58 protein-coding genes and 1 pseudogene (1 of these 59 only partly in view) are annotated in these 55,563 nt (G+C 75.0%); 36 read left to right on the forward strand and 23 right to left on the reverse strand.

Annotation, left to right across the window (positions count from 1 at the left end; all coding sequences use genetic code 11):
• Together Cph01nite_RS00005 and Cph01nite_RS00010 are read right to left on the reverse strand one after the other, a co-directional pair.
• A pseudogene (locus tag Cph01nite_RS00005) lies at positions 1–206 on the reverse strand (IS3 family transposase); the annotation flags it as partial.
• Positions 203–505, reverse strand: a complete 303-nt coding sequence (locus Cph01nite_RS00010; protein ID WP_203670316.1) for a transposase — start codon at positions 503–505, stop codon at positions 203–205. The gene Cph01nite_RS00010 and the pseudogene Cph01nite_RS00005, both read right to left, overlap by 4 nt.
• 35 nt (positions 506–540) lie before the next feature.
• Here Cph01nite_RS00010 and Cph01nite_RS00015 point away from each other — a divergent pair, with 35 nt between their 5' ends.
• The 5 genes from Cph01nite_RS00015 (at position 541) to Cph01nite_RS00035 (ending at position 4,359) form a co-directional block, all read left to right on the forward strand.
• Positions 541–1,020: a hypothetical protein gene (locus Cph01nite_RS00015; RefSeq protein WP_203670317.1), complete on the forward strand. Its 480-nt coding sequence runs from the start codon at positions 541–543 to the stop codon at positions 1,018–1,020.
• Positions 1,021–1,128: 108 nt separating this feature from the next.
• Positions 1,129–1,464 (forward strand): hypothetical protein, encoded by a 336-nt coding sequence (locus Cph01nite_RS00020; protein WP_203670318.1) that lies wholly within the window; start codon positions 1,129–1,131, stop codon positions 1,462–1,464.
• Between the two features lie 344 nt (positions 1,465–1,808).
• Positions 1,809–2,117 (forward strand): hypothetical protein, encoded by a 309-nt coding sequence (locus tag Cph01nite_RS00025; RefSeq protein WP_203670319.1) that lies wholly within the window; start codon positions 1,809–1,811, stop codon positions 2,115–2,117.
• Entirely contained in the window at positions 2,114–2,530 is a 417-nt protein-coding gene (locus tag Cph01nite_RS00030) for a hypothetical protein (RefSeq protein ID WP_203670320.1), read from the forward strand. Before Cph01nite_RS00025 ends, Cph01nite_RS00030 begins: the two co-directional genes overlap by 4 nt.
• A 581-nt stretch (positions 2,531–3,111) precedes the next feature.
• Positions 3,112–4,359 (forward strand): BaiN/RdsA family NAD(P)/FAD-dependent oxidoreductase, encoded by a 1,248-nt coding sequence (locus tag Cph01nite_RS00035; protein WP_203670321.1) that lies wholly within the window; start codon positions 3,112–3,114, stop codon positions 4,357–4,359.
• 138 nt (positions 4,360–4,497) lie between these two features.
• On the opposite strand, the gene Cph01nite_RS00040 is transcribed toward Cph01nite_RS00035, so the two are convergent.
• Both Cph01nite_RS00040 and glsA read right to left on the reverse strand, forming a co-directional pair.
• On the reverse strand, positions 4,498–4,875 hold the full coding sequence (locus tag Cph01nite_RS00040; protein WP_275407377.1) for a VOC family protein: 378 nt from the start codon (positions 4,873–4,875) through the stop codon (positions 4,498–4,500).
• Between the two features lie 83 nt (positions 4,876–4,958).
• The gene (gene glsA, locus Cph01nite_RS00045) at positions 4,959–5,897 is read right to left on the reverse strand and encodes a glutaminase A (RefSeq protein WP_203670322.1); all 939 of its coding nucleotides are present in this window, start codon (positions 5,895–5,897) and stop codon (positions 4,959–4,961) included.
• 233 nt (positions 5,898–6,130) lie between these two features.
• On the opposite strand from glsA, the gene Cph01nite_RS00050 reads away from it, so the two are divergent.
• From Cph01nite_RS00050 to Cph01nite_RS00090, 9 genes are all read left to right on the forward strand, one after another.
• On the forward strand, positions 6,131–7,216 hold the full coding sequence (locus Cph01nite_RS00050) for a response regulator (RefSeq protein ID WP_203670323.1): 1,086 nt from the start codon (positions 6,131–6,133) through the stop codon (positions 7,214–7,216).
• Positions 7,213–8,181 (forward strand): ATP-grasp domain-containing protein, encoded by a 969-nt coding sequence (locus Cph01nite_RS00055; protein ID WP_203670324.1) that lies wholly within the window; start codon positions 7,213–7,215, stop codon positions 8,179–8,181. The genes Cph01nite_RS00050 and Cph01nite_RS00055 overlap by 4 nt, the downstream gene beginning before the upstream one ends.
• The gene (locus tag Cph01nite_RS00060) at positions 8,178–8,912 is read left to right on the forward strand and encodes a PHP domain-containing protein (protein WP_203670325.1); all 735 of its coding nucleotides are present in this window, start codon (positions 8,178–8,180) and stop codon (positions 8,910–8,912) included. The genes Cph01nite_RS00055 and Cph01nite_RS00060 overlap by 4 nt, the downstream gene beginning before the upstream one ends.
• Positions 8,909–10,396: a glycosyltransferase family 2 protein gene (locus tag Cph01nite_RS00065; protein ID WP_203670326.1), complete on the forward strand. Its 1,488-nt coding sequence runs from the start codon at positions 8,909–8,911 to the stop codon at positions 10,394–10,396. The genes Cph01nite_RS00060 and Cph01nite_RS00065 overlap by 4 nt, the downstream gene beginning before the upstream one ends.
• Positions 10,393–10,572, forward strand: coding sequence for a hypothetical protein (locus Cph01nite_RS00070; protein ID WP_203670327.1), 180 nt, complete (start codon positions 10,393–10,395; stop codon positions 10,570–10,572). The genes Cph01nite_RS00065 and Cph01nite_RS00070 overlap by 4 nt, the downstream gene beginning before the upstream one ends.
• A complete protein-coding gene (locus tag Cph01nite_RS00075) occupies positions 10,569–12,332 on the forward strand; it encodes a sensor histidine kinase (protein WP_239068926.1) in 1,764 nt (587 codons plus the stop codon). Before Cph01nite_RS00070 ends, Cph01nite_RS00075 begins: the two co-directional genes overlap by 4 nt.
• 204 nt (positions 12,333–12,536) lie before the next feature.
• Complete coding sequence (locus tag Cph01nite_RS00080; protein ID WP_239068927.1) at positions 12,537–14,642, forward strand: family 43 glycosylhydrolase; 2,106 nt, start codon at positions 12,537–12,539, stop codon at positions 14,640–14,642.
• 84 nt (positions 14,643–14,726) lie between these two features.
• Positions 14,727–16,226: a glycoside hydrolase family 10 protein gene (locus Cph01nite_RS00085; protein ID WP_203670328.1), complete on the forward strand. Its 1,500-nt coding sequence runs from the start codon at positions 14,727–14,729 to the stop codon at positions 16,224–16,226.
• Between the two features lie 135 nt (positions 16,227–16,361).
• Positions 16,362–17,111 carry a VOC family protein gene (locus Cph01nite_RS00090; RefSeq protein WP_203670329.1) on the forward strand — a complete coding sequence of 250 codons (750 nt, stop codon included), beginning with the start codon at positions 16,362–16,364 and terminating at the stop codon, positions 17,109–17,111.
• Here Cph01nite_RS00090 and Cph01nite_RS00095 read toward each other — a convergent pair.
• Together Cph01nite_RS00095 and Cph01nite_RS00100 are read right to left on the reverse strand one after the other, a co-directional pair.
• Positions 17,066–17,551: a DoxX family protein gene (locus Cph01nite_RS00095; protein ID WP_203670330.1), complete on the reverse strand. Its 486-nt coding sequence runs from the start codon at positions 17,549–17,551 to the stop codon at positions 17,066–17,068. The genes Cph01nite_RS00090 and Cph01nite_RS00095 overlap by 46 nt on opposite strands.
• Before the next feature lie 65 nt (positions 17,552–17,616).
• Entirely contained in the window at positions 17,617–18,417 is an 801-nt protein-coding gene (locus Cph01nite_RS00100) for an SDR family NAD(P)-dependent oxidoreductase (protein ID WP_203670331.1), read from the reverse strand.
• 194 nt (positions 18,418–18,611) lie between these two features.
• On the opposite strand from Cph01nite_RS00100, the gene rlmC reads away from it, so the two are divergent.
• Positions 18,612–19,739, forward strand: a complete 1,128-nt coding sequence (gene rlmC, locus Cph01nite_RS00105) for a 23S rRNA (uracil(747)-C(5))-methyltransferase RlmC (protein WP_203670332.1) — start codon at positions 18,612–18,614, stop codon at positions 19,737–19,739.
• A 21-nt stretch (positions 19,740–19,760) separates the two neighbouring features.
• Here rlmC and Cph01nite_RS00110 read toward each other — a convergent pair whose 3' ends face one another.
• Entirely contained in the window at positions 19,761–20,795 is a 1,035-nt protein-coding gene (locus Cph01nite_RS00110) for an LLM class flavin-dependent oxidoreductase (protein WP_203670333.1), read from the reverse strand.
• Positions 20,796–20,897: 102 nt separating this feature from the next.
• On the opposite strand from Cph01nite_RS00110, the gene Cph01nite_RS00115 reads away from it, so the two are divergent.
• Together Cph01nite_RS00115 and Cph01nite_RS00120 are read left to right on the forward strand one after the other, a co-directional pair.
• Positions 20,898–21,653: an alpha/beta fold hydrolase gene (locus tag Cph01nite_RS00115; protein ID WP_203670334.1), complete on the forward strand. Its 756-nt coding sequence runs from the start codon at positions 20,898–20,900 to the stop codon at positions 21,651–21,653.
• An 87-nt stretch (positions 21,654–21,740) separates the two neighbouring features.
• Positions 21,741–22,172, forward strand: a complete 432-nt coding sequence (locus tag Cph01nite_RS00120) for a DUF5684 domain-containing protein (RefSeq protein ID WP_203670335.1) — start codon at positions 21,741–21,743, stop codon at positions 22,170–22,172.
• Positions 22,173–22,235: 63 nt separating this feature from the next.
• On the opposite strand, the gene Cph01nite_RS00125 is transcribed toward Cph01nite_RS00120, so the two are convergent.
• Positions 22,236–23,687 (reverse strand): NYN domain-containing protein, encoded by a 1,452-nt coding sequence (locus Cph01nite_RS00125; protein ID WP_203670336.1) that lies wholly within the window; start codon positions 23,685–23,687, stop codon positions 22,236–22,238.
• A 128-nt stretch (positions 23,688–23,815) separates the two neighbouring features.
• Here Cph01nite_RS00125 and Cph01nite_RS00130 point away from each other — a divergent pair, with 128 nt between their 5' ends.
• The gene (locus Cph01nite_RS00130; RefSeq protein ID WP_203670337.1) at positions 23,816–25,684 is read left to right on the forward strand and encodes a threonine/serine exporter family protein; all 1,869 of its coding nucleotides are present in this window, start codon (positions 23,816–23,818) and stop codon (positions 25,682–25,684) included.
• Positions 25,685–25,694: 10 nt separating this feature from the next.
• On the opposite strand, the gene Cph01nite_RS00135 is transcribed toward Cph01nite_RS00130, so the two are convergent.
• The 3 genes from Cph01nite_RS00135 to Cph01nite_RS00145 all read right to left on the reverse strand — a co-directional run bounded on the left by Cph01nite_RS00135 (position 25,695) and on the right by Cph01nite_RS00145 (position 28,859).
• A complete protein-coding gene (locus tag Cph01nite_RS00135) occupies positions 25,695–26,549 on the reverse strand; it encodes an ABC transporter permease (RefSeq protein ID WP_203670338.1) in 855 nt (284 codons plus the stop codon).
• Positions 26,536–27,525, reverse strand: a complete 990-nt coding sequence (locus tag Cph01nite_RS00140) for an ABC transporter ATP-binding protein (RefSeq protein WP_239068928.1) — start codon at positions 27,523–27,525, stop codon at positions 26,536–26,538. The genes Cph01nite_RS00135 and Cph01nite_RS00140 overlap by 14 nt, the downstream gene beginning before the upstream one ends.
• Positions 27,526–27,596: 71 nt before the next feature.
• The gene (locus tag Cph01nite_RS00145) at positions 27,597–28,859 is read right to left on the reverse strand and encodes a LolA family protein (RefSeq protein WP_203670340.1); all 1,263 of its coding nucleotides are present in this window, start codon (positions 28,857–28,859) and stop codon (positions 27,597–27,599) included.
• 94 nt (positions 28,860–28,953) lie between these two features.
• On the opposite strand from Cph01nite_RS00145, the gene Cph01nite_RS00150 reads away from it, so the two are divergent.
• From Cph01nite_RS00150 to Cph01nite_RS00165, 4 genes are all read left to right on the forward strand, one after another.
• Positions 28,954–29,610 carry a response regulator transcription factor gene (locus tag Cph01nite_RS00150; RefSeq protein ID WP_203670341.1) on the forward strand — a complete coding sequence of 219 codons (657 nt, stop codon included), beginning with the start codon at positions 28,954–28,956 and terminating at the stop codon, positions 29,608–29,610.
• Positions 29,611–29,687: 77 nt separating this feature from the next.
• Positions 29,688–31,019, forward strand: a complete 1,332-nt coding sequence (locus tag Cph01nite_RS00155) for a HAMP domain-containing sensor histidine kinase (RefSeq protein ID WP_239068929.1) — start codon at positions 29,688–29,690, stop codon at positions 31,017–31,019.
• Positions 31,020–31,129: 110 nt separating this feature from the next.
• Positions 31,130–31,933 (forward strand): alpha/beta fold hydrolase, encoded by an 804-nt coding sequence (locus Cph01nite_RS00160; protein WP_203670343.1) that lies wholly within the window; start codon positions 31,130–31,132, stop codon positions 31,931–31,933.
• Between the two features lie 53 nt (positions 31,934–31,986).
• On the forward strand, positions 31,987–32,691 hold the full coding sequence (locus Cph01nite_RS00165; RefSeq protein WP_203670344.1) for an esterase/lipase family protein: 705 nt from the start codon (positions 31,987–31,989) through the stop codon (positions 32,689–32,691).
• A 7-nt stretch (positions 32,692–32,698) separates the two neighbouring features.
• On the opposite strand, the gene Cph01nite_RS00170 is transcribed toward Cph01nite_RS00165, so the two are convergent.
• The 7 genes from Cph01nite_RS00170 to Cph01nite_RS00200 form a co-directional block, all read right to left on the reverse strand.
• Positions 32,699–34,198: an MDR family MFS transporter gene (locus Cph01nite_RS00170; protein ID WP_373307523.1), complete on the reverse strand. Its 1,500-nt coding sequence runs from the start codon at positions 34,196–34,198 to the stop codon at positions 32,699–32,701.
• Between the two features lie 212 nt (positions 34,199–34,410).
• The gene (mtnN, locus tag Cph01nite_RS00175) at positions 34,411–35,145 is read right to left on the reverse strand and encodes a 5'-methylthioadenosine/S-adenosylhomocysteine nucleosidase (protein ID WP_203670345.1); all 735 of its coding nucleotides are present in this window, start codon (positions 35,143–35,145) and stop codon (positions 34,411–34,413) included.
• Positions 35,142–35,594 carry an S-ribosylhomocysteine lyase gene (locus Cph01nite_RS00180; protein WP_203670637.1) on the reverse strand — a complete coding sequence of 151 codons (453 nt, stop codon included), beginning with the start codon at positions 35,592–35,594 and terminating at the stop codon, positions 35,142–35,144. Before Cph01nite_RS00180 ends, mtnN begins: the two co-directional genes overlap by 4 nt.
• A 48-nt stretch (positions 35,595–35,642) precedes the next feature.
• A complete protein-coding gene (locus Cph01nite_RS00185) occupies positions 35,643–36,527 on the reverse strand; it encodes an NAD(P)H-hydrate dehydratase (RefSeq protein WP_203670346.1) in 885 nt (294 codons plus the stop codon).
• The gene (locus Cph01nite_RS00190; RefSeq protein WP_203670347.1) at positions 36,520–37,266 is read right to left on the reverse strand and encodes a histidine phosphatase family protein; all 747 of its coding nucleotides are present in this window, start codon (positions 37,264–37,266) and stop codon (positions 36,520–36,522) included. Before Cph01nite_RS00190 ends, Cph01nite_RS00185 begins: the two co-directional genes overlap by 8 nt.
• Positions 37,263–37,502, reverse strand: a complete 240-nt coding sequence (locus tag Cph01nite_RS00195; protein WP_203670348.1) for a hypothetical protein — start codon at positions 37,500–37,502, stop codon at positions 37,263–37,265. Before Cph01nite_RS00195 ends, Cph01nite_RS00190 begins: the two co-directional genes overlap by 4 nt.
• A 115-nt stretch (positions 37,503–37,617) precedes the next feature.
• Positions 37,618–38,544: a DNA-3-methyladenine glycosylase family protein gene (locus Cph01nite_RS00200; protein ID WP_239068930.1), complete on the reverse strand. Its 927-nt coding sequence runs from the start codon at positions 38,542–38,544 to the stop codon at positions 37,618–37,620.
• 111 nt (positions 38,545–38,655) lie between these two features.
• Here Cph01nite_RS00200 and Cph01nite_RS00205 point away from each other — a divergent pair, with 111 nt between their 5' ends.
• A complete protein-coding gene (locus Cph01nite_RS00205; protein ID WP_203670350.1) occupies positions 38,656–39,009 on the forward strand; it encodes an STAS domain-containing protein in 354 nt (117 codons plus the stop codon).
• A 23-nt stretch (positions 39,010–39,032) separates the two neighbouring features.
• Here Cph01nite_RS00205 and Cph01nite_RS00210 read toward each other — a convergent pair whose 3' ends face one another.
• Positions 39,033–39,407, reverse strand: coding sequence for an RNA-binding S4 domain-containing protein (locus tag Cph01nite_RS00210; RefSeq protein ID WP_203670351.1), 375 nt, complete (start codon positions 39,405–39,407; stop codon positions 39,033–39,035).
• A gap of 94 nt (positions 39,408–39,501) precedes the next feature.
• Entirely contained in the window at positions 39,502–41,184 is a 1,683-nt protein-coding gene (gene pgi, locus Cph01nite_RS00215) for a glucose-6-phosphate isomerase (RefSeq protein WP_203670352.1), read from the reverse strand.
• 105 nt (positions 41,185–41,289) lie between these two features.
• On the opposite strand from pgi, the gene Cph01nite_RS00220 reads away from it, so the two are divergent.
• From Cph01nite_RS00220 to nagB, 8 genes are all read left to right on the forward strand, one after another.
• A complete protein-coding gene (locus Cph01nite_RS00220; RefSeq protein WP_203670353.1) occupies positions 41,290–41,628 on the forward strand; it encodes a hypothetical protein in 339 nt (112 codons plus the stop codon).
• A 71-nt stretch (positions 41,629–41,699) separates the two neighbouring features.
• Positions 41,700–42,620, forward strand: a complete 921-nt coding sequence (locus Cph01nite_RS00225) for a PfkB family carbohydrate kinase (RefSeq protein WP_203670354.1) — start codon at positions 41,700–41,702, stop codon at positions 42,618–42,620.
• A 139-nt stretch (positions 42,621–42,759) separates the two neighbouring features.
• Positions 42,760–43,938, forward strand: coding sequence for an ROK family transcriptional regulator (locus Cph01nite_RS00230; protein ID WP_203670355.1), 1,179 nt, complete (start codon positions 42,760–42,762; stop codon positions 43,936–43,938).
• 127 nt (positions 43,939–44,065) lie between these two features.
• Positions 44,066–45,343 (forward strand): extracellular solute-binding protein, encoded by a 1,278-nt coding sequence (locus tag Cph01nite_RS00235; RefSeq protein WP_203670356.1) that lies wholly within the window; start codon positions 44,066–44,068, stop codon positions 45,341–45,343.
• A gap of 63 nt (positions 45,344–45,406) precedes the next feature.
• The gene (locus Cph01nite_RS00240) at positions 45,407–46,363 is read left to right on the forward strand and encodes a carbohydrate ABC transporter permease (protein ID WP_203670357.1); all 957 of its coding nucleotides are present in this window, start codon (positions 45,407–45,409) and stop codon (positions 46,361–46,363) included.
• On the forward strand, positions 46,360–47,286 hold the full coding sequence (locus tag Cph01nite_RS00245; RefSeq protein ID WP_373307524.1) for a carbohydrate ABC transporter permease: 927 nt from the start codon (positions 46,360–46,362) through the stop codon (positions 47,284–47,286). Before Cph01nite_RS00240 ends, Cph01nite_RS00245 begins: the two co-directional genes overlap by 4 nt.
• A gap of 3 nt (positions 47,287–47,289) precedes the next feature.
• Positions 47,290–48,315: an ROK family protein gene (locus tag Cph01nite_RS00250; protein WP_203670358.1), complete on the forward strand. Its 1,026-nt coding sequence runs from the start codon at positions 47,290–47,292 to the stop codon at positions 48,313–48,315.
• On the forward strand, positions 48,315–49,097 hold the full coding sequence (gene nagB, locus Cph01nite_RS00255) for a glucosamine-6-phosphate deaminase (RefSeq protein WP_203670359.1): 783 nt from the start codon (positions 48,315–48,317) through the stop codon (positions 49,095–49,097). The genes Cph01nite_RS00250 and nagB overlap by 1 nt, the downstream gene beginning before the upstream one ends.
• 30 nt (positions 49,098–49,127) lie before the next feature.
• Here nagB and Cph01nite_RS00260 read toward each other — a convergent pair whose 3' ends face one another.
• Together Cph01nite_RS00260 and Cph01nite_RS00265 are read right to left on the reverse strand one after the other, a co-directional pair.
• A complete protein-coding gene (locus Cph01nite_RS00260) occupies positions 49,128–49,490 on the reverse strand; it encodes a GntR family transcriptional regulator (protein ID WP_203670360.1) in 363 nt (120 codons plus the stop codon).
• Positions 49,487–50,431: a hypothetical protein gene (locus Cph01nite_RS00265; RefSeq protein WP_203670361.1), complete on the reverse strand. Its 945-nt coding sequence runs from the start codon at positions 50,429–50,431 to the stop codon at positions 49,487–49,489. The genes Cph01nite_RS00260 and Cph01nite_RS00265 overlap by 4 nt, the downstream gene beginning before the upstream one ends.
• Positions 50,432–50,566: 135 nt before the next feature.
• Here Cph01nite_RS00265 and Cph01nite_RS00270 point away from each other — a divergent pair, with 135 nt between their 5' ends.
• The 3 genes from Cph01nite_RS00270 to Cph01nite_RS00280 all read left to right on the forward strand — a co-directional run bounded on the left by Cph01nite_RS00270 (position 50,567) and on the right by Cph01nite_RS00280 (position 53,156).
• Positions 50,567–50,938, forward strand: coding sequence for a DUF3039 domain-containing protein (locus tag Cph01nite_RS00270; protein WP_203670362.1), 372 nt, complete (start codon positions 50,567–50,569; stop codon positions 50,936–50,938).
• Positions 50,935–52,740: a DEAD/DEAH box helicase gene (locus Cph01nite_RS00275; RefSeq protein WP_203670363.1), complete on the forward strand. Its 1,806-nt coding sequence runs from the start codon at positions 50,935–50,937 to the stop codon at positions 52,738–52,740. The genes Cph01nite_RS00270 and Cph01nite_RS00275 overlap by 4 nt, the downstream gene beginning before the upstream one ends.
• Before the next feature lie 260 nt (positions 52,741–53,000).
• A complete protein-coding gene (locus Cph01nite_RS00280) occupies positions 53,001–53,156 on the forward strand; it encodes a hypothetical protein (protein WP_203670364.1) in 156 nt (51 codons plus the stop codon).
• A 101-nt stretch (positions 53,157–53,257) separates the two neighbouring features.
• Here Cph01nite_RS00280 and Cph01nite_RS00285 read toward each other — a convergent pair whose 3' ends face one another.
• Entirely contained in the window at positions 53,258–54,658 is a 1,401-nt protein-coding gene (locus Cph01nite_RS00285; protein ID WP_275407373.1) for a nicotinate phosphoribosyltransferase, read from the reverse strand.
• 71 nt (positions 54,659–54,729) lie between these two features.
• On the opposite strand from Cph01nite_RS00285, the gene clpS reads away from it, so the two are divergent.
• Both clpS and Cph01nite_RS00295 read left to right on the forward strand, forming a co-directional pair.
• Positions 54,730–55,023: an ATP-dependent Clp protease adapter ClpS gene (gene clpS / locus Cph01nite_RS00290; RefSeq protein WP_373307525.1), complete on the forward strand. Its 294-nt coding sequence runs from the start codon at positions 54,730–54,732 to the stop codon at positions 55,021–55,023.
• On the forward strand, positions 55,023–55,563 hold the 5' portion of the coding sequence (locus tag Cph01nite_RS00295) for a DUF2017 domain-containing protein (RefSeq protein ID WP_203670366.1). It continues 101 nt past the right edge of the window; only the first 541 of its 642 coding nucleotides appear in the window; its start codon is at positions 55,023–55,025; its stop codon lies beyond the right edge, outside the window. Before clpS ends, Cph01nite_RS00295 begins: the two co-directional genes overlap by 1 nt.

Below are 55,563 nucleotides of genomic sequence, written 5' to 3' on the forward strand. Positions count from 1 at the left end.
GCGCGGGTGGCCTCGTCGGCCAGCAGCCGGTAGCCGAACTCCGGGTCGTCGCGGTGAGCGTCGAACAACGCGTTCGCCAGGTGCGCCTCCTCGAGCTCACGGGCACCGATCGGAGCGGCGAGCCAGCGGTAGTAGGGCTGTCGGGCGAGCTTGAGGACCCGGCACGTCACCGCGACGGGGATGCCGTCGGCGGCGAGCTCGCTCACGAGCGGGTAGAGCCTTTTCCCGGCAGGTGCGCCTGGGACAGGTAGGCCGCCGCGCGGCGCAGGACCTCGTTCTCCTGCTCCAGCAACCGGATCCGCCGGTTGGCCTCACGCAGCTCGGCTGACTCCGTGCGCGTCACGCCCGGGCGGTTGCCGTCGGCGACGTCGGCGTCACGCAACCAGTTACGCAGGCACGACTCCGCGATACCGAAGTCCGCAGCGACCTGCTTGATCGGAGCATCCCCGCGACGAGCCACGGCCACGACATCGTCGCGGAACTCCTTGGGATAGGGCCTGGGCACGGTGCATCCTTCCTGCGGCGCCTGCGGCGCCACAGGTGGGTGTCACCTACTCGTACACCAGCCCCGGTGTTGTCGGAACGCTGGTGGCGGGCGTTCTCGGTCAGTGGCTCGCAGGTCGCCAGTCCCTCAACGCGTGGCTTCGTGAGCAGCGGCTCGCTCTGTACTCGGACGCGCTGCGCCGCGAAGTGCACCTCCGAGCGACTCGCCTCGCTGACGCATACGACGTCAAACCGCCCGGCGGGCACGTGGAGGTCGTTCCGCAGGATGAGGTCTCGATTCGGATGGACCTACTCGCGCATCGCGACGTCCGAGAGGCATGGCGTGAGGTCGTGAAGGCTGAACTCGACTTCGAGATGTGGGTGGAGCACGAGTACAGCGGCGCTCCGGACGAGGAGGCCCCCTCAAGCGTCACGCAGCCGCTTGAAGACTCGCTCGGGAGACTTCGCGAGACTTGCCGGCGATGTCTCAGTACTCACCGGTGGCGCTGGCGACGGTCGGACGGCATGCACGAGTGAGGAGACGCGAATCGGAATGGCCTGTGCGTGACTCGGGGCGCGCATGCTGGGGCAAGGTCGCGCACTCACTCCGACTGCCACCTGTCCAGGAGCAAGCACGCTCCTGGCGTGAACGAGACGACCGACACCACAGAGCTGCGTATCGACGCCGGCGGCCTCTGGGCCGTACGGAGCACCAGCGCGACAGTGTGCTACTTGGACCTCGACCGTCGCAGGCTCCTCCGAGCGCGGGGCGCCGGAAGCCCAGTACTGCCGTTCGACGGAGTCTGGGTGCGGCTGGTGCGGATCGCGTCCCCACGTGGCGACACGGGGGTGGTGCGTGTGGGGGACCGGCACGAGTTCCTGACCGATCCCGGCGGGGCGTACAGCGACTATCGCTGGTGGATCCCGAGGGCGTGCGTGGCGATCGAGCGGGTCTCTCCGGCCGACGTCCCTCGGACATGACCAGCCTGACCGACTCGATGCGGTCGGCTCGGTGAGGGCCGAAGGCAGGTGACCCGCGGCACCAGTCCCGGCCAGGTCGAGCGCACCTTCGAGGGGGCTACCCGAATGGCGCTACGTGCACCGCTACGGGGCATTGACGAGTGATGTGCACCGATGCCAGCATGAGCCCGCAGCGTCGTCGCCCGGTGAGGGCGGCGCTGGCAGTGCAGAAATAACACTCGAAAAGTTTGCTGAGGCGCTAAGTGCGAGAGCACTTAGCGCCTCGCGTCGTATCAGGAGGAAAAGTGGAAAATCCTGCGAAGGATAATCTGAACGCCACTATCGATGGTCCGGTCAAGCATCCGGTGCCCGCACCGCACAAGCGGCCGCGGATCCGGTGCCCCCGCGAGCTGCGCGGGTGGCGCTTCACCCCGCACGCCCGTGAGCACATCGATGCTCGCGGGTTCGACCCGCACCAGGTGGTCGCGGCCTGCGAGGGTGCGGAGATCACGGTGACCGCGTACAACTACGGGCCTGGACGCATCAGGTTCATCGCCGGCGGACTCGTGGTCGTCGCGGTCCCCGAGACCCGCGAGATCATCACCGCCTTGCTGCGATCGCACGAGCAGTGGGGCGACGACGACGCACGGCGTGCCTCGGGGGTGTCAGCGTGACCGCCGACGAGTGCTCCGGCTGGGTCGTGACCCTGAGCGGCGAGACGGTGCTGTACACCGGGACGGCGTACGTCGACGGGGGCCACATGGAGCGGCGCACCCTGCGGACGCACACTCGACGACTCGGAGGGTCGGTGGCGCCCGACCGGTCGCGGGCCGTCACCGTCCTGGTGCACGGTGACCTCGGCGGGCGGCGCCTCACGGATCCCGAACGCGGGTATAGCCAGAAGCTCGTGTTCGTCGAGCGCCTCATGCGCGAGCGTGGCCAGCACGTCCACGTGATCGACGACCGAGGGTTCGAAAACCTGCTCCACGGCCTGTCGGCACGGTGCCACAGGCTCCGGGAGTCAGGCGGCTCGCTCCTGGCGGTGCCCGCCGCAGTGCAGCACGTGCCCGGAATGGGCGGGTGCTGAATCCAGGGTGGGACGGGTGCGGACCACCACGTGCCTTCGTAGATAGAGGGTCCTGACCTGCATCCTCGCAATCCACGAAGACCCCACCATGAGGTCTTCGTAGATTGCGAGAGCACTCTTCGTAGATTGTGCTGAGGCCCGTCCCGCTTGGGGCGGGCCTCAGGGCTGTCCACGGTACGGGTGTCGGTGACGTCCGCCACCACTCCGGCGAGTGCCCTCGGAGGGATCTGCTGCACGGAGAGGCGACGCCTGACCCTGTGGTGCCGGGAGGCGCCGCTGGGAGGCGCCGCTGGGAGGATGTGCACCGAGGCGCTCGACCCGCCGCAGCGAGGCGGAGAAGGTCGACTGCCGACGTCGCGCTCTGCACGTGATCGACCCGCGGGATCGAGGAGCTGCTCCCCGGTCGACCGGCACCGTGCCACAGGCTCAGAGGACCGAGCGACTCGCTCCTCGTCGATCCCGTCGAGCCCCTGTGACCGGTGGGAGTCCCCTCGCCGCACGCACCGGGGTGACGGCGGTCGTCCGCCGGTCGGCTAGGTTCGCCCGGTGCCGACACACCACGCGCGCGGACGTTCCCGCCGATGAGCACCGCGACCGTCGTCGGCGGCGGGCCGGCGGGGCTCATCGCCGCCGAGGTGCTGGCACGTACCGGTGTGGACGTCACGGTGCACGACCGCATGCCGTCGGTGGGACGCAAGTTCCTGCTGGCCGGCCACGGCGGTCTGAACATCACGCACACCGAGGCGCGGGACGCGTTCGTCGAGCGGTACGGCGAGTCGGCGCCCCGGCTGCGGCCGATGCTCGACGTGTTCGGCCCGGAGGACCTGCGCACATGGTGCGCAGGGCTGGGGGAGCCGACGGTCGTCGGGACGAGCGGGCGGGTCTTCCCGCGCTCGTTCCGGGCGACGCCCCTCATGCGCGCGTGGCTCGCGCGGCTGACCGACCTCGGGGTGCGGATCGAGAACCGGCAGCGGTGGGACGGATGGTCCCGCGACGGTGCGTCGCTGTTCACCGGCGCCGACGGCACGACTGTCGAGGTCGGCGGGGACGTGACGGTGTTCGCCCTCGGTGGCGCGTCCTGGCCGCGGCTGGGCGCCGACGGCGGCTGGGCCGGGCCGTTCACGGACCGCGGGATCGCGGTCACGCCGCTGCGAGCGGCCAACGTCGGCGTCCGGGTGGGATGGACGGAGGTGTTCGCGCAGCGGTTCGCCGGCACGCCGCTGAAGAACGTCGCGCTCACCGTCCGCGGGCGCCCGGCACGGGGCCGCGGGGACGCGATGGTCACCCGCACGGGCCTCGAGGGCGGCCCGGTCTACGCCATCGGTGCCGCGATCCGCGAGGCGCTCGACGCGGACGGTCGCTGCGTCGTCGAGATCGACCTGCGGCCCGACCTGACCGTCGCCCGGCTCGACGAACGGCTCGGGCGCCGCCGCCCCAAGGACTCGGGCTCGTCCTGGCTGCGTCGCTCGGTCGGACTGGACCCTGCCGCGATCGGGCTGCTGCGCGAGGCCGACGCGGGCACGCTGCCGTCGTCCGGGATGGCGGAGCGGATCAAGGCCGTGCCGGTCGTGGTGACGGCCACCATGCCGATCGAGAAGGCGATCTCGTCCGCGGGCGGCATCGCGTGGTCGCAGGTCGACGAGGCGCTGATGCTGCGCGCCCTGCCGGGCACGTTCGTCGCCGGGGAGATGCTCGACTGGGAGGCGCCGACCGGCGGCTACCTGCTGCAGGCGTCGTTCAGCACGGGTGTCGTCGCGGCCCGGGGTGCGCTGGCGCGACTCGGGACGGCGCCGTCGGGACACGGACTCGGCGGCCCCGCGCACGTCTGACGGCGGTCGGCGCCGACAGGCAGGCAGGTCCGGGCGGCGTCGGTGTCCGAGGCGAGCACGGGCGTCGTCCGTATCGGCTCGAACGGCCGCCCTGACCTGGAGGGAGAGGGATCCACGAACACCCCACCCTGTGGTGTGTCACAGGTCGACCGCGACCGGGTGCGTCGGCTCGTGGAGGAGCACGGTCCCGGCCCCTGGCACCGTCAGGGCCACACCGAGCCCGAAGCCCAGGTCGCGGGGCTCTCCCTCGAAGCGGGCGCCGCGGCCGGCCAGCTCCGCCATCGTGCTGTGCAGGTCGTCGCACATGAACGTGAGCTGGTGCTGCCCGTCGGCTCCCCACACCTCGCCCGTGGCGCTCCGGGTCGGGTGGACCCCCATCTCGCTGGGTCCGGTCCGGAAGATCAGCCACTCCTCGGGCTCGTCCGTCGGCCCCTCGGTGACGCAGGGCCACCGCAGCACGTCCTGGAAGAAGCGCCGCGTCGCTGCGGGGTCCGTGGAGTACAGCAGTGCGTGCAGGCCCGTGAGCGTGCTTCACGGTACGACCGCACGGCCCTGCCGTCACGGGCGTCGAACCGTGCTGCGCGACCCGCCGGAGCCGGTCAGGCGGCCCGCGAGCCGAAGACGTGCAGGTCGAGGTCGGCGCTGAGCGCCTCGCAGGCCAGGCGGCCGCGCACGCTCGTGCCCTGCTCGTCCAGCGGCGGGCTGACGACCGCCACGCCCAGGACCCCAGGGACGGACAGCACGATCGCACCCGACACGCTCGACTTGGCCGGGACCCCGACGCTGCGCATCCACCGGCCCGAGCCGTCGTACACCCCGCAGGTGGCCATGACCGAGACGACGTCACGCGCGACGTCGACGGGCACGACGCGCTCCCCGGTGACCGGGTTGACGCCGCCGCACGCGAGCGTCGCCCCCATGACCGCCAGCGCCCGCGCGTCCACGAGGACCGCGCAGGCGCGCGCGTAGACCGCGACGGCGTCGTCCGCGCTGATGCTCAGCGTGCCCTCGGCGCGCATGAGGTGCGCCAGGGCGTGGTTGCGGTCGCCCAGCAGGTGCTCGCTGCGCGCGACGCCCTCGTCGACCTCGAGCTCCTGGCCCGCGAACGCGGACAGCCCGCGCAGGATGCGCGCGTCGCGCGAGGCGACGTCGCCTCCGTCGACGAGCGCGGCGGTGAGCAGCGCGCCCGCGTTGACCATGGGGTTCGGCGGGCGTCCGGTGCCCGTCTCGAGCTTGATCGCGTCGAACGCCTCGCCGGTCGGCTCGATGCCGATGAGGTCCAGCGCGTCGCCGCCGGTGTCGAGCAGCGCGAGGGCGAAGAGGAACGGCTTGACGGCCGACTGCACGCTGAACGGCACGTCGCCCTGCGCGCTGGCACGCACCGTGCCGTCCGCCAGGGCCAGTGCGACGCCGCACAGGTCCGGGTCGGCATCGCGCAGCTGCGGGATGCTGTCGTCCACGGTGCCTCCGTGCTCGTCCAGCACCCGCTCCCGCAGGTCGTCGAGGTCGTAGCCGTGGGCGTCCACCGAGCGGGTCATCCGCCCATGCTGTCAGGGTCCGGGCGCGACGGCCCGCGGCCGGTCGGGCAGGTCAGGGCCCCGCGGGACCGGCTTTTCACCCGGCCCCCCGGGCCCTGCTGCCGCGGGCGGCGGACGTTTCGCGCCCTACGTCCCGTTCCGTCCGTGTCGCGGCGTGCGGGACGCGCACGACGTGCCCCCGACCGCCCCGTAGCGTGGGTCGCGGTGCTGCTCACGGGGGTGGGAGGTCGGCAGTGGCTGAACAACGGACCAGGGTCCTGGTGGTCGAGGACGACGCGGACACCGCCGGCTTCGTCCGGACGGTGCTCGCGCGCCGCGGTGGCATGGACGTCGTCGTGGCCGGCGACGCGATGTCGGCGCTCGCCGAGGTCGCGCGGCAGGTTCCCGACGTGATCCTCACGGACATCCAGATGCCGGGGATGTCGGGGCTCGAGCTGCTGGGGGAGCTGCGCTCGCGTGCCCCCGGCGTGCCGGTCGCGGTGATGACGGCGTTCGCGTCCGTCGACTACGCGGTCGAGGCCCTGCGCCGTGACGCCGACGAGTTCCTCGTCAAGCCCGTCGCGGCCGCGATCCTCCTGGAGCGGGTCACCGCGCTCGCGGCCGAGGGGCAGGCGCGCCGGGAGGCCGCCGGCCGGCGGGACGTCGTGCTCGCGGTCGGCGCGCACCCCGACGACGTGGAGATCGGCGTGGGGGCGACCCTTGCGTCGCACCGGGCCGCGGGGGACCAGGTGGTCATCCTCACGCTGTCCGGCGGGGCGGTCGGCGGTGACACCCAGGCGCGGCGCCACGAGGCGCTGGCCGCGGCCGCCGTCATCGGCGCCCGGCTCTTCGTCCACGACTTCGAGGACACGCGCATGTCCCCGGCGGCAGGGCTCATCACCGCCGTCGAGGAGACGGTGCGCGACGTGTCGCCGACGGTCGTGTACACGCACTCGTCGCACGACCGCCACCAGGACCACCGGGCGGTGCACGAGGCCGTCATGGTCGCGACGCGGCGCGTGCCGTCCCTCGCGTGCTTCCAGAGCCCGTCGTGCACCGTGGACTTCCGCCCGACGCGGTTCGTGCCCGTCGACGGGTTCGTCGAGACGAAGCTCGAGATGCTGGCCGCGTTCACGTCGCAGTCCCACCGCGACTACATGGACCCGGAGGCCGTGCGCTCGGCCGCCCGCTACTGGTCACGCTTCGGCACCGGGCGCTTCGCGGAGCCGCTGGAGACGGTGCGTGCGGCGGCGATGCTGTCCGGTCACGCGGGCGCCGCAGCCTCGACGGGCGTGAGCGTCGGCCTGCCGGAGCAGCGCCACGGGGAGAGGTCCGCATGACGCGCGTGCTCGTCACCGGAGCGGGCGGGCCCGCCGGTGTCGCCGTGATCCGCTCGCTGCTGCGCCGCGGTGACGTCGAAGTGGTCGCCGCGGACATGGACCGCTGGGCCAGCGCGCTGTACCTCGTGCCCGCGGGCAACCGCCGGCTCGTGCCCGCGGGCCGCGCGGCGGACTTCGTGGACGTCGTGCGTGCCATGTGCGCGCGGGACCGCATCGACGTGCTCCTCCCGACGGTCGACGTCGAGCTGCCGCGGCTCGCCGCTGCACGCGACACGCTTGCGGCGGCCGGCACCCGCCTGGCCTCCCCGTCGCTGCGGACCCTCGACACCTGCCTCGACAAGCTCGCGCTCGCGCACGCGTGCACCGGTGTGGTCCGGGTCCCGCGCACCGAGCTGCTGGGCACACCCCAGGCGCTGGCCGGCTGGGACTTCCCCGTGATCGTCAAGCCCCGGCGCGGCGCGGGGTCGCGGGGCGTGCGGACCGTCGCGTCGGCGCGGGAGCTCGACGCGGTGCACGACGACGACGACCTGCTCGTGCAGGAGATGCTGCCCGGGCAGGAGTACTCCGTCGACGTGCTGGCCGACTCCACGGGGCACGTGATCGCCGCCGTGCCGCGCGCGCGCCTGCGCGTCGACTCCGGCGTCGCGGTCGCCGGTGTCACCGTGCACGACGACGAGCTCGTCGCGACCGCGACCGCGGTCGCCCGGGCCGTCGGGCTGACGTCGGTCGCCAACGTGCAGCTCAAGCGCGACGCCGACGGCGTCCCGGCGCTGCTCGAGGTCAACCCCCGGTTCCCCGGCGCGATGCCGCTGACGATCGCCGCGGGCGTCGACATGCCCTCGATCACGCTCGACGACGTGCTCGGCCGCGAGGTGCCGCGGCACCTCGACTTCGTCGAGATCGCGAACGTCCGCTACCTGGAGGACGTGTTCCTGCCCGTGGCCGACGTGCTGCCCGAGCCGTGAGGGGCGCTCCCGGGGGTGCGCCGCGGGTCGACGGCGACCACCACGTCCACTCGACGTTCTCCGACGACGCCGTCAGCACCCTCGTCGAGAACCTCGACGCGGCGCGTCACGCCGGGCTGGCCGTCATCCGCATGGTCGACCACGTCCGCGTCACGACGACCTACGTGCCGGAGATGCTCGCGGCCGTCCGGGCGCTGCCCGCGGTCGACGGGCTGCAGGTCCTCACCGGCGTCGAGGCGAAGGTCCTCGACGCGTCGGGGGCGATCGACGCCCCGCCGCAGGTGCTCGCGTCGCTCGGGAGCCCCGACGGCCCGGACCGCGTCCTGCTGGCCGACCACCAGGTCCCGGGCCCCGACGGGCCGTGGAGCCCGGCCACGGCCACGCGCCTGATCGCCGAGGGACGCGTGACGGCGGCCGACGTCGTCGAGCTCGTCGTCACCGCGACCGCCCGTGCCGTGCAGCGGGCGGGACGTGCCCAGCTCGCGCACCCGTTCTCGATCCTGCCGAAGGTCGGCCTCGCGGAGGACGACGTCCCCGACGACCTGCTCGACGAGCTCGCGCGGGTGCTCGTGGCGACGGCGACCCCGGCCGAGGTCAACGAGAAGTGGCGCTGCCCCGGCCCGCGCGTCACGGACCGGTGGCGGGCCGCGGGCGTGACGCTCGTGGCGTCCACCGACGCGCACCGCGCGGCCGACGTCGGCGTGTACCGGTGGGTGGGAGCGGTGGCGTGAGCGACAGCACCTGGCACGCGGTGCTGGTGGCGGTGCTCGTCACCCTCGTCGCCGTCGGGCTGCTGCCCGCCGTCGGCGGCGTCTACCAGTACCTGCTGGTCCCCGTCCACGGGTTCCGCAACCACCTGCGGCGTGCCGGGCCGTACCTGCCGCGCGTCGCCGTGGTCGTGCCCGCGTGGAACGAGGGCGCCGTGCTCGAGGCGTCGCTCGAGCGGCTGATGCGCCTGCAGTACCCGCCGGACCGGCTGCGCGTGTTCGTCGTCGACGACGCCAGCACCGACGACACGCCGGACGTGGTGCGCGCCAAGGCCGCCGAGCACCCCGGGCGGATCGTGCTGCTGCGCCGCGAGCAGGGGGGCCAGGGCAAGGCGCACACGCTGAACCACGGGATCGCGCACCTGCTGTCCGACGACTGGATGCAGGCCCTGCTCATCATGGACGCCGACGTCATCTACCGCCCCGACGCGCTGCGCCGCATGACCCGTCACCTCGCCGACGAGCGGGTCGGGGCGGTCACCGCGTACATCCGGGAGGGCAGCCGACGCCCCGGTGCGATCGCCCGCTTCATCGGCTACGAGTACGTCACGGCCCAGGCGTGCGCCCGCCGCGCGCAGAACGTCATGGGCGCGATCGCGTGCCTGGCCGGCGGTGCCCAGCTGCACACCCGGGCCAACCTGGAGGCCGTCGGCGGGCGCATCGACACCTCGACGCTCGCCGAGGACACCTTCACCACGTTCCTCACCCAGCTCGACGGCCGCTCGGTCGTCTTCGACGGGCAGGCGGTCGTGCTCGCCGAGGAGCCGGACTCGGTGCGCGCGCTGTGGAAGCAGCGCGTGCGGTGGGCGCGCGGCAACGTGCAGATCACGCACCGGTTCCGGCGCGTGTGGTTCCGACCCGCGCGCGGGCACCGGCTCGGGGCCGTCGACTTCGGGCTCGTCTGGTTCTCGGTGTTCGCCCTGCCGTTCACGCTGATCGCCGCGAGCGTCGGCCTGGTCGGCCTGTACTTCGCGGCACCCGGCACGGCGGCCGCGGTGTTCGGCGAGCTGTGGTGGTTCGGGATCGCGACCTACGTGTTCATCACCGTGACGACGCTGCTCGTCGACCTGGAGACCGCACGCCGGTCGTGGTTCGAGGGCCTGATGTTCCCGGGCGTGGGCGCGCTCGTGCTGGTGGTCGCCTCCGCCCATCCCGAGTTCTGGCTGGTCACCGTGCCGGGCCTGGTCGGGCTGCGGATGTCCGCGACCGGCACCGAAGTGTGGACGCTCCTGCTCTACTGCTGGCCCGTGCTGTCGATGGCGCTGTCCCGGGTGGTCCACGACCTCGAGGGCGTGCCGGTGCTGGGGCACCTGTCCAAGCCCTTGCTGTACGTCGTGGGGTACGGGCCGCTGCTGTGCGCGATCACCCTGGACGCATACGTCCGGCAGTGGCGGGGCACGGCGCAGGTGTGGGACAAGACCGAGAAGACGGGCAAGGTGGCGGCATGACCGGACCGCAGGAGCGGCCGCGCAGCGGCCCGGCCTGGTGGGCGACGCTCAGCGACGAGGCGACGGCCGACGAGATCGCGACCAACCGGCGGCGCGAGCGGTTCGTCGCGTTCGCCGGTGTCGCGGCGGCGGTCGTCACCGGCCTGCTGCTGCTCGTCGTCGCGGTCGCGCGGTGAGCGAGCCGACGCCGCGCATCGTCGACGAGCCCCGGCACCTGCGGTACCTCGGGCCGGTCGCCCGGTACCTGGGGACGGGCGCGACGGTCGTGGAGCGCCAGCTGCCGTTCACCGGGCTCATGCTCCTGGCGCTGGTGGGGGTGCTGCTGCCCGGGCTGCGGGCCACGTCGGGCGCGGCCGTGGCGGTCGCGGGGGTGCTCACGGTCGTGCTCCTGCTGCTCGCGGCCGTGGTGCCCTGGCGGCGCTTCGGGCCCCTGACCCCCGAGGTGCTCACGCTCCTGCAGTTCGTGGCCATCGGCGCGCTCCGGCACGGCACGGGCGGGTTGAGCTCGCCGTACGCGGGGATGGTGCTGCTGCCGGCGCTGACGCTCAGCGTGCGGGCGGGCCTGCCCGGGGTCGTCGTCGGCGCGGCGGGAGCGGCCGTCTCGATCCTCGTCGGGCTGTGGCTGGACCCGAGCTCGACCGCCGAGCCCGTGGTGCTCCGCGGGCTGTTCGTCGCGGCGATCGCCCTGATCATCGGGCTGTTCGTCAACGAGACGACCACCCGGCTCCGGCTGCGCAACGACGCCCTCGCACTGCTGCAGGTGGAGCAGGCCGGACTGCTGGCGACCGCGCGGGAGGCCGCGGCGGCGCTGGAGCGGGCGGTCGTGGTCCGGCGTGCCGCCTACGACCAGCTGGTCTCCGTGATCGACTCCGCCACCGAGCAGGCGATCATCGCCACGGACGCCTCGGGGCGCATCGAGGTGTTCAACGCCGGTGCGGAGCGCCTGCTCGGCTACCCGCAGGGGGAGGTCGTCGGGCGCCGGTACCTCGCGGACCTGCACCTGCGCGACGAGGTCCTGGCGCGCACGGGCGAGGAGCCGGGGCGGGGAGAGCAGGACGCGCTCATCGCGGCGCTGGTGGCGCCCCGTCGCGGGCCGAGCCGCTCCCCGGCCGCCGACTGGACGTACGTGCGCGCGGACGGGTCGCACGTGACCGTGCACCCGGCGGTGACCCGCCGCACCGAGCCCGACGGCAGCGTGGCCGGGTACGTCGTGGTCGCGTCCGACGTGACCGCGGAGCGGGAGGCCGCCCGGCTGAAGGACCAGTTCGTCAGTCTCGTCAGCCACGAGCTGCGCACCCCGCTGACCTCGGTGCTGGGGTACGTCGAGCTCATGCTCGACGGCACGGAGGAGCTCAGCGAGGACCAGCGCGAGTACCTGCGCATCATCGACCGCAACGCGCGGCGGCAGCTGCGCCTGGTGAGCGACCTGCTGCTGTCGGCGCAGGTCGAGGCCGGGACGTTCGCGATCTCCCCGACGGACGTCGACGTCGCCGCCGTCGCGTCCGCCGCGGTCGCGTCCGCGGGGCCGTCGGCGGCCGCCGCGCAGGTCGTCCTCGAGTCGGACCTGCGGGCCGCGCCGGTGCGCGCCGACCCGGTGCGTCTGGGCCAGGCGGTCGACAACCTGCTGTCCAACGCGCTGAAGTTCACGCCGCAGGGCGGCACGGTCCGGGTCTCGGTGGAGCCCACGGCCGACGCGGGTGCCCGCGTCGCGGTGCGCGACACAGGCATCGGGATCCCGCCGGACGAGCTCGGCCACCTGATGGAGCGCTTCTACCGGGCGAGCACCGCGACCCGCCGCGCCATCCCCGGCGTGGGTCTCGGGCTGTCGATCACCAAGGCCGTCGTCGAGGCGCACGGCGGGTCGGTCGAGGTGACGTCCGTGGTGGGCGAGGGGACGACGTTCACGCTCACCCTCCCGGGGCACCCGCCGACCTGACGGTCGCGACCGGGTGATCACGTGCTGCTCCGCACGTGTGAAACGCTTCGACGACGCTCCAGGTCTTGTTCGGCGCTCCGGTTCGTGGGCAGCATGGCGCCGATCCGCCGCGACGTCGACGACGCCGTCCGCGGCGGGTTGTGAACGATCACACGTACGGGTGACCCGTGCGTCCGGTTCGCTCGTCCGTCCCGAGGAGGATCGATGTCCGCCACGACCCCTGCCGTCGGCCGTCCCGGTGGCCGCGCGGTCGCGGTGGCCGCCGTGCTCGCCCTCACCGTGGCCGCCGGCGCCCTGGGCGCTGCGCTGGCCCCGCCCGCGGCCGCCGCCACCGTCGACACCGCGACCTCCTACGTCCTGGTCAACCGCAACAGCGGCAAGGCGCTGGACGTGTACAACTTCGCCACCTCCGACGGCGCGCGCCTGACGCAGTGGACCCGGGGGACGGCCGCCAACCAGCAGTGGCGGTTCGTCGACTCCGGCGGCGGCTGGTACCGCGTCCGGTCCCAGCACTCGGGCAAGGTGCTCGACGTCCACGGCTGGTCGACCGCCGACGCCGGCAGGGTCGTGCAGTGGTCCGACACCAACGGCGCCAACCAGCAGTGGCGCCTGCAGGACACGACCGACGGGTACGTTTCCCTGGTCAACCGCCACTCCGGGAAGGCGCTGGAGGTGCAGAACGCCTCGCGCGACGACAACGCCGAGATCGTGCAGTACAGCGCCTGGGGCGGCACCAACCAGCAGTGGCAGCTCGTGCCCGTAGGGAGCCCCGTGACACCGACGCCGAACCCCACCACGCCGCCGCCCGCCACCGGCTCCTTCACCAATCCCGTGGTCTGGCAGGACTTCGCCGACGGCGACATCATCCGGGTCGGCGACGCGTACTACTACTCCGCCTCGACGATGCACTACTCGCCGGGTGCGCCGATCCTGCGGTCGTACGACCTCGTGAACTGGGAGTACGCCGGGCACTCGGTACCGCGGCTCGACTTCGACGACGCGACGTACGACCTCACGGGCGGCCGCCGGTACGTCAAGGGCATCTGGGCGTCGACGCTGAACTACCGACCCAGCAACCGCACCTACTACTGGTACGGCTGCGTCGAGTTCAACCGCACCTACGTCTACACGGCCTCGGCCGTCGACGGGACGTGGACCAAGAAGGCGCGCATCAACAACTGCTACTACGACGCCGGGCTCCTGATCGACGACGACGACACCATGTACGTCGCGTACGGCAACGGCACCATCAGCGTCGCGCAGCTCAGCGCCGACGGCACGCAGCAGGTCCGCGCGCAGCAGGTGTACCAGACGCCGTCCGGCATCGGGACGCTCGAGGGTGCCCGCTTCTACAAGAAGGACGGCTACTACTACATCTGGCTGACCCGCCCGGCCAACGGGCAGTACGTGCTCCGCTCGCGCTCGCCCTTCGGCCCGTACGAGCAGCGCCAGGTGCTGCTCGACCTGCCCGGCCCGATCAGCGGCGGGGGAGTGCCGCACCAGGGCGGGATCGTCCAGACCCAGGCCGGCGACTGGTGGTACATGGCGTTCACCGACGCCTACCCCGGCGGTCGCATGCCGACGCTCGCACCGCTGACCTGGACCGACGGCTGGCCCAGCGTGCAGACCGTCAACGGCCGGTGGGGCACCACCTACCCGCGGCCGGCCATCAGCACCACGCGCACCGTGCAGCCCATGACCGGCCGGGACACGTTCACCGGCACGCGCCTCGGGCCGCGGTGGGAGTGGAACCACAACCCCGACACCACCCGGTTCTCGGTCGGCAACGGGCTGCGCCTGCAGACCGCCACGGTCACGAACGACCTGTACGCCGCGCGCAACACGCTGACCCACCGCGTCCAGGGACCGACCTCCACCGCCACGATCGAGCTCGACTACTCCGCGATGGCGAACGGTGACCGGGCCGGGCTCGCGATGCTGCGTCAGTCGTCCGCGTGGATCGGCGTGGTCAAGGGCAGCAACGGGGCCACCCGGGTCGTCATGACCGACGGGCTGACGATGAACACGTCGTGGGCGACGACCAGCACGGGCAGCGAGCGGGCGAGCGCCGACGTCAGCGGCGGTCGCATCTGGCTGCGGACGTCGGCGGACATCCGCCCCGGCGCGGGCCGGCAGGCGACGTTCTCCTACAGCACCGACGGCACGACCTTCCGGACCCTCGGCCCGGCGTTCACGCTCAACAACGACTGGCAATTCTTCATGGGCTACCGGTTCGGCATCTTCAACCACGCGACGAGCAGCCTGGGTGGTGCGGTGACGGTCCGCAGCTTCGACCTGACGACGCCCTGACACCTGCCCCCACCGCCGACCCGCACCACCCCCGACCGGACGGGACGCTTCCGCGCGCCGTCATGCACCGAACAGGAGCGCAACGTGACGACAACGACCACCGCCCGCCACGGCTGGGCGCGCAGGGCCACGGCCCTGCTCGCCACCGCCGGTCTGGCGGCCACCACGGCAATCGCCCTGGCGACCCCGGCGGCTGCCGGGACCACCCTGGGGCAGTCGGCCAACGAGCGCGGCCGGTACTTCGGTGCCGCGATCACCGTGGGCAAGATGAACGACGGGACCTACATGGGGATCGTCGACCGCGAGTTCGACTCGGTCGTGGCCGAGAACGAGATGAAGATGGACGCCACGGAGCCGAACCAGAACCAGTTCAACTTCACCAACGGCGACCGGATCGTCAACTACGCCATCGGCAAGGGCAAGAAGGTCCGCGGGCACACGCTCGCCTGGCACGCCCAGCAGCCCGGCTGGATGCAGAACATGTCCGGGACCGCGCTGCGCAACGCGCTGATCAACCACGTCACGCGGGTCGCGACGCACTACCGCGGCAAGATCCACAGCTGGGACGTGGTCAACGAGGCCTTCGCGGACGGGAACTCCGGCGGGCGGCGCGACTCGAACCTGCAGCGCACGGGCAACGACTGGATCGAGGCCGCGTTCCGCGCCGCACGGGCCGCGGACCCGGGTGCCAAGCTCTGCTACAACGACTACAACATCGACTCGATCAACCCGAAGTCGACCGGCGTGTACAACATGGTCCGCGACTTCAAGGCCCGCGGCGTGCCGATCGACTGCGTCGGCTTCCAGTCGCACTTCGGCACCACCATCCCCGGTGACTACCGGTCGAACCTCCAGCGGTTCGCCGACCTGGGCGTGGACGTGCAGATCACCGAGCTCGACATCGAGCAGGGCTCGAACCAGGCCAACGCCTACCGTCAGGTCGTCGAGGCCTGCCTGGGCGTGAGCCGCTGCACCGGCATCACCGTGTGGGGCGTGCGCGACACGGACTCCTGGCGCACCGGGGCCAACCCGCTGCTGTTCGACGGTGCGGGCAACAAGAAGCCCGCCTACACGTCGACCCTCAACGCCCTCAACGCGGGCAACACCGGCGGCGGCAACAACGGCGGCGGCAACAACGGCGGCGCCACCTCGATCGACTCCAGCGCCTGGTACGTCCTGGTGAACCGCAACAGCGGCAAGGCGCTCGACGTCTACAACCTGTCCACCGCCGACGGCGCTCGCATCACCCAGTGGGCCCGCAACAACGGCAACCAGCAGCAGTGGCAGTTCGTCAACTCGGGCAACGGGACGTACCGCGTCAAGTCCCGGCTGTCGAACAAGGTGCTCGACGTCTACAACTGGTCGACCGCCGACGGCGGGGAGATCGTCCAGTGGGCCGACCACAACGGGGCCAACCAGCAGTGGACCGTCTCCATCTCCAACGGCTACGCCTCGCTGGTCAACCGGCACTCGGGCAAGGCGCTCGAGGTCCAGGGCGGCTCGACGGCCGACGGCGGCAACATCGTGCAGTACTCGAGCTGGAACGGCGCGAACCAGCAGTGGCAGCTGGTCCGGGTCGGGTAGCGGTGGTCCGTCCCGACCGGTGAGCGGCCCACCGTCGCGCGCCCCCGGTGCCCCCGTGCCTCACGGCGCGGGGGCACCGGTGCGTCGGCGGTGACGACCTCGAACGACGTGGGACGGCGTGGCTAGGGTCGGGCCATGACCGTGACGTGGACGACCGCGTTCATCGACCTGCCGGGGCCCGCGCACGCCGCCGGCCGCGCGTTCTGGTGCGCCGTCACCGCCACGACGCCGTCCGAGCCGCGCGGCGACGAGGGGCAGTTCGCGACGCTGCTGCCCCCGGCGGGGGACGCGTTCCTGCGCGTGCAGCGGCTCGAGGGTCCGCCGCGGATCCACCTCGACCTGCACGTCGACGACGTGACGGTGCAGGCACGTCGCGCCCGGAGCCTCGGGGCGCGCGTGCTGCTGCACCAGGAGCACGTCGTGCTGGCGTCGCCCGGCGGGTTCGTGCACTGCCTCGTCCCGGACGCCGGCGAGCAGGTCCGCCCGGACCCGGTGACGGGCCCGCGAGGCGGGACCGCGCAGGTCGACCAGGTGTGCCTCGACGTGCCGCCGGCGCTGCTGCCCCGCGAGGTCGCGTACTGGACCGCGCTCACCGGCTGGCCGGCGCGCGCCGGGTCGCGCCCGGAGTTCACGGTCCTGGACCGCCCGCCGGGCATGCCGCTGCGCCTCATGCTGCAGGAGCTCGGTGCGCAGGACGCGCGCACGGCGACCTCGGCGCACCTCGACCTGGCATGCGGCCCCGACGTGGGCGTCGTCGCCGACGAGCACCGCGCACGGGGCGCGCGCGTCGTGGACGACGGGCACCCGTGGGTCGTCGTCCGCGACCCCGCGGGGCTGGACTACTGCCTGACGCCCCGGGACCCGTGGACGGGGCTCGTGGGCTGAGCCCGCGACGCGCGCCACGCGCGCCACGCGCCGGTGGACCAGAGCGCACCCGCCACGAGGACCCCCTGGAACGGCAGCCGGGCCAGCCGCTTGGCGTCGGTGTCCAGCCCGAACCCGTCGTTGCCCTCCACGTACTGCGCGACGTTGCCCGGGAAGATCGCGACGAAGAAGGCCGCGGCTGCGGCGCCCACCCACGGGCGGTACCGCCGGGGCGCGGCGATCAGGGCCGTGCCGAGCGCGACCTCGACGACACCCGAGCCGACGACCACCAGGTCCGCGTCGACGGGCACCCACGAGGGCACCTGGGCCTGGAACTCGTCGCGCGCGAACGTCAGGTGGCTGACGCCGGCGAACGCCAGGAAGCCGCCGAGCACCACCCGCCCCAGGGTGCGCGCGATCCCGTCGCGTCGCGGGTGCGTGCCGTCGACCCCAGTGCTCACTGCATCCTCCTCGGCCGGTCCGTGGTCCGAGGCTAGGGCCGTGCGCCGCGCCGCGCGCGGTGGGCTCAGCAGGCGAGGAAGCCCCCGTCGACCGCGACGACGTTGCCGGTCACGTACCGCGCCTCGTCGGAGAACAGCCAGGCCACGGCGTCGGCGACCTCGCCGGTGGTGCCGGCGCGGCCCATCGGCAGCAGCGGCTCCCACACGTCCGCGCCGTCGGGGTGCAGCCCGGGACCGGCGAACATGCCGGTGTCGATCGGCCCGGGTGCCACGCCGTTGACGCGGATGCCCTGGTCGGCGAGCTCGACGGCGGCGCACCGCGTCAGGGCGTGGGCCGCCGCCTTCGACGCGGCGTACGGCGCGAGGCCGCGGAAGACGGTCCGCACCGAGTGGACCGAGAGGTTGTTGACGATCGAGCCGCCGCCGGTCCGTGCCATGTGCCGGACCTCGGCGCGCATGCACAGCCACAGCGCGCGGGTGTTGACCGCGAACGCCCGGTCGAAGTCGTCGGTGGTCGCGCCCGCGACGGTCCCCGGCCCGGTGACGCCGGCGTTGTTGAAGGCGTGGTCGAGGCGCCCCCAGATCGACGCCGCCTCGTCGATCGCCGCCTCCAGCGCGTCGTCGTCGCACAGGTCCGCGGTCACCAGGGCGGCCTGGCCGCCGGACGCCCGGATGCGCTCGACCACGCCCGCGCCTCGCCCGGCGTCGCGGCCCAGGACGACCACGCGCAGGCCGCGCCACGCGAGCTCGAGGGCCGTGGCCGCCCCGATGCCGGAGGTCGCGCCGGTGATCAGCGCGACGCGGCGCGCGTCCCCGTCCCCGGGGACGTGGGCGTGCGTGGAGACGGTCGCCGCGGTGCGGTCCATCGGTGGTTCCCCCTGGTGCCGTCGATGAGCTGGCTGCGGGCCGGCTCCGTCGGCAGCGCGCGTGCGGGACCGCTCCCGCGCCATGGACCCTAGGGGATCGCGCAGGTCGTCCACAACCCGATGCGTCCCGTTCTGCGGTGAAATGCCCCCGGCGGCCTCCGCCGGGCACGGGCGACCCGACGTACCCTGGCCGGGTGCGCTGCGGGTACTTCGACGCGGGGGTGTGCCGCTCGTGCACGCTCCTCGCCCAGCCGTACGCCGCGCAGGTCGACGCGCAGGCGGCGCACGTGCGCACGGTGCTCGGCGACCCCGCCGGCGTGCAGTGGCTGCCGACGGTCACCAGCGCGCCGTCCGCGTTCCGCAACAAGGCGAAGATGGTCGTCGCCGGGACCGTCGACGCGCCGACCCTCGGGATCCTCGACGCGCACGGTCACGGGGTGGACCTGCAGGGCTGCCCGCTGTACCCGGCGGCCCTGAGCGCGTCGTTCGCGCCGCTCGCGGCGTTCGTCACCCGGGCGCGGCTGGTGCCCTACGACGTGCCCACCCGCCGCGGCGAGCTCAAGCACGTCCTGGTCACCGTGTCGCCCGACGGTGAGCTCATGGTGCGGTTCGTGCTGCGCAGCACCGAGGCGCTGAGCCGCCTCCGCAAGCACCTACCGTCGCTGCTGGCCGACCTGCCGCGGCTCGTCGTCGCCTCCGTCAACGTGCAGCCGGCGCACGCCGCGGTCCTGGAGGGCGAGCAGGAGATCACGCTCACGGAGCAGCAGACCCTGCGCATGCGCGTGAACGACCTCGACCTGCACCTGCGGCCCCGGGGCTTCTTCCAGACCAACACCGAGGTCGCCGCGGCGCTGTACCGACAGGCCGCCGCCTGGGCCGACGAGGCGCAGGTGGCCTCCGCCTGGGACCTGTACTGCGGCGTCGGCGGCTTCGCGCTGCACCTGGCCCGCCCGGGACGCGCCGTCGTCGGTGTCGAGACGAGCCCCGAGGCCGTCGCGGGCGCCGAGCAGACCGCGCGCGACGCGGCGCTGCCGGGCACGCGCTTCCTCGCCGGCGACGCGACGGCGTTCGCGCTCGCGGCCGGCGACGTCCCGGACCTCGTCGTCGTCAACCCTCCGCGGCGTGGCCTGGGGGAGCCGCTGAGCCGGTGGCTCGAGACCAGCGGGGTGCCGCGCGTCCTGTACTCGTCGTGCCACGCGGGCTCGCTGGCACGCGACCTCGCCCACATGCCGTCGCTGCGCCCGGTGCGCGCGCAGGTCCTCGACATGTTCCCCCACACGCACCACCACGAGGTCCTGACGCTCCTCGAGCGCGCCCCCTGAGCACGGGCGACGCGCCGGCGGTCAGCCGAGGGCCTCGGCCAGGAGGCGGAGGGTCTGCTCGCGGGCCGGGGACGCGTCCGCGGGCGTGCCCCGGGTCGCGCCGGCGACGGGCTGGACCATGATCTCGTCGGTCCCGAGGCGCGCGGCCAGCGCGCGGACCTGGTCCGCGGCGGAGGCCGGGTCGCCGATCACCCACGACTCCGTGAGGGCCGTCAGCAGGTCGCCCGCCGCTGCGGGCAGGGGAGCGTCCTCGGCGTCCTCGACCAGCTCCTGCGGCTCCAGCGTCATGCCGGAGCGCAGCCGCCACATCGTGCGGACCTGCGGCAGGGCGAGGCGGTGGGCCTGCTCGGTCGTGGGGGCGACGGCGACGTTGGCGACCGCGATCGTGCGGGGCTCCGGCACCGACTCCGACGGCACGAACGTCCGGCGGTACAGCGCGACGGCCTCGTCGGTGCCCCGTCCGGCGAAGTGGTGGGCGAAGACGTAGGGCAGCCCGAGCCGGCCGGCCAGCTGCGCGGAGTACGTCGAGGACCCCAGCAGCCACAGCTGCGGCGCGGACACGGCGCGCGGCGTCGCCCGCAGGGCGTACGACGTCGAGCCGACCCGCACGCTCACGCCCTCGGGACGCACCAGCCCCGCGAGCGTCGCGACGTCGTCGTCGAAGGTGTCGACGCCGTCGCCCGTCGACCCGCGGCGCAGGAGGTGGCCCGTGACGGGGTCGGAGCCCGGGGCGCGGCCGATGCCCACGTCGACGCGCCCCGGGTACGCGGCCTCGAGGAGCGCGACCTGCTCGGCGACGACGAGCGGGGAGTGGTTCGGCAGCATCACCCCGCCCGAGCCCACGCGCACCCGGGACGTCGCGGCCGCGACGAGCGCCATGAGCAGCGGTGCGTTGGTGGCGGCCACCGCCGGCATGTTGTGGTGCTCGGCGACCCAGTAGCGCACCGCGCCGACCTCGTCGGCGACGCGGGCGAGCGCCAGGGTCGCGGCGACGGCGTCGGCCGTGGTCTGGTCGGAGCGGACGGGGACGAGGTCGAGCACGGAGATCGCGGTCACCCCGGAGGCAACCCCACCGGCGCACGGGCCATTCCGTCGCGCGCACCGGGTGGCGCCGGCGGCTCCTGCTCGGCTGTCGGACCCCGGGCCTACCGTGGGGGCATGAGCGACGAGCCGTCGGTCCCGCGACCGGTCCCGAGCGCGGTCCCGGCTCCGGGCGGGCTCGTCGGTCCGCTGTGGGTCGTGACCCGCGGCGCCGGGCCCCCGCTCGTGCTGCTGCACGGCAACGGCGAGGACCACCACGTCTTCGACCGGATGGTGCCGACGCTGGGCGTCGGGCGGATGCTCGTCGGGATCGACTCCCGTGCGCACGGTCGCAGCCCGCGGGGCGAGGGACCGCTGCGCATCGCCACGATGGCGGACGACGTCGCGGTCGTGCTCGGGCTGCTGGGTCTGCCCGCGGCCGACGTGCTCGGCTTCTCCGACGGGGGGAACGTCGCCCTGGAGCTCGCCCTGCGGCACCCGGGCCGGGTCCGGCGGCTGGTCGTCGTCGGGGCCAACCTGTTCCCCGAGGGGATGACGGCCGGGACGCTGAGGACGGCGCGGGCCGCGGACGCCGTCATCAGCGCCCTCGCGCGGGTCGTGCCGCCGCTGCGGGTGGCCGCGGAGCGGGTCGCGCTCATGGTCGACGACCCGTGCCTGGACCCCGCGGACCTGGCGCGCGTCGCGGTCCCGACCCTCGTCGTCGCGGGCGAGCGCGACATCATCCGCCCCGCCCACACGCGACTGATCGTCGAGTCGATCCCGGGCGCGCGCGGCGCCGTCGTGGCGGGTGCGGGCCACATGCTGCCGCGTCAGGAGCCGCACCGGCTCGCGGCGCTGGTCAGCGAGTTCCTCGCCGATCCCCGCGACGCGTGAGCCGTCCGGGCGAACGAGCGGGTTAAACCTGCGGGAATCGGGCGAAAACGTGACACAGCGGGCGTCCAGGTCGCTACTGTGCGCGCCATGTCCACACTCTTCGCGGTCCCGATCACCGACGCCGAGGCCGCCGCCGCAGCGGGCGGTGCCCTCCTGTTCATGGTCGTCGGCCTCATCGGCTACATCGTCTCGTCGCTCGGCCTCATGGGCGTCTTCAGCAAGGCCGGCAAGCCCGGCTGGGCGGCCTTCGTCCCGGTCTACAACCTCATCGTCCTGCTCGAGGTCGTGGGCCGGCCGATCTGGTGGCTCGTGCTGTTCCTCGTCCCCGGGGTCAACGTCATCGCGACCATCATCGTCATGAACGACCTGTCGAAGTCCTTCGGCCACGAGGCCGGCTTCACCGTGGGCCTCGTCCTGCTGACGGTGGTGTTCCTGTGGATCCTGTGGCTCGGGTCCAGCACCTACCGCGGCCCGGCCGCCCTCACGCCGAGCGCGCCCGGCGCCGCGTACGCCGGCTGACCCGTCCGTCCACCTCCGGCCCGGTCGCCCCGCGGGGGCGACCGGGCCGACCCGTTCCCGGCGTCAGGCGGCGACGAGCCCGCCCCCCACCCAGGCGCGGATCGCCGCGGCATCGCCGTTCGTCAGCTCCATGCGCGCTCCGCGGCACAGGCCGATGACGTTGTCCGCCCACCCGCGCGCGACGAGCTCCGGGGTCGGCTTGCCGTCCAGGGACAGGCCCGTGTAGAGCACGCCCGAGATGACGAAGTTGATGGTGGACCGCCCGACCTTCGCGCCGGACTGCTGGCACGCCTCGTGCACCCGGCGCGACGTCGCGACCCGGTCGAACGGGTGCGCGGCGACGTCCGCCGCGAGCGTCTTGAGCACGACGCGGTACTGCGCCTGGCTCAGGCCCGGCGTGTCGGTCACCGCGATGACCTGACGCTGCAGCTCGTTGGGGGCGGTGTCCGCCACCGCACCCGGCAGGTCCGCCTCACCGAAGCGCTGCGGGTCCCACACGTGACCCGGCGGGCGCGTGGAGACGTCCAGGTCCGGCAGCGCGCGGGCGAGCCACGCGGTGAAGCCTCCGGTACCCGCCCACTGCGAGGGCGCGAGCGAGGGGTCCGCGGTCTGCGCGACCTGGGCTGCCGCCCCCAGCGGCAGGGGGGCGTCCGCGGTCCGGACCGCGCGGCGCACCGCGCGCCGCGCCCGGGCCTCCGCCTCGTCGACGATGCGCTCGGTGACGCGTGCGCGCGTCGTGCGCGGCGCCGCCGTCGTGGCCTCCTCCGGTGCCTCGGCGGCCGGCTCCGACGGTGCGTCCGACGTCACGGCGGCCGGCGCCGTGCCCGCCCGGGTCGCCCGCCGCGAGCGTCCCGTCCGCGTCGTCGCCGGAGCCGGCTCGGCCGCGGGCGCGCCCGGAGCGGCGGCAGCGCTCACGACGGCGACCGGCTCGGGCTCGGGCGCCACGGGCTCGGCGGGCGGGTCGGCCACGAACGTGGAGGCGGTCTGCGTCACCAGGTCGGCCAACGCGTCCGCGCCGATGACGGTGTCGGCCACCGAGCGGTACGCGGAGGCGGCGGGCGAGGCCGTGATGATGGTCACGCGACGGTCGTCGGCGCGGCACCGCTGGGCGAGCGGGGTGAAGTCGGCGTCGGCGGAGACGATGACGAACTCGTCGTAGCGGGTCGTGGCGGCCAGCGCGTCGACCGCGTCGAGCACGAGGTTGATGTCGGCGCTGGACTTGCCCTGCTGCGTGAGGGACGGGCAGTCGACGACGGTGAAGCCCGCGCGCGTGAAGTTGGGGCGGAACCTCGAGTACACCGACGGGTTGAGGTAGCAGGCGCGGACCAGGAACCGGCGCGTGAGGTCCCCGTCGACGTCGGAGCCCTGACCCAGCTCCGAGAGCCAGTGGGCGGGGTCGGTCGCGAACGCCTCCGCCGCCTGCGGGTCGAGCCGCGCGAGGCCGATGTAGACGTTGTCGAAGTCGACGAACAGCGCGGAACGCAGCCGGCGGGTGGGCTCGGGGGTGATGGTCACCCCCCCATCCTGCCGTGCCCGCACCGCCGTGCGTCGGTAGCCTGCCCCCGAGGTGGGTGTGGATCACGAGGGGGGCCGGTGCGCGGGCAGGACGTCGGGCGAGGGCCCTGGGTCTGGACGAGGTCGCGGTGACGACTCCGACGACCCTGCCGACGGCCGCGTACGCCGTCGACCCGGACGGGGCCGCCCCGCAGCAGACGACGGAGGCGCCCACGCCGACGCCGTCCGTGACCGCGGCGCCCACGACGCCGGCCCCGACCCCGACACCGACCCCCGCGCCGACACCCGCCGTGACCACGGCACCGGTCCCACCCCCCGCCGAGGTCACCCCGGACCCGACGCCCCAGGCCACGACGGAGCCGACGCCCGCGCCGGTGCCCACGGTGCCGAGCGCGGTCCCCACCCCCAGCCCCACGACCACGTCCGAGGCGCTGGTGCCGGTGTGGCCGTCGCGCCCGGCCGTCGTGGAGTCCGCGGTGCCCTGGGGGATGGTCCTGGTGGCCGCCCTCGTCCTGGTCCTGGCGGCGACCGGGCTGGGCTGGTGGTGGCGGCGGGCCGCGGCCGCAGGCGCTGGTGACGTCGCGCCGGGTGACGACGCGGCGCCGACCGGCGGCGACCCGGACGCGCCGACCGGCGGCGACCCGGACGCGCCGACCGTCGTGCTGCCGGCGACGGCGGGGGACGCGGCGACCGCGGTGCTGCCGCGCACCTCGCCGGACGGGGACACGGCGGCCGACGTCACCGCGCTCAGCGCCCACGCGGACGCGACCGTGCGGTTCCTCGTCCGGCTCGGCGAGGCGATGATCGACACGGGCTCGCCGATCGTCCAGGTCAACTCCACACTGCAGCGGGTCGCGGCCGTGAACGGCCTGCCCGAGGCCGCGGTGGTGACGTTCCCGACCGCCCTCATCGTCTCGGTCCCGCAGCACGACACCGTCCAGACGGCAGTGACCACCGCGGGCAGCCGCGCGCTGCGCCTCGACCAGGTGGCCGACGTGCTCGATCTCGCCCACGCCGCGTCGCGTGGCGACGTGCGCCCGCGCGACGGGCTGCAGGCGCTCACCGCGATCGTCCTGTCCGACCCGGTGTCGTCGACCGCGCGCCGCGCGGCCGGGTACGTCGCGGTGGCCGCCGGGCTGTCGCTCGTCCTGGGCGGGGGCTGGCTCGACGTGCTGGTCGCCGCGGTCCTCGGGGGCCTGGTGGCGGCCGTGACGACCGCGACGCGACGCGTCCCGGCCGTGTACCAGGGGCTCCTGGTGGCGCTGTGCGCGTTCCTCGTCGCCGTGCCCGTGCTGCTGCTCGTGCGCACGGGCTGGCCCGTCGGCCTGCTGGCGCCGCTCGTGGCACCCCTGGTGACCTTCCTGCCGGGAGCGCTGCTGACCACGGGGGTCATCGACCTCGCGACGCGGCAGATGATCGCCGGCTCGTCGCGGCTCGCGGCCGGCGTCATGCAGCTCGTCCTGCTGGCGCTCGGCATCACCGCCGCCGCCGGCCTGGTGGGCGTGCCGGCGGCCGACGTCGGGACGGCGAGCACCGGCCAGCCGTTGGGCTGGGCCGGACCGTGGCTGGGCGTGCTCGTCTACGCGGTGGGTGTGGTGCTGCACAACGACGCGCATCGGGGCGCGCTGCCGTGGATCACCCTCGTGCTGGTCGTCGCGTACGCCGGGCAGGTCCTCGGTGGCGTGCTGTTCGGTGCCGTCGTGTCCTCGTTCGTCGGCGCACTGGCGATGACACCGGTGGCGATGCTCGCCGCGGCGCGGCGCGGTGGCCCGCCCTTCCTCGTGACGTTCCTGCCGGGGTTCTGGGTGCTGGTCCCCGGTGCCCTCGGGCTCGTCGGGGTCACCTCGGCGCTCGGCCGCTCGACGGACCAGGCCCTGACGACCATCGTCACCACGGGGGTGTCGATGGTCGCCATCAGCCTCGGCGTGCTCGCCGGGCTCGCGCTGGGCGGCGGGGTGCAGCGTCGGCTGGCACCGGACGCGCCGCGGATCGTGTGAGCCCGGCGCCTCAGGACGAGACGTCGGCCGTCGTGAACCGGGCCCACGCGAGGGCGCCGAACACCGCGACCCAGCCGGCCTGCACCGCCAGACCCTGCGCGAGCACGTCGGCGGACGGCACGACCCGCAGCATCTCCGCGAAGTCGAACCAGTGGTGCGTCAGCAGCGCCGGGTGGATCACCGCGACCTGGGGCAGCTGGTCCAGGACGCTCGAGACGACCGCCACGACGACCGTCGCCGCCATCGCCCCGACCGGCACCTCGGTGAGCGTCGAGAAGAACAGCCCGACGGCGACCAGGCCCGTCATCGACAGCCCGACGTACACCACGACACCGGCGACGCGCAGGACGCCGTCGGCGAGCGGGACGGTCGTGCCGGACAGCAGCGTGAGGTCCCCGACGCCGAAGAGCGCGGCGCCCGCCACCAGCCCGACCACCGCGATCGCGAGCACCGCGGCCCCGGCGAACACCAGCGCGCCGAGCGCCTTCACGGCCAGCAGCCGACCCCGCGCCACGGGCACGACGAGCAGGTAGCGCAGCGTGCCGGTCGACGCCTCGCCGGCGATCGCGTCGCCCGAGGCGATCCCAATGGTCAGCGGCAGCAGGAACGGGGTGCACAGGAACAGGGACGCCACGACGAGGAACAGCCCGTTGCCGGTGACGCGGGCCACGAACGGCGGACCCTGCCCGGCCAGCCCGGCGTCCTGCGCGAGGTAGAGGACGACGCCCAGCAGCAGCGGCACCATCGCCAGCCCGACGAGGAGCACGACGTTGCGCCGGCGCCCCAGGACGAGCGCGAGCTCGGACCGCACGAGGCGCCCCGTCGCGCCGCGGTGGTGGACCGGCGCGGTGTCAGCGAGCGACATCGAAGCCCTCCCCGGTGAGCTCCACGAAGACCTGCTCGAGGGAGGGCCGGCGCACGTCGAACGCGAGCAGTCCGACGCCGGCACGCACGAGCGCCCCGGCGACGTCCTGCGGCGCCGGCAGCGCGCTCGCGGGTTCCCCGGCCACGTCGTCGGCCAGGGCGGCCGACACCGTCACCGTGCCGTCCGCCGCCACCGGCTCGGCAGTGGCGTCCGCGAGGCCCAGGCGCCGCAGCTCGGCCAGCGCCGCCGGGCCGTCCGCCTGCGGCGTGCGCACGACCACGCGTGACCCGCGGCGCGCGGTGAGCTGGTCGCGCGGGCCCTGCAGCAGCAGCCGGCCGCCCCCCATGATCCCGACGTGGGTGCACACCTGCTCGATCTCGGCGAGCAGGTGCGAGGACACCAGAACGGTGGTCCCCGCGTCGGCGAGCTCGCGCACCAGGTGGCGGACCTCGCGCGTGCCCTGCGGGTCCAGGCCGTTGGTCGGCTCGTCGAGCACCAGGAGGTCGCGCGGGCGCAGCAGCGCCGCCGCCAGGCCGAGACGCTGCTTCATGCCCAGGGAGTACTGCCGGTAGCGCTTGTCGGCGGCGGCGCCGAGCCCCACGCGGTCGAGTGCCGCGTCCGAGCGGGCACGCGCGGTCCGCGGGTCGGCCGACGCGTCGACCGCGTCGAGCCGGGCGAGGTTGGCACGGCCCGACAGGTACGGCTGGAAGGCCGGTCCCTCGACGAGCGCACCCACGCGCGGCAGCACCCGGGACGCCGCCTGCGGCATCGGCTCGCCCAGCAGGTGCACCTGCCCGGCGGTGGGTGCGACCAGCCCCAGCAGCATGCGGATCGTCGTGGTCTTGCCCGAGCCGTTGGGGCCGAGGAACCCGTAGACGGCGCCGCGCGGCACCGCCAGGTCGATGCCGTCGACCGCGACCTGACCCGTGCGGAACCGCTTGGTCAGGCCGTGGGTGCGGATCGCGTCGTCGCTCACGGGACCAGCCTGCGCCACCTCGGGCGCCGGTGCGGGGGCGGCCGCCGTGGCGGTCGCCCCCGGCGCCGTGGTCACGCCCGGGCCGCCGCGCGCAGTGCGTCCACGGGCACCGCGCCGACCAGGACCCGGCCGTCGTCGAGGACGAGCACCGACAGCAGCGTCGAGGACAGGGCGCGACCGCCCTCGACGGGGCTCGTCAGCTGCTCGTACAGCGCGGCCGTGTCGAGGTCGATCGGCGGGCCGTCGCCCTCGGGGGCGAACTGCTCGTAGAGCTCCTGCGCGCCCTCGGACCCGAACTGCTTGTCGACCCGGGGGAGGTCCGCGACCGCGGCGGGGTCGCCCGCCAGCAGCGCGGCCGCGTCGACGCCGGACAGCTGGACGATCGTGTCCCACCCGGTGCCGGTGACGGTGACACCCTCGGGCAGCGGGACCTCGGACGGGTCGGTCGGCAGCGACGTGGGCAGGTCGTCCGGAGCGGCCTGCGCGAGCGACGCGTCGTCGGGCAGCGGCACGAGGACCTCCCGCACGGCGGCACCCGGGGGCGGGGAGAAGGTCAGGACGGCGTCGTCGGGGACCGCGAACGTCACGTCGGTGAACCCGAGCTCGAGCGCGGGCGTCGCCGCGTCGTCGCTGCTCCACACCTGCACCCGCAGGGGCGTCCAGGTCTGCGCGTCGACGGCCACGACCACGCGGCCCACGAGCGTGGTGGTGCTGCGCGGCGTCACGACCACCTGGTACGCGTCGCGCCCGGCCACCGTCGTGGCCGCGTCGACGCCGACCGTCGCGTGCTCCTGGGCACGGTCCAGCGCCTGGCGTCCCAGCTCGTCGGGCGTCGGGAGGTCCGCGGGCGGCGTCGCCGTGGCCTTCAGCTCCTGCGCGCGCGCCGCGTCCTGCGGGGACATCGCGTAGTGCACGACCTCGTCGTCGGACGACGAGTACGTCCACGCCTGCGTGCCGTCCGCGACGACCGAGTACTCCGACGCCGTGCCGAGCAGCGAGACGCGCGAGCGCTGCTCGCCGTCCGTCCACACCCGCAGCGTCGTCGAGCCGCCGAGCAGGCTCACCGGGTCGGCGCCCGCGACCTGCGTCATCGACAGGTCCGGCAGCCCGAGACGCGCGGTGTGCACGACCGTGCCGGACAGCGCCTGCGGCTCGGCCTCCAGGACGCGTGCCACCAGCTCCTCGGCCGTGACCTCCGGGAGCCCGTCCGGGGCGGCCGAGGCGAGCAGCGGCGGAGCGGCGAACGCCGCGGCGACGGCGACCACGGCTGCTGCCGGGACGGCCCAGGCGGCGCGGGTCCGCGACCTGGTGGGCGAGACGGGGGTGGTGTCCATGGACCTACCGTGCCCCGGCCCGGCTGAGCGGACCCTGAGAGACCGCCCGTGCGGCCCGGCGCCTGCGCACCGCGGCGGGTGGGATGCTGCCGGGGTGCGGGTGCTCGTGGTCGACGACGAGGTCGGGCTCGTGCGCGCCCTGCGCCGCGGGCTGACCGCCGAGGGCTTCGCGGTCGACGCCGCGCACGACGGGGAGACGGGCCTGGCGATGGCCGTCGACGGCGAGTACGACGTGCTCGTCGTCGACGTCATGCTGCCGCGCCGCAACGGCTACGACGTCGTGACCGCGCTGCGCGCGCAGGACGTGTGGACGCCGGTGCTCATGCTGTCCGCCAAGGACGGGGAGCACGACGTCGCCGACGGGCTCGACGTGGGTGCGGACGACTACCTCACCAAGCCGTTCTCGTTCGTGGTGCTCGTCGCGCGGCTGCGGGCGCTCGTGCGGCGGCCGGTCGCCCCCCGCCCGGCCGCGCTGCGCGCCGGTGCGCTCACGCTCGACCCGGCGTCGCGCGAGGTGACGCGCGACGGGCGGGTCGTCGAGCTCACCGTGCGCGAGACGGCCCTGCTGGAGTACCTGCTGCGGCACGCCGGACGGGTCGTCGGCAAGATCGAGCTGCTGGACCACGTGTTCGACACGGGCGGGGAGGACCCGAACGTCGTCGAGGTCTACGTCGGGTACCTGCGGCGCAAGCTCGGGCGCGACGCGGTCGTCACGGTGCGCGGCGCCGGGTACCGCGTGGGGACCGTGTGAGCGGCGTCCCGCCCGCGCGGCCACCTCGCCCGGGCCGCCCGTGGCGCTCACCGTCCCTGCGGGCGCGCCTGACGCTGGTGGCGACGCTCGCCGTCGCCGCGGTCCTGGTGGCCGGGGCCGTCGCGCTGTCCGCCGCGCTCGGGACGGCCCGCACCGCGGCGCTCGACGACGTGGTGCGGGAGCGCTCGGCGACCCTCGCCGCGCTCGTCGCCGACGACCGCGTGCCCGACGCGCTGCCCGTGTCCCAGCCCGGTGAGGTCGCGCAGCTCCTCGACGCGGACGGCGGGGTGCTCGCGACGTCGACCACCGCGTCGCGCACGCTGCCCGTCGTCGACGCCGCCACCCTCGCCGCGTGGCGCGAGCGCGCGGGCCGCGACGTCCTCGTGCTCGGCACGGACGCCAGCGCCTACGACCAGGTGGCGCGCGCCGCCGTCCGTGACGTCACCTGGCGCGGCACCCCGGCGACGCTGGTGAGCACCGTGCCGGCGACCGACGTCGTGGGCGTGCTGGACGCCCTGCGCGTGGCGCTCCTGCTGGTCGTGCCCCTGCTGACGGCCGGCTTCGCCCTCGTCATGTGGACCGTGCTGGGCCGGGCTCTCGCGCCGGTCGAGCACCTGCGGGCCGCGGCGGACCGCGTCGCGCTCGCCGGCGGCCCCGGCTCGCTGCCCGTGCCGGCCGCGGACGACGAGCTCGGCGCGCTGGCCCGCACGCTCAACGCCATGCTCGACCGCCTCGAGGTCGCCGCCGCGCGGCAGCGGACGTTCGTCGCCGATGCCGCGCACGAGCTGCGCTCGCCGGTCGCGGCCGCCCGGGCCGCCGTCGAGGTCGCCGCGGCGCATCCGGCGGCGTACCCCGTGGCGGACCTGGTGGCGGACCTCGCCCCCCAGGTCGCGCGCATGCAGACGCTCGTCGACGACCTGCTGGTCCTCGCGCGCGTCGGTGCGGCCGCCGTGACGCCCGGGCCCGTGGACCTCGGCCGGGTCGTCGCCGACGCGGTGGCGTCGGTGGCCGCCGAGGCCGAGGCGCGCGACGTGCGCGTCGTCGTCGACGGCACCGCGACCGCGTCCGGCACCCCCGAGGCGGTCGGCCGGGTGGTGCGCAACCTGGTGGCCAACGCGGTGCGGCACGCGCGCGGCGTCGTGGACGTGCGCGCGGACGGGACGGGAGGCGGGGCGGGGGGCGTGCGGGTGGTCGTGGACGACGACGGGCGCGGCATCCCTCCCGCCGACCGGGAGCGGGTGTTCGAGCGGTTCGTGCGGCTGGACGAGGCGCGCGAGCGCGACGCCGGCGGTGCGGGGCTCGGACTGGCGATCGCGCGGGAGGTCGCCCGCGAGCTCGGCGGGGACGTGCGGATCGAGCAGGCGCCGGGCGGCGGCACGCGCGCGGTCCTCGAGCTCCCGGGGCGGTGAGGGCAGCCGCGCGGCCCGTGGCCGCCCGGCCGTGGGCCTGCGGGCGGCGCCGACCCGTGAAACGATTCCGGGGCGGCTCCTGACCCGGAGGCCGGGCGACAGGAGGATGCATGGCGCTGACCGTCCGCGAGCCGCGCCCGGAGCGCGGCACGGTGGTCGGGGCCCAGCGGTGGCGGATCGACGGTGTGGCCCTGCGGACGTGGACCGTCCAGGACCCGGTGGTCGACGAGGTGCCGCTCGCGGACCGCCGCGACTTCGTGCTCGTGCACGGGCTCGGGGCGTCGTCGGCCACCTTCGAGCGCCTCGCCCCGCACCTGGCCCGCGTGGGCACCGTGCACCTGGTCGACCTGCCGGGATTCGCCCGGGTGCCGCGCCCGTCCGGCGGCCTGGAGGTCGCCGACCTGGCGCGCGTCGTGACGGGCTGGGCCGAGCGCGCCGGGGTGCAGGGGGCGACGTTCGTCGGGCACTCGATGGGCGCGCAGGTGGTCGCCGAGGCGCTGGCAGCGTCACCCGACCTCGCCTCCCACGGGGTCCTCGTGGGACCGACCGTCGACGAGCGCGCGCCCACGGCCGGGCGGCAGATGCTGCGGCTGGCCCGCAGCGGCCTGGCCGAGTCCGCCGCCGTCCGGGCGGTCCTGGTGCGCGGGACGCTGGAGTGCGGCCCCCGCTGGTACGTCACCGAGCTGCGCCGCATGCTGCGTCACGACGTGGCCGCACGGGTGCGGGCGGTCGAGGCCCCGCTGCTGATGGTGCGCGGCGAGCACGACCACGTCGCCCCGGCCGCGTGGGTGGCCGGGCTCGCTGCCACGGCGCCGCGGGGACGCGCCGCCACGGTGCCCGGAGCGGCGCACGCCGCCATGTACACGCACGGCCGTGAGGTCGCCGACCTGGTGCTGGCGCACGTCGCGGGATGACGGCGCGGGGGACCGGTGGGGCAGCCGGTGCTGGGGGCGGTCGGGCGGGTCGCGTGCGCCGTCGGCTGCAGCAAGGGGTCGCGTGGGCGCGGGACTACGCATGGATCACCGCCGCCCAGCTGGCGGCGACGGTGCGTCCGCCGCGCCCGGACTCGCTGGCGACCGGCGAGCGGGTGCCCGTGCTGCTGCTGCCCGGCATCTACGAGACGTGGCCGGTCATGGGCGGGCTGGCGCGGGCGCTGCACGCCGCCGGTCACCCGGTGCACACCGTGCCGGCGCTCGGGCTCAACCGGCGCGGGCTCGAGGAGTCCGCGCGGTCCGCGGCCGAGCGGCTGACCGAGCTCGACCTGCGGGACGTCGTGCTCGTCGCGCACTCCAAGGGCGGCCTGATCGGCAAGCTCCTGCTCGCCGACCCGGTCGTCGGACCGCGCGTCGCCGGGCTCGTCGCCGTCAGCACCCCGTTCGCGGGGTCGGTGTACGCGCGGTGGTTCCCGGTGCGGTCCGTGCGCGCGCTGGCACCCCACGACCCGCACGTCGTGGCGCTCGCGCGCGAGGTGGCCTCGCACGCCCGCATCTGGTCCCTCTACGCGCGGTTCGACCCGCACGTGCCCGGGGGCAGCGAGCTGCCCGGCGCGGTCAACGTCCTGCTGCCCCTCGACGGGCACTTCCGGCTGCTGGACGACCCGCGGCTGCACGCCGCGGTCCTCGACGCCGTGGCGCACCTCGCGTCCGACGGCCGGGAGCGCCCGGCTCTCTGACGTGGTGTCAGTGGTGGCCCGGCACGGCGGCCCCGGCCGGGGCGGCGCGCACCGCGAACGCGGCGAGGATCGCCGGGAGCGTGAGCACCCCGCCGACCAGGAACGCCGCGTGCACGCCGCCGGCCGTCGCGGCCACCTCGGACGCGCCGTCCGCGGCGAGACCGGCCGCGGTGGCGGACAGCACGGTGACGAACACGGCCGTCCCGGCGGCGCCGGCGACCTGCTGGACGGTGCCGATCACGGCGCTGCCGTGCGAGTAGCGCTCGGGGGCGACGGAGCCGAGGGCCGAGGTGAACAGCGGCGTGAACACCAGGGCCAGGCCGGCCGACATCGTCAGGTGCGCCGCGACCAGCAGCCAGGGCGACGTCTGGGCGCCCAGCAGCAGGGCCATGCCCCACGCGGCGAGGCTGACGAGCACGGTGCCGGGGACCAGCAGCGGACGCGGGCCGACCCGGTCGTAGGCGCGGCCGACGGCCGGTGCGAGCAGGCCCATGAGCAGCCCGCCGGGCAGCAGCATGAGGCCCGTGCGCAGCGTGTCGACGCCGAGCACCGTCTGCGCGTAGATCGGCAGCATGATGATGACGCCGAACAGCGACATCATCATGAGGGCCATCAGCCCGACGCCGACCGCGAACGTGCGGGAGCGGAACGTGCGCAGGTCCAGCAGGGCGTCGTCCGTGCGCTGCAGCCGCAGCTGGCGGGCGACGAACAGCGTGAGACCGGTCGCGCCGAGCAGCAGGGCACCGAGCGTCACCGGCTCGACCCCGCCGCTCACGGCCTCGCCGATGCGGGACATGCCGAACACGAGCCCGCCGAACGCGACGGCGGACAGCAGCACCGAGACGACGTCGACGCGCGCGCGGCGCGTCTCGGTGACGTTCGGCAGCCGTACGGCACCCAGCGCGAGGGCACCGAGGGCGACGGGCAGGACGAGCCCGAACATCCAGCGCCAGTCGAGCACCGACAGGATCAGCCCGGAGATCGTCGGTCCCAGCGCGGGCGCCACCGAGATGACGATCGAGATGTTGCCCATGGTGCGTCCGCGGGACGCGGGCGGGGTCACCGTCATCACGGTCGTCATGAGCAGCGGCAGCATCACGGCGGTGCCGGTGGCCTGCACGACGCGCCCGGCGAGGAGCATCTCGAAGCCGGGCGACAGCGCGCACACCAGCGTGCCGAGCGAGAACAGGCCCATGGCCGTGAGGAACGCGCCGCGCGTCGTGGTGCGCTGCAGGAAGAACCCGGTGACCGGGATGACGACGGCCATCGTCAGCAGGAACGCGGTGGTCAGCCACTGGGCGGTGCTCGCCGTGATGGCCAGGTCGTCCATGAGGCGCGGCAGCGCGACGCCCATGATCGTCTCGTTGAGGATGACGACGAACGTCGAGACGAGCAGCAGCGTGACGGCGAGCCGGTCGCGTGCCGTCATCGAGGTCGCGGTGCGGTGCTCGCCGGCGACGACGGTGGCGTCGTCGACGATCGTGGTCGGGGCAGTCGGTTCGGTCACGGGTCGCCTGTCGCTGTCGGGCCCACGAGGGGCGGGGGCGCGGTCGGGCCGCACCCGACGGGAGGGTGGTCGGCTCGCGCCCACGAGGAAGTCTCCGACGCCAACCGCGTGCAGGTCGACGTCATTCCGGCCACCCGTACCGACCAGGCGACGTGCCCGGACTCATCGCCCTACCCGCACCCGTCGTGGCCGGTGCCGGCGGCCGCGCGAGGTCAGACGGTCGCGAGCACCGCGTCGAGCAGTCCCAGCACCACCGTCGCCGAGCGCTCGGCGGCGTCGTCGACGTGCGCGCTGAAGTCCACGCCCGCGATCGGCCCGCACAGGTCGGAGATGCCGCGCACCGACAGGAACGGCAGCCCGGCCAGGTGCGCGGTGTGGGCCAGCGCCGTCGACTCCATGTCGCACGCCAGCGCGTCGGGGAACGCCTCGCGCAGGGCGACGACCCGCTCCGCGTCGACGAACACGTCGCTCGACAGGATCGTGCCCGTCCGGACCGTCAGCGGGCCCGCGTCGACGTCGGCCGCCGCGGCGAGCAGGGCCGGGTCGGCGTCGAAGCGCGCCGGCATGCCGGGCACCTGGCCGAGCGCGTAGCCGAACACCCGCGCGTCGGCGGCACCGTAGACGGTCGTGGCACCGACCACGACGTCGCCCACGCGCACGTCGAGACCCATGCCGCCCGCGGACCCGGCGCTGAGCACCGCCCGCGCGCCCGACCCGTGCAGCGCGAGGGTCGCGGCCGACGCGGCGTTGACGAGGCCGATGCCGCAGGTCACCAGCAGGACGCGCGGGCCACCCAGGTCGAGGACGCGGCGGCGTGCGCCGACGAGCTCGACCTCGTCACCGACGCGCGACGCGCGGTCGAGGAACGGCGACGCCTCGACACCCATCGCGGTGACGACCACGGCGTCGACGCGCGCTCCGGGCGCGGCGGAGAGCTCGGCGCTCACGCGGTCACCGTGCTCCACTCGTCGCGCGCGTCGAGGAAGGTGCGGGCGACGTCCTGCGCGCCGACGAGCGTGTGGTGCGCGCCCCAGCCGCACTGCACCTCGTTGGCCGCGGGCACCTCGGCCGCACCGAGGATGTCGGTGAGCGTCGCGGCCACCAGGTCCTCCACCTCCGCGGACGTCCAGCGGCCCTCGAGCATGAGGTAGAAGCCCGTCTGGCAGCCCATGGGCGAGAAGTCGAGGACGCGCCCGGAGTGGTTGCGCGAGTGCTCGGCGAACAGGTGCTCCAGCGAGTGCACGGCGTCCATCTCGAGGTGCGCCACGTTCGGCTGCGTGAACCTCACGTCGAACTTCGACAGGACGTCCCCGTGGGGGAGCTCCTTGAGGTCCGCGAGCCGGATGTACGGCGCGACGACGGTGCGGTGGTCCAGGTTGAACGACTCGACGTTCATGCGCGGTGTGTCCACGGGACCAGTGTGCGGCATCGGAGCGGGCAGCCGTCAGTGCGCCCGCAGCTCGACGAGCACGCGCGGCAGCTGGTCCAGCAGCTCGCGGGCCAGGTACCCGTGCGGTCCCACCGCGGCGGCGAGCCGGTCGCCCGCACCGCCGTGGGCGGCGACACCGAAGCACGCGGCCTGCGCGGGCGTCGCCCCCCGGGCCAGCAGCCCGGCCACGGCACCGGCCAGGACGTCACCGCTGCCGGACGTGCCGAGCCCGGAGTAGCCGGTCGACGACCGCCAGCGCTGCCCGTGGGGCTCCGCGACGACGCCCGAGCACGCCACCACGACCCCGAACGCGTCGGCGATCCGGGCGGCCACCGGCTGCTCGGCGTCGTCGTGCCCCTCGGGCGCGCCGTCGAGGTCGTCGTCCAGCAGGCGCGCGGCCTCGGTCGTGTTCGGGGTGAGCACCGCACGGCCCGGCAGCGCGGCCCGCACGTCGGGCGCGTCGCGCAGCACGCCCAGCGCGAACGCGTCGAGCACCAGCCGGGTGGTCGTCGGGGTCCCGGCGACGACGGCCCGCAGCAGCGCCAGCGTCCCGGCGGGCGCGTCGAGTCCCGGCCCGACGACCACGACGTCCGCGCGCTCGAGCTCGTCGGCCAGGGCGTCACCCGGCCCGTCCACCGCGCCGTCGTCGCCCTCCGGCAGCGCGAGGACCCCGGCCTCGGGCACCGCGACGGCCAGGGGCCCGGCCACCGACGCCGCGACGCCGAGCGTCAGCCGTCCGGCACCGACGCGCAGCGCCGCCAGCCCGGCCAGCAGCACCCCGCCCGGGGTGGCGCGCGCCCCGCCGAGCACGAGGACGCCGCCGCGCGCGTCCTTGCCGCCGGTCGGCTCGGGCAGGGGGTGCTCGCGCAGCAGCGCGGGGGTCAGGACGTGCTCAGCCACCGGTGTCCGCCGTCCCCTCGTGCTCGGTGATCGCGGCGTCGAGGGCCGCGAGGTGGGAGACGTCGTCGAAGACGACGAGCCGCCAGCCGTCCTGCACCCGGTCCAGGCGCGTGACCGAGACGTTGCGCACGCTCTGCTCGCGGGCCACGGTCATGATCTCGTCCTCGGTCAGCTCCTCGAGGACGTACCGCAGCAGCATGACCACCGCGTCGTGGACGACGACGAGCACCCGCCGCCCCGCGTCGCGCCGCTGCAGGTCGCCCAGGGCGGCGCGCAGGCGCAGGGCCACGTCGGCCCACGACTCGCCGCCCGGCGGCCGGTGGTACATCTTGCCGAGGTGGCGGCGCCGCTCGGCCTCCTCGGGGTACCGGTCCAGCACGCCCCGCCACGTCAGGCGGTCCAGGATCCCCAGCTCGCGGTCCCGCAGACGCTCGTCCTGCCGCAGCGGCAGGTCGGTGCCGGCCGCGTCGAGGGCGATGCGGGCGGTCTCGAGGGTCCGCACGTAGGGGGAGCACCACACGACCTCGGGACGCTCGTCGGGCGGCAGCGCCGCCAGCCAGGCCCCGAGCGCGGCGGCCTGCTCGCGGCCGCGCTCCGAGAGCGGGGTGTCGGCGTCCCGCGTGGCCACGTCGACGACCAGCGCGCCCTCGCGCTCCGCGCGGGTCGCGGCGACGTTGCCGACGCTCTCGCCGTGCCGGACGAGCACCAGGCTCGTGGGTGCGGTGGCCGACGCGGTCACCGGCGGTCGCGCTCCTCGAGCGCCGGCAGGATCGTCGTGGGGATCGCGAAGGCCAGCCCGAACGCGAGGATCCCGCCCGTGACGAGCCACGGCCCCGTCGAGCCGTTGGCGTCGAAGCCGAGGGTCAGCAGCACGAACGACCCGAGGAACAGCAGGAGGCACAGCAGGCCCGTCGCGGCGCGCGACGGGGCCTCCGGCGCGGCGTCGGTCGTGGGTGCGGTGTCGTCGTGCGGCATGGGTCTCCTCCTGGGTCGGACGGGGCTGCGACCAGTATCGCCGCACGGCGCGGCGGGGGCACGTCCGCCTCGCTGCCCGGACGCCGCGGCGGGCGGGGCGCGCCGGCGCACGGCGTCAGCGCAGGGGCAGCGCGCGACGTCCTCGCGGTCCGTAGGCCGGCAGCTGCCCGCGGTGGGCGAGCTCGAGCAGCACGATCACCCGCTGGCGGTGCCCCTGCCAGGGGGCGAGGAGCCGGAGCATGCCCGCGTCGTCGGCGCGCCGCCCGGTCAGCGCCCAGCCCACGAGGTGGGGGAGGTGCGCGTCGCCCACCTGCACGGCGTCCGGGTCGCCCAGCGCACGGGACGTGACCTCGGCCACCGTCCACGGCCCGATGCCGCGCACGGTGAGCAGCCGGCGTGCGAGCTCCGCGGGCGCCAGGTCGTCCCGCAGGGCGTGGGCGACCGTGGCGGCGCGGCGCACGGTGTCGGAGCGCTGCGCGTCCACCCCCGCCGCGCGCCACTGCCACACGGGCAGCTCCCACCACACCCGCGGCGGGGGCGCGACGTGCAGCCCGCCGGGCGCGGGCCCGGGTGCCGGTGCCCCGTGCCGCAGGACGAGCCGGCGCCACGACGCCTTCGCGTCGACCCCGACCACCCGCTGCTCCAGGACCGCGGTGACGACGGCCGACCAGACGTCACCGCCGCGCGCCAGGCGCACGCCGCCGTGCGTGCGGTGGGCGCGTGCCACGACGGGGTGCAGGTGCGCGGCGAAGCCGGTCGCGTCGTCGAGCAGGCCGAGCAGCGCCGGTGCGTCGTCCAGGGCGCGGGCCGCGGCCGCCCCCCACGCGTCGACGCGGACGCCGCCGGGCACCGGTCGCAGCCGCAGCGTGGCCGGGTCCTCGCCCCGGCGCGTCGCGTGCCAGACGTCCGCGCCGTCCCCCGACCACGTCGGGTCGCCGGCGCCGCGGCGCAGGCGTCCCAGCGTCCGGCGCAGGTCCAGCCCCGGCGGGCACGCGACGACGACGTGCGCGTCACCCGTCGGGCCCGGGCCGGTGGTGGTCACCGCTCCAGGATGCACCCGGCCACCGACCGCGCGGCGCCGGCCCGACCCTCAGGTGCCCGCGACGTGGGCGCGAGGTGCCGGGCCGCGCACCACGCGGCACACTGTCGGCCGATGGACGCGCGAGGAGGTGCCGCCGGAGGTCGCCTCGACGTGCGCCGCGACGGCCCGGTGCTGCGGGTCGTCCTGGGCGGCGCCGTCGACCTGGTCGTCCGGGAGCGCGACGCGCCGGCGCTGTGGCCGGCGCTCGACGACGCCGGGCTGTCGGCCGTGGAGGTCGACGCAGGTGCCGTCACGTTCCTGGACTCCACGGGGATGTCCGTGCTGGTGCGGCTCGCCCGGGACGTCGCCGAGCGGGGCCTGCCGCTGCGGCTGGTGGCGGTGAGCCCGCGCGTCGAGGAGCTGCTCGAGCACACGGGCGTGCGGGAGTGGATGGCGACGATCGACGGCGAGCGCGGCGCGCGCTGACGCGCGGCCGCGTGTCGCCGGGTTCAGTGCCCGCGCAGCCGCTCGATCGCGCGGCGGTCGCGCTTGGTGGGCCGGCCCGCCCCGCGGTCGCGCTGCGCGGCGACCGCGACCTGCGTGCGCGGCGGCGGGACGGGGGACCGGTCGAGGTAGGAGGCCTGCGCGACCTCGGCCGACACCCGCTTGACGAGCAGCCGCTGCACGACGACCAGCCGCTCGCGGGCACCCCCGCGGACCTGCACCTCGTCGCCGGGGACCACCTGGGTGGCGGGCTTGGCACGGTCCCCGTTGACCCGCACGTGCCCGGCCCGGCACGCCGCACCGGCGGCCGACCGGGTCGGGAACAGGCGGACCGCCCACGTCCAGGCGTCGACGCGCACGCGTCCCTGCGGCTCGGCCACCGCGCCACCTCCCGTCCGTCCGGGCCCGCCGGCGGGCCCGGACGCCAGCCTGCCACGCCGGGCGCCGCGGGCCGGGGCGGCGCCCGACGGGCGGTCAGTCGCGCAGCTCCAGGTAGCGCTCGATCAGCGCGCGGGTCGACGGGTCCTGCGCGGCGAGCGCGTCCGCGTCCCCGGTCACCGCGGGCGTCACCTCGAGCGCGAGCTTCTTGCCCAGCTCGACGCCCCACTGGTCGAACGAGTCGATGCCCCACACGACGCCCTGGGCGAACGTGATGTGCTCGTAGAGCGCGATGAGCTGCCCGACGACCGACGGCGTGAGCGCGGGCGCGAGGATCGAGGTCGTCGGGCGGTTGCCGGAGAACACCCGTGCCGCGACGATCTCCTCGGCCGTGCCCTCGGCGCGGACCTCGTCGGCGGTCTTGCCGAACGCGAGCGCCTTGGTCTGGGCGAAGAAGTTGGCGAGGAACAGCGCGTGCACGTCGGTGTCGCCGTCGCGCAGCGGGTACGCGGGGTTGGCCACGGCGATGAAGTCGGCCGGGATCAGCCGCGTGCCCTGGTGGATGAGCTGGTAGAACGCGTGCTGTCCGTTGGTGCCCGGCTCGCCCCAGAACACCTCGCCCGTCTGCGTCGTGACCGGCGTGCCGTCCCACCGCACGGACTTGCCGTTGGACTCCATCGTCAGCTGCTGCAGGTACGCGGGGAAGCGGTGCAGCTGCTGGGCGTAGGGCAGCACGGCGTGCGTGTGCGCCCCGAGGAAGTTGACGTACCAGACGTTGAGCAGGCCCATGAGGAACGGCACGTTCTGCGCGACGGGCGTCGTGCGCGCGTGCTCGTCGACGGCGTGGAAGCCCGCGAGCAGGTCGCCGAACGCGTCGGGGCCGATCGCGATCGCCAGGGAGGTGCCGATGGCCGAGTCCACCGAGTAGCGCCCGCCGACCCAGTCCCAGAACCCGAACGCGTTGGCGGGGTCGATGCCGAAGTCGGCGACCTTGTCCAGCGCCGTCGAGACGGCGACGAAGTGCTGGGCGACCGCGCCGGTGCGCGCCTCGTCGGTGTCGGCGATGTGCCCGCCGGCGACCAGGGAGTCCCAGAGCCACTGCCGCGCGAGGCGCGCGTTGGTGAGGGTCTCCAGCGTGGTGAAGGTCTTGGAGGCGACGATGAACAGGGTGGTCGTCGGGTCCAGGTCGGCCGTCTTCTGCGCGAGGTCGGTCGGGTCGATGTTCGAGACGAACCGCACCTCCAGGTCGTCGGCCACGTACGGCTCGAGGGCCTCGTAGACCATGACGGGCCCCAGGTCGGAGCCCCCGATGCCGATGTTGACGACCGTGCGCACCGCCTCGCCCGTCACGCCCGTCCACTCGCCCGAGCGCACCTGCTCCGCGAACGCGAAGACCTCGCCCAGCACGGCCTGCACGTCGTCGTCGACCTGCTGGCCGTCGACGACCAGCGGCGGCTCGGCGTCGGCGGGGCGCCGCAGCGCGGTGTGCAGGACGGCGCGGTCCTCGGTGACGTTGATGTGCTCGCCGGTCAGCATCGCCTCGAACCGGTCGGTGAGCCGCACCTCGTCGGCCAGGCGGGCCAGCAGCGCGATCGTCTCGTCGGTGACGAGGTTCTTCGACAGGTCGACCGTGAGGTCGGCGACCTGCAGGGTCAGCCGCTGCGCGCGGCCGGGGTCGTCGGCGAACCAGCCGCGCAGGTCGGGGCGCAGCCCGCTCTCGTGCTCCGTGAGCGCCTGCCAGGCGCTCGTGGTCGTCGGGTCGATGGGCGGCGTGGGCACGTGGGTCTCCCTGGGGGTGCGGCGGGGGTCTCCCGCCCACCGTAGGGCCGCCGGGGCGCTGCCCGCACGGGACGTCCGGCGCACGCCGCGGGTACCGTGCGTCCCATGTCGCGCCTGCCCGTCGCCCCGGTGGCCGCCACGGGTCTGGTCGTCGCGTTCGCGCTCGCGCAGGGCACCGGCCTGCGGTGGCTCGGCGGGACGGTCCTGCTGGTCACGGGCGCCGTGTGCCTGCTGCTCGCGGTGCCGCGGGCCGGGTGGTGGCGCCCGCTCGCCGTCGTCGGCGTGGGTGTCGCGGTGTTCGTCGCCTCGCACGCCGCCGCGGACGTGCTGGGGGCGTGGCCGGCCGTGCTGACGGCCGCGGCGGTGCTCGGCGCGACCGCCTGGTGGCTCGTCGACCGGGGACGGCTCGCGGACCCCGCGCGCGAGAGCGCGGGCCACCGGTGACCGGTCCGCCCCCGGGGCACCGGAGGCCGGGCCCGTCGGCGGCGCCGGGGGTCGCCCACGAGGGTGCCCGCGTGCCCGGCCGGCTCGTGTGCTGCGGCCTGACGACGCTCGACGTGACGCAGGTGCTCGACCGCCTGCCCCTCCCCGACGAGAAGGTGGTGGCGGACGGGCTCGACGTCACGTTCGGCGGCCCGGCCGCCAACGCGGCGGCGGTGGCCGTCGCGCTCGGGGTCCCGACGACCCTCGTCACCGCGCTCGGCCGGGGAGCCCTCGCCGACGTCGCGCGCGCGGGCCTGCGTGCCGCCGGCGTCGACGTCGTCGACCTCGTCCCCGACGAGCCGGACGTCCTGCCGGTGTCCACGGTGCTGGTGACGCGCGGGACGGGGGAGCGGGCGGTGGTGTCCGTCAACGGGGCGCGCGCACCCCGCCTGCCCGCGCCCGACGCGGGGGTGCTGGTCCACGCCGGCGCGCTGCTCGTCGACGGCCACCACGCCGCCGCGGCGCTGGGGCTCGCGGCCGCCGCGCGTGCCGCGGGGGTGCCGGTCCTGCTCGACGGCGGCAGCTGGAAGCCGACGACCGCCGACCTGCTCGCGACGGTCGACCTGGCGGTGCTCTCGGCCGACCTGCGCTCGCCGACGGCGGGTGCGCTCGACCCGGGCGACGTGGCGGCGGTCGACGACCTGCTCGAGGACGTCGCCGCCCGGGGCCCGTGGTTCGTCGCGCGCAGCGCCGGTGCGGGTCCGGTGCGGGTGCGTCGGGCGACGGCAGCCGGGCCGCCGGCGAGGTCCGTGGTGTGGCCGGCACGGGTGCCGCCGGGTGCCGTGGTCGACACGCTCGGTGCCGGGGACGTCCTGCACGGGGCCATGGCCGCGGCGCTCGCGCGGGGGAGCGACCCGCTCGCCGCCCTGGCGGAGGGCGTGCGGTGCGCGAGCGCGTCGGTGCGGCACGCCGGGGCCCGCGGGTGGCTGACCGCCGCCGACGCGCGCCGCTGACCTGCGCGGACGCGCCGGGGGCTCGCGTGTCACGTCGTCGTGTCCGCTGTCGCACGGACGTGTGAACGCGCGGTCACGATGTGATCACGGTCACCTTCGACCATTGACGCGGATTTGTAAGGAAGGTCTACTAACAAACATGTCCCGGACGTCGAACCCGATCGCCGCCCGCACCGCGAGCCCCGTCCAGCGCCAGCTGCGGCCGACCGCCAAGGTGCTCCCCGAGCACGCCCGCGCGCACAACCGCTCCCTGGTCCTGGGCCACCTGTTCCACGAGGGTCCGTCGTCCCGCGCGGACATCGCCCGCAGCACGGGCCTCACCCGCGTCACGGTCTCGGACCTCGTCGCGGCGCTGCTCGCCGAGGGTCTCGTGGCCGACCTGGGGGTCCGCGCCGAGAGCCGCGTCGGCAAGCCCGCGACGCTCGTCGGGCTGCGGTCGTCCGAGCACCACGTGGTCGTCGTCGACCTCGCCGACGACGCCACGGTGCACGGCGCCGTCATGACCCTCGTCGGTGACGTCGTCGTCCGGGAGCACGTCACCGGTGCGGGCGCCACGGGCACCGCCGCCGTCACCCTCGTGGAGGACCTGTGCCGGCGCCTCGTCGAGCGGGCCAGCCGGCCCGTCATCGGCGTCGGGATCTCGTCGCCGGGCGTGATCGACGCCGGCGGACGCGTCGTCGAGGCGCCCAACCGCGGCTGGTACGGCGAGCCCCTGGCGGCACGGCTGACGGGCGTGCTGGGCCTGCCGGTCCACGTCGCCAACGACGCCAACACCCGCGCCCTCGGCGAGTACACGTACGGCGGCGCCGCGGCCGACGCCATGATCGTCACCGTCGGCCAGGGGGTGGGCGCCGGCATGCTCGTCGACGGCGCGCTCGTCCGCGGCCGCGGGCACGCCGCCGGCGAGATCGGCCACGTGACCGTCGTCGACGAGGACACCGCCGGCGAGACGCCCGAGCCGTGCGCGTGCGGACGCACGGGCTGCCTCGAGACCGTGCTGAGCGCGCCGGCCCTGCGCCGTCGTACCGCCGGTCTGACCCCCCAGGACGCCGACGCCACGCTCGCGTCGGTCGGACGGATGCTGGGCCGCGCCCTGGCACCCGTCGTCAGTGCGCTCAACCTCGCCGAGGTCCTGCTCTCCGGCCCCCCGGAGCTGCTCGACGGTTCGCTGCGCGAGGCCGTGGCGACCACCCTCCGCGACCGCACGATGCCCGTCATCGGGCACGACCTGCGGGTCCGGATGGCGGCGCTCGACGAGGACGCGGCACTCGCAGGTGCCGCCGTGCTCGTCCTGTCCGGACAGCTCGGGATCACGTGACGGTCCCGAGCAGGCCGGGGTCGGCTCGCCGTCACGTGACGACCGCGAGCCGACCTTCCTGCAGTCGGTAGCACCACCCATCGGCGTCGTCGTCGACGATCGCCTCGCACACGGGAGGAACCCCCACGTGAAGATCCTACGTTTCGGCGCCGTCGGACTGGCGGCCGCACTGACCCTGACCGCCTGCTCCGGGGGCGGCGACGCCGGCACCGGCGACGCGACCGGCGGTGCGCAGGGCGCCGAGATCCGCGTCTGGCTCGTCGGCACCGACACCCCCGACGAGGCGCGCGAGTACCTGAAGAGCACGTTCGAGGAGGAGAACCCCGGCTCGACGCTCACGATCGAGGAGCAGTCCTGGACGGGCCTGGTCGACAAGCTCACGACCGCGCTGTCGTCGTCCGACTCGCCCGACGTGGTCGAGGTCGGCAACACGCAGGCCGCGACGTTCACGTCGGCCGGGTACTTCGCGCCCCTGGACGACATCGCGCAGGACCTCGGCGGCGACGACCTGCTGCCCGGCTTCGTCAAGGCCGGCACCTGGGAGGACACGTTCTACGCCGCCCCGTACTACGCGGGCTCGCGCATCGTGTTCTACAGCGAGCAGGTGCTCGGCAGCACGCCGGTCCCCACGACGCTCGACGAGTACGTCGCCACCGCGACGTCCCTGCGGACCGCCGACCGGTCGGGCCTGTGGTTCCCCGGGCAGGACTGGTACAACGCCCTGCCCTTCGTCTGGGAGAACGGCGGCTTCATCGCCGAGCCGGGCGACGACGGCACGTGGGAGGCCGGCTTCTCGTCCCCGGGCGGCATCGCCGGCCTGCGGCAGGTGCAGGACCTCATGACCAACGCGTCCAACGCACCCAAGGACGGCGACGAGGCCGAGCTGCAGGTGCCCTTCTGCGCCGGCCAGACGACGTTCCTGTCGGCGCCCAACTGGATCCGCTGGTCCATCCAGGCGCCCGCCGACGCCGAGACGCCCGGCTGCGCCGACACCTTCGGCGCCGACCTGCACGCCTTCCCGCTGCCCGGCGCCACCGCCGGCGAGACCGCCAAGGTCTTCGCGGGGGGCTCGAACGTCGCGGTCGCCACCAGGTCCGCGAACGTGGACCTGGCCAAGAAGGCCCTGACGATCATGCTCTCGGAGGAGTACCAGACGATCCTGGCGGAGAACTCGATGATCCCGGCCCGGATCTCGCTCGCCTCGGCGCTGCCCGACGACGAGTTCACGCAGGCGTCCGCCGCCGCGGCGGCCAACGCCGAGCTCACGCCCGCGACCCCCAAGTGGGGCGACGTCGAGGCCCAGAAGGTCATCCAGGACGCCCTGGTGCAGATCGCGCAGGGCGGCGACGTCGAGACGATCGCCGCGGAGCTCGACGCGACCATCGAGTCCATCCTCAACGGCTGACCGGGCAGGCCCGGCCGGGCCCGCGCGACGCGGGCCCGGCCGGACCGTCGACGGAGGGACACCATGAGCTCCACCACGCTCCCGGCCGCGCCGCCGAGCGCCGCGCCGGTGCCGCGCGCCACCCGCGCGATCACGCCCGCGCGCCTACTGCCGTGGCTGCTGCTGACGCCGAGCCTCGTCGTGCTCGTCGTCGTCACCGGCTACCCGCTGGTGCGCATGCTGTGGCTGTCGGTCCACGAGTACGAGCGCGCCCAGCTGCTCGGCGTGCCGGCGCCGTTCGTCGGCCTCGACAACTACGTCGCCACGCTCACCGACGCGCGCTTCTGGGCGGTGACGGCACGCAGCTTCGCGTTCATGCTCGTGTGCGTCACCCTGACGATCACCGTCGGGACGCTCGTCGCGCTGCTGCTCATGCGGCTGGGCCGGGTGATGCGGCTTGTCCTGTCGATCGGGCTGCTGCTGGCCTGGGCGATGCCCCCGCTGGCCGCCATGCTCGTCTGGGGCTGGATCTTCGACACCCAGTACGGCGTGGTCAACCACCTGCTGACGTCGCTGACCGGCGCCGACTGGATGGGCCACTCGTGGCTCATCTCGCCGCTGTCCTTCTTCACCGTGGCGGCCCTGGTCATCGTCTGGGGCGCGATCCCGTTCGTGGCGTTCACGCTGTACGCGGGCTTCACGCAGATCCCCGGGGAGGTCCTGGAGGCCGCGCAGCTCGACGGGGCGAGCGCCCGGCAGCGCTTCTTCGGGGTGCAGGTGCCGTACGTCCGGACCATCTACGTCGTGCTCATCGTGCTGTCGATGATCTGGGACCTCAAGGTCTTCACGCAGATCTTCGTGCTGCAGGGCATCGGCGGGGTGAAGTCGCAGACCAGCACGCTGGGCGTCTACATCTACGAGATGGGCATGGCCCAGGGGCACTACGGGGCCGCCAGCGCGATCGCCGTCATCTTCACGATCATCATGCTCGCGATCTCCGCGTACTACGTGCGCGCCACGATCACGGAGGAGCAGCTGTGAGCCTCGCACCCGCCGGCGCCGCGCCGACCGCCGTCGCCCCGTCGCCCCCGCCGCGCACCGCCGCGGTCGTGCGCCGCCGCCCCGCGCGCCGGACCGCGGCCTCGGTCGGCTGGGGCGTCGTGGCGGCGCTGCTCGCCGCCGCCTTCGCCTTCCCGGTCTACTGGATGGTCAACACGTCCCTCCTGCCGACCAACCTCATCTCGGGTCCGGAGCTGCACCTGTGGCCCGACCAGCTCACGCTGCGCAACTACGACACGGCGATCTTCCGGCAGGAGCGCTCGCCGTTCCTGCCGGCGCTCGGCAACTCGCTGCAGGTGACGTTCCTCGTGCTGGTCGCCTCGATGGTCCTGGCGTTCTTCGCGTCCCTGGCCGTCACGCGCTTCCGGTTCCGCGGGCGCAAGGCGTTCGTGCTGTCGATCCTCGTCATCCAGATGGTGCCGGGCGAGGCGATGATGATCTCGGTGTTCCAGCTGGTCGACTCCTGGCGGCTGCTCAACACCGTGATCGCGCTGGGCGTGGTGTACCTCGCCGGGGTGCTGCCCTTCACCATCTGGACGCTGCGGGGCTTCGTCAACGGTGTCCCCGTGGAGCTCGAGGAGGCCGCCATGATCGACGGCTGCTCGCGACCGCGCGCGTTCTGGAAGGTGACGTTCCCGCTGCTGGCTCCGGGGCTCGTGGCGACGGGCGTGTTCGCGTTCCTGCAGGCGTGGAACGAGTTCATGATGGCCCTGATCATCATGACCCGGCCCGAGTCCATGACGCTGCCCGTGTGGCTGCGCACGTTCCAGCAGGCCACCAAGTCGACCGACTGGGGTGCGCTCATGGCCGGCTCCGTGCTCGTGGCGGTCCCGGTCGTCGTCTTCTTCCTCATCGTGCAGGGGCGCATGACCGGTGGTCTGGTGTCCGGGGCGGTCAAGGGCTGACCCATGGACGCCACGATCCCGGGGGGGAGCCCTGCCGTGCCCGCTGCGCACCACGACGCCGCGCCCCACGACGTCGCGCACCCGGACCCGCGCGCGCCCGGCTGGGCCGTGGGGGTCGACATCGGCGGCACCAAGGTCCAGGCCGCCCTGCTGGACCCCGACGGCCGCGTCGTGGGGACCCGACGCCGTGCGACGCGCCCCGGGCCGGACGGGCTCGTCGCCGCCGTGACGACGACGGTGCGGGAGCTCGCCGCGGAGCACGGCGTCCCGGTCGGCGCGCTCGCCGGCACCGGCATCGGCGTGCCGGGCGTCGTCGACCCCGTCACCGGGTCCGTGGAGCACGCCGTCAACGTGGGCGTCGAGCGGCCGTTCGCGCTGGCGGCGGCCGTCGCCGACGCCCTCGGCGCCGGGGCGCGCGTGCGCGTCGAGAACGACCTCAACGTCGCCGTGCTCGGTGCCGCGCACACCATGGCGTCGTCGTTCGCGCACCGGGACCTCGCGTTCCTCGCGCTGGGCACCGGCGTCGCCGCAGGGCTGCTGCTCGACGGCACGCTGCGGCGCGGCTCGCACCGCGCGGCGGGCGAGGTGGGGCACCTGACGCTCGTGCCCGACGGGCTGCCGTGCAAGTGCGGGCAGCGCGGCTGCGTCGAGCAGTACGCCTCGGGCAGCGCGCTCGACGCGGCGTGGCCGTCGCGCGACGGCCGGCCGGCGCCCGTCGCCGTGTTCGAGGCCGCGGCGGCGGGCGACCCGCGTGCCGTGGCGGTGCGGGACCGGTTCGTGTGGGCCGTCGCGGGGGCGGTGCGGATCCTCGTCCTCACGTGCGACGTCGACCACGTGGTGGTGGGCGGCGGGGTCAGCGGCGTGGGCGAGCCCCTGCTGGGGGCGGTGCGCGTCGAGCTCGAGCGCGAGACCGCGGCGTCGCCGTTCCTGGCGTCGCTGCGGCTGGCGGACCGCGTGCACCTCGCGCCGCAGGACGTTCCGGTGGGCGCAGTGGGCGCCGCGCTGGTGGGACGAGGGGAGATCGTCTGATGGAGGTCGTCATCGCACCGCGTGACGAGCTGGCGCGGCTCGCGGCGGACGCGGTCGAGCGGCTGCTGGTCGCCCGGCCGGACGCGGTGCTGGGGCTCGCGACGGGGTCCAGCCCGCTGGCCGTCTACGACGAGCTGGCGCGCCGGCACGCGCAGGAGGGGCTGTCGTTCGCGCGGGCGCGCGCGTTCCTGCTCGACGAGTACGTGGGCCTGGCGGCGGACCACCCGCAGCGCTACCGCACCGTCATCGACACCGAGCTGGTCTCGCGCGTCGACCTCGCGCCGGACGCGGTCCACGCCCCGGACGGGCTCGCGGCCGACCTGCCCGCGGCGTGCGCGGCGTACGAGGAGGCGATCCGTGCGGCGGGCGGTGTCGACCTGCAGCTGCTCGGCATCGGCACCGACGGGCACGTCGCGTTCAACGAGCCCGGCTCGTCCCTGGCGTCGCGCACGCGCATCAAGACCCTCACGCGCCAGACGCGCCAGGACAACGCCAGGTTCTTCGACGGCGACGTCGACGCGGTCCCCACGCACTGCCTCACGCAGGGCCTCGCGACGATCATGGCGGCACGGCACCTCGTCCTGATCGCGACGGGTCGGGGCAAGGCGCAGGCCGTGCACCAGCTCGTCGAGGGGCCGGTGAGCGCGCTGTGGCCGGCGACCGTGCTGCAGCTGCACCCGCACGTGACGGTGCTCGTCGACGACGCCGCCGCCGGCCGGCTGCAGCTGGCCGGCCACTACCGCGAGACGTACGCGGGCAAGCCGGCCTGGCAGCACCTGTGACCGTCGGCCGCGCGCCTGCGCGGCGCCGGGTCAGCCGAGCAGGGCGCCGCGGACCAGGTCGAGGGCCTCGTCGGGGGTGAGGCCGGCGGCGCGGGCGGCGCGCACGTAGGCCGTCGCCGCGTGGCGGGCGGTGACGTGGGCGGGGACCGCGTCGTCGGCCACCACCGTCCCCGAGCGGCGCCGGGTGACGACGACGCCCGCGAGCTCGAGCTCGCGGAAGGCGCGGGCGACGGTGCCGGGGGCGACGCCCAGGTCGGTCGCCAGGGCGCGGATCGTCGGCAGCCGGTCGCCCGGCTGCAGCCGGCCCGCCGCGACGTGCGCGACGACCTGGGTGCGGACCTGCTCGTAGACGGGCACGCCGGAGGTCACGTCGACCTCGACGTGGACGCTCACGCGGGCACCGGCGCGGGTGCGGTCGCGGTCCCGCGGGCGGCGCGTGCGAGCGCGACCCCGGTGACGACGAGCGTCGCGACGAGGACGAGCGGTGCCGCGGCGAGGGCGGCGGTGCCGAGCGTGTGCGCGACGGGCTCGGTCGACGTGGTCCACACGTCGTCGACGGCCCACCGCGACGTCGCGGCGTTGCGCAGCGCGTTCCCGGCGGCGAGCAGGACGCCCGCCAGGGTGCCGCCGACGACGAGCTGCACGGCCGCCAGGACGCGTCGGCCCGCGGCCAGCCGCAGCCGGGTGTCGTCGGCCGTGGACACCTGCGCGACGGCGGGGCGGGAGGCCACCAGGTGCAGCGTCAGGAGGGTGGCCAGGAGCAGCACGACGACGGCCGCGGCGATCGGCACGCCGTACGCGGCGCCCGGGTACGGCCCGGCCTGCGAGAGCGACAGGTCGTCGGGCTGCACCGTGACCGTGCGACCGTCCGGGTGGGCCGAGACGCCGGTGGCGAGCAGGACCAGGAGGAGGGCGGCCGACCAGCCGAGGACGAGCGCGGTCAGAGGGCGGGGGGCGACGTCCCGGGCGGTGCGCCGTGCGAGCGACGCGCGGCGCACCGGTGCGGCGGGTCCGGGCCACGTCCGCTCGCCGACCGCCGCCACGAGGAGCGCGACCACGCCGGCCACGGCCGGTGCGCACCCGAGCGCGATGCCCTGGTCGGGGCCGAAGGGGAGCGAGGCGGGCAGTGCGACGGCGACGACCAGCAGCGCCGTCCACGACGCGGCCGCGACGAGCGCGGCGTGGCGCCGGGCGCCGGCGTAGGCCTCGGGCGAGGTCTCGACGTCCTCGCCGGTCGCCGGGCGCCGGGACGTGACGGCCGTGACGACGACCGTGCCGAGCAGGGCCAGGACGGCGAGCGGCAGGAGCAGGAGCAGGAGCACGAGCAGGCGCACGGGGCCCTCCGGTGGGCGTCGGTCAATGTATCGACACTTTGACACATACCTTCCGTGTCGTCCAGGTCCGTCGCGGAGGGCGCGACACGGTCGCCTCACCCCGGGACGTCGGACCCCCGACGTACGATGTGCGCCATGAGCGAGCCGACCCCGCCGACAGGACCCGACGACCCGTTCGGCCCCCAGGGCGGCACCTCGCTCCTCGAGCGCACGGAGACCGGCGAGCAGGTCGAGCCGGGGGACCACGAGCGCTTCGCGCACTACGTGCGCAAGGAGAAGATCATGGAGTCCGCGATGACCGGCAAGCCGGTCATCGCCCTGTGCGGCAAGGTCTGGGTGCCGGGCCGCGACCCCAACAAGTTCCCGGTGTGCCCGATCTGCAAGGAGGTCTACGACGGCCTGCGTGCCCCGCAGGACGGCGACGGCGACTCCGGCGGCGGGGGTGGGCGCGGCTTCCTCGGCTTCGGCCGCGGCAAGGGCTCCGGCTCCGGCGCGGGCGGCGCGTGAGCGCGGCCCGTCGGTCCGTCGCCCCCGCCCACACCCCCCAGCACCCCTCGACGTCGGCAGCGCAGCAGCTGCCGCCGGCGTTCCCCGCGCGTGCGCCGTGGGGGGCCGCGGGGAGCCTGCGGGCGTGGCAGGCGCAGGCCATCGACCTCTACCGCGAGCGCGCCCCGCGCGACTTCCTCGCCGTCGCGACGCCGGGCGCCGGCAAGACGACCTTCGCGCTGCGGATCGCGACCGAGCTCCTGGAGTCGCGCGCCGTGCGGCGCGTCACCGTCGTCGCGCCCACCGAGCACCTGAAGAAGCAGTGGGCCGACGCCGCGGCGCGCGTCGGCATCCGGCTCGACCCGCGGTTCTCCAACGCCCAGGGCCGGCACGGGGCCGGCTACGACGGCGTGGCCGTGACCTACGCGCAGGTCGCGAGCAAGCCGGCGCTGCACGCCGCACGCACGACCGCCGAGCGCACGCTGGTCATCCTCGACGAGGTGCACCACGGCGGGGACGCGCTGTCGTGGGGCGACGCGGTCCGTGAGGCGTTCGAGGGCGCGACCCGGCGGCTGGCGCTGACGGGCACCCCGTTCCGGTCGGACACCGCGCCGATCCCCTTCGTCACCTACGCCCCGGACGCCCACGGGATCCGGCGCTCGGTGGCCGACTACACCTACGCCTACGGGGACGCGCTGCGCGACCACGTCGTGCGGCCCGTGATCTTCCTGTCCTACTCCGGGTCGATGCGCTGGCGCACCAAGGCGGGCGACGAGGTCGCGGCCCGCCTGGGCGAGCCGCTGACCAAGGACATGACGTCGCAGGCCTGGCGCACCGCGCTGGACCCGAACGGCGAGTGGATCCCGTCGGTGCTCGCGGCGGCCGACCGGCGCCTGACCGAGGTGCGGCGGACGGTCCCGGACGCGGGTGCCATGGTCATCGCGACCGACCAGACCGACGCGCGGGCGTACGCGGGCCACCTCGCCCGCCTCACCGGGCAGTCACCGGTCGTCGTGCTCTCCGACGACGACGGGGCGAGCGACCGGATCGAGGAGTTCGCCGAGGGTGACGCGCGCTGGCTCGTCGCGGTGCGGATGGTGTCGGAGGGGGTCGACGTGCCGCGCCTGGCCGTGGGCGTCTACGCGACGAGCACGGCGACGCCCCTGTTCTTCGCGCAGGCCGTGGGGCGGTTCGTGCGGGCGCGGCGCCGGGGGGAGACCGCCTCGGTGTTCCTGCCCAGCGTCCCGCAGCTGCTCGAGCTCGCGGCGACCCTCGAGATCGAGCGCGACCACGCCCTCGACAAGCCGACCAACGGCTCCGAGGACCCCGAGGCGGACCTGCTGGCGCTCGCCGAGCGCGAGCAGAGCAGCGCCGACGCGGTGGGGGCGGACGGGGTCGCCGGGACCTTCGAGGCGCTGGAGGCGCAGGCGTCGTTCGACCGCGTGCTGTTCGACGGCGGCGAGTTCGGCACGGGCGCCGAGATGGGCTCCGACGAGGAGCTGGACTTCCTCGGCCTGCCCGGTCTGCTCGACGCGGACCAGGTGACGACGCTGCTGCGGCAGCGGCAGGCGGACCAGCAGGGCGCCCGACGCGCACGGGGGCAGGTCGAGCCCGAGGTCATGGACCACCGCAAGCAGGCCGAGCTGCGCAAGGAGCTGGCCCAGCTGGTCGGTGCCTGGGCGCGCCGCAGCGGCCAGCCGCACGCCACGGTGCACGCCGAGCTGCGCCGGCGGTGCGGGGGTCCGGAGGTGGCCGTGGCCGCTCCCGACCAGCTCGAGGCGCGGGTGGCGATGCTGCGCGGGTGGTTCGTCGGCAAGCGCTGAGGCCCCCGGCGGCCCCGGGGCGACCTCGCCCGTCTCAGCATGCGGACGATGAGAGCTGGGTGAAATCGCAGGTCAGCGGGCTGGACGCGCGACCACATACCAGCGGACGACCTCCGCGCAACTCGACCGTTCGACGTGCCGACACCCGCCACCGCTGCCACGCTTCTTGCCGTGACAGAAACGGCCCGGGTACCCCCGGTGCCGAACCCGGAGCGTGGCGGCCGACGTGCCGCCGGCATTCGCACGAAAGGTGTGTTCACATGCCGTCCTGGCTCATCCTCATCCTTGTCGGTGTCGTCCTCGTCGTTCTCGGCGTCGCGACCAACATCGGCCAGTTCCTCATCTGGATCGGCGTCATCGTGCTGGTCGTGAGCCTCATCCTCGGCCTGGTGGGCCGCGGTCGTTCGAGGGTCTAGCACCGCCCGCGACGGCCGGCACCCCCTCCGCCGGTCGTCGCACCGCTTGAACCCGGGCCGGGACGCCATGTGCGTCCCGGCCCGCGGCTTTCCCGGGGATCTCAGCCGAGACGCAGCTCCACCGTCGGGACGGCGGCCTCGTCCGCCGACAGGCGACGGGCCCCACGCGGCAGCTCGTCGCGCGACGCGGCGTGACGCTCCGCGGCCGCCCGCACGCCCGGGGCGGCGGTGAGTCCCGGCAGCACCTCGCCCTCGCGGACGAGCGGGACGTGCAGCGTCCGCAGCGCCGCGGCCGGGGCGGCCTGCTGCCGGGCGGTCCAGCCCGCGACGTCGTCGTCCGCGCCCACGACCAGCACCTCCTCGACCGCACGCCCGTCCTCGTCGAGGCGACGCGCGGCCGACTTGCGTCCGCCGACGCTCGTCTTGGACCGTGAGGCCTTGGCGACCGGCTCCATGGCACCCGACGCCCCCTCGCGCGCGACGAGCTTGTAGACCATGCCGCACGTGGGCGAGCCCGACCCCGTGACCAGGGCGGTCCCCACGCCGTACGAGTCGACCGGCGCCACGGCGAGCGACGCGATGGCGTGCTCGTCGAGGTCGCTCGTGACGACGATCCGCGTGTCGTGCGCCCCGGCGGCGTCCAGCTGGGCGCGCACCTCCTGCGCCAGGACGCCCAGGTCGCCGGAGTCGAGCCGCACCGCACCGAGCGCGGTCCCGGCAGCCGCCAGCGCGCGCTCGACCCCCCGCCGCACGTCGTAGGTGTCGACGAGGAGCGTCGTGCCAGGCCCCTGCGAGCGCACCTGCGACGCGAAGGCCGCCTCCTCGTCGTCGTGCAGGAGCGTGAACGCGTGCGCGGCCGTGCCGATCGTGGGCAACCCGTAGCGCCGGCCGGCCTCGAGGTTCGAGGTGGCCGCGAACCCCGCGACGACCGCGGCGCGGGCGGCAGCGACGGCGGCGTCCTCGTGCGCGCGCCGCGCCCCCATCTCCAGGCACGGCCGCCCCACGGCCGCGCTCGTCATGCGCGATGCGGCCGACGCGACCGCCGAGTCGTAGTTGAGCACCGACAGGACCAGCGTCTCGATGAGCACCGCCTGGGCGAACGTCCCCTCGACGACGAGCACCGGGGACTGCGGGAAGAACACCTCGCCCTCGGCGTAGCCGACGACGTCGCCGGCGAACCGGTAGTCGGCGAGGAACGCCAGCGTCGCGTCGTCGACCACGCGCTCGTCGGCGAGCCAGTCCAGCTCGGCCGTGCCGAACCGGAAGGCGGCGAGCTGCTCCAGCACCCGCCCCGTGCCCGCCAGCACCCCGTACCGCCGCCCCGCCGGCAGCCGACGCGTGAACACCTCGAACACGCAGCGCCGGTGCGCGGTCCCGTCGGCGAGCGCCGCCTGCAGCATCGTCAGCTCGTAGCGGTCGGTGAGCAGCGCCGTGCTGCCCGAGCCGACGGCGGCCACCGCCGGGCTCGTCGCGGCGGGCGCGGGGGCGGGGGTGTCCGTCATGGCGCCAACGTAGACGCCCCGCAGCGCGCAGGGCACCCGGTCGGGCGCCCGGCGCACCTACAGTGGGCGTCGTGCCTGCCACGACCGTTCCCGACACGCGCCCGGACGTGGACGAGTCGACGTCGACCGCCGACGCGTGGGTGACGATCGTGTGGAACGACCCCGTGAACCTCATGACGTACGTCACCTACGTGTTCCAGACCTACTTCGGCTACCCGCGCGAGAAGGCGGACCGGCTCATGCACCAGGTGCACGAGGAGGGCCGCGCGGTCGTCTCGAGCGGCAACCGCGAGGCGATGGAGGTCGACGTCCAGGCCATGCACTCCTACGGGCTGTGGGCCACGATGCAGCGCGGCGGGCAGTGATGCGGGCGTTCCGTCGGCACAAGGGCCGGTTCGTGGCCCAGCTGGACGCCGGTGAGCGGGCGGTGGTCGCGTCGGTCGTGGCCGACGTCGCCGAGCTGCTGGGAGCCGGACGGTTCGAGGACGGGCCGCGCGAGGGCGACCAGCCGGCGGCCGTCCCCGGGGCACCGGCGGGCTGGTCGCTGCGCACCGCGCCCGTCCCGCCGCCGCAGGACCCGGCCGTGCGCCGGCTGCTGCCCGACGCCTCGCGCGACGACCCCGAGGTGGCGGGCGAGTTCCGCCGCCTGACCGAGGACGACCTGCGGGCGCGCAAGATCGCGCGGCTGCGCAGCCTGTGGACCTCGCTGGTGCACGGCGAGCCGGGCTGGCCGGAGCACGCGCTGGTCGTCGCGCCGCACGCGGCCGACGACGTCGCCGCGACGCTGACGGACCTGCGGCTCGTGCTGGGGGAGCGCCTCGACCTGCGCACCGACGAGGACTCGGAGGCGCTGTACGACGGCCTCGTCTCGGAGTCCGAGGACGACGTCCGGGCGTACCTCGCCT

It is taken from the genome of Cellulomonas phragmiteti (genome assembly GCF_016862775.1).
Lineage (GTDB): Bacteria > Actinomycetota > Actinomycetes > Actinomycetales > Cellulomonadaceae > Cellulomonas > Cellulomonas phragmiteti.

Bases quoted from the DNA above. Each gene is read 5' to 3' on its own strand.
- Cph01nite_RS00090 (WP_203670329.1), top strand. From the start codon at position 16,362: ATGACCGTGACGTGGACGACCGCGTTCATCGACCTGCCGGGGCCCGCG.
- Cph01nite_RS00080 (WP_239068927.1), top strand. From the start codon at position 12,537: ATGTCCGCCACGACCCCTGCCGTCGGCCGTCCCGGTGGCCGCGCGGTC.
- Cph01nite_RS00240 (WP_203670357.1), top strand. From the start codon at position 45,407: ATGAGCTCCACCACGCTCCCGGCCGCGCCGCCGAGCGCCGCGCCGGTG.
- Cph01nite_RS00135 (WP_203670338.1), bottom strand. From the start codon at position 26,549: ATGTCGCTCGCTGACACCGCGCCGGTCCACCACCGCGGCGCGACGGGG.
- Cph01nite_RS00055 (WP_203670324.1), top strand. From the start codon at position 7,213: ATGACGCGCGTGCTCGTCACCGGAGCGGGCGGGCCCGCCGGTGTCGCC.
- glsA (WP_203670322.1), bottom strand. From the start codon at position 5,897: ATGACCCGCTCGGTGGACGCCCACGGCTACGACCTCGACGACCTGCGG.
- Cph01nite_RS00270 (WP_203670362.1), top strand. From the start codon at position 50,567: ATGAGCGAGCCGACCCCGCCGACAGGACCCGACGACCCGTTCGGCCCC.
- Cph01nite_RS00205 (WP_203670350.1), top strand. From the start codon at position 38,656: ATGGACGCGCGAGGAGGTGCCGCCGGAGGTCGCCTCGACGTGCGCCGC.
- Cph01nite_RS00100 (WP_203670331.1), bottom strand. From the start codon at position 18,417: ATGGACCGCACCGCGGCGACCGTCTCCACGCACGCCCACGTCCCCGGG.
- Cph01nite_RS00220 (WP_203670353.1), top strand. From the start codon at position 41,290: ATGTCGCGCCTGCCCGTCGCCCCGGTGGCCGCCACGGGTCTGGTCGTC.
- Cph01nite_RS00115 (WP_203670334.1), top strand. From the start codon at position 20,898: ATGAGCGACGAGCCGTCGGTCCCGCGACCGGTCCCGAGCGCGGTCCCG.
- Cph01nite_RS00230 (WP_203670355.1), top strand. From the start codon at position 42,760: ATGTCCCGGACGTCGAACCCGATCGCCGCCCGCACCGCGAGCCCCGTC.
- Cph01nite_RS00070 (WP_203670327.1), top strand. From the start codon at position 10,393: ATGACCGGACCGCAGGAGCGGCCGCGCAGCGGCCCGGCCTGGTGGGCG.
- Cph01nite_RS00180 (WP_203670637.1), bottom strand. From the start codon at position 35,594: ATGAACGTCGAGTCGTTCAACCTGGACCACCGCACCGTCGTCGCGCCG.
- Cph01nite_RS00280 (WP_203670364.1), top strand. From the start codon at position 53,001: ATGCCGTCCTGGCTCATCCTCATCCTTGTCGGTGTCGTCCTCGTCGTT.
- Cph01nite_RS00160 (WP_203670343.1), top strand. From the start codon at position 31,130: ATGGCGCTGACCGTCCGCGAGCCGCGCCCGGAGCGCGGCACGGTGGTC.
- nagB (WP_203670359.1), top strand. From the start codon at position 48,315: ATGGAGGTCGTCATCGCACCGCGTGACGAGCTGGCGCGGCTCGCGGCG.
- Cph01nite_RS00120 (WP_203670335.1), top strand. From the start codon at position 21,741: ATGTCCACACTCTTCGCGGTCCCGATCACCGACGCCGAGGCCGCCGCC.
- Cph01nite_RS00195 (WP_203670348.1), bottom strand. From the start codon at position 37,502: ATGCCGCACGACGACACCGCACCCACGACCGACGCCGCGCCGGAGGCC.
- Cph01nite_RS00250 (WP_203670358.1), top strand. From the start codon at position 47,290: ATGGACGCCACGATCCCGGGGGGGAGCCCTGCCGTGCCCGCTGCGCAC.
- Cph01nite_RS00035 (WP_203670321.1), top strand. From the start codon at position 3,112: ATGAGCACCGCGACCGTCGTCGGCGGCGGGCCGGCGGGGCTCATCGCC.
- Cph01nite_RS00285 (WP_275407373.1), bottom strand. From the start codon at position 54,658: ATGACGGACACCCCCGCCCCCGCGCCCGCCGCGACGAGCCCGGCGGTG.
- Cph01nite_RS00145 (WP_203670340.1), bottom strand. From the start codon at position 28,859: ATGGACACCACCCCCGTCTCGCCCACCAGGTCGCGGACCCGCGCCGCC.